Origin of the sequence: Janthinobacterium sp. FW305-129 (genome assembly GCF_020858115.1) — a bacterium.
Lineage (GTDB): Bacteria > Pseudomonadota > Gammaproteobacteria > Burkholderiales > Burkholderiaceae_D > Janthinobacterium.
Window position 1 is genome coordinate 287,398 of record NZ_JACYMM010000006.1, and the last position, 57,671, is coordinate 345,068.

At 62.8% G+C, this 57,671-nt stretch carries 49 protein-coding genes (2 of these 49 only partly in view); 38 read left to right on the top strand and 11 right to left on the bottom strand.

Going from position 1 to position 57,671, the window contains the following annotated elements:
• The 18 genes from IGS61_RS14440 to IGS61_RS14525 form a co-directional block, all read left to right on the top strand.
• Nucleotides 1-1,432: the 3' portion of a TonB-dependent receptor gene (locus IGS61_RS14440; protein ID WP_230540196.1), read on the top strand. Its footprint begins 1,226 nt before the window's first position; 1,432 of the gene's 2,658 nt are visible here — the last part of the coding sequence; the start codon falls outside the window, past its left edge; the stop codon is at nucleotides 1,430-1,432.
• A gap of 109 nt (nucleotides 1,433-1,541) precedes the next feature.
• Nucleotides 1,542-2,894, top strand: coding sequence for an MFS transporter (locus IGS61_RS14445; RefSeq protein ID WP_230540197.1), 1,353 nt, complete (start codon nucleotides 1,542-1,544; stop codon nucleotides 2,892-2,894).
• Nucleotides 2,895-2,918: 24 nt separating this feature from the next.
• On the top strand, nucleotides 2,919-3,866 hold the full coding sequence (locus tag IGS61_RS14450; protein WP_230540198.1) for a glycoside hydrolase family 43 protein: 948 nt from the start codon (nucleotides 2,919-2,921) through the stop codon (nucleotides 3,864-3,866).
• Nucleotides 3,867-3,883: 17 nt separating this feature from the next.
• Nucleotides 3,884-4,954, top strand: a complete 1,071-nt coding sequence (locus tag IGS61_RS14455; protein ID WP_230540199.1) for an aldose epimerase family protein — start codon at nucleotides 3,884-3,886, stop codon at nucleotides 4,952-4,954.
• 196 nt (nucleotides 4,955-5,150) lie between these two features.
• Nucleotides 5,151-6,893, top strand: coding sequence for an IlvD/Edd family dehydratase (locus IGS61_RS14460; protein WP_230540200.1), 1,743 nt, complete (start codon nucleotides 5,151-5,153; stop codon nucleotides 6,891-6,893).
• A 12-nt stretch (nucleotides 6,894-6,905) separates the two neighbouring features.
• Complete coding sequence (gene araD1 / locus IGS61_RS14465) at nucleotides 6,906-7,898, top strand: AraD1 family protein (RefSeq protein ID WP_230540201.1); 993 nt, start codon at nucleotides 6,906-6,908, stop codon at nucleotides 7,896-7,898.
• On the top strand, nucleotides 7,895-9,472 hold the full coding sequence (locus IGS61_RS14470; RefSeq protein WP_230540202.1) for an aldehyde dehydrogenase (NADP(+)): 1,578 nt from the start codon (nucleotides 7,895-7,897) through the stop codon (nucleotides 9,470-9,472). The genes araD1 and IGS61_RS14470 overlap by 4 nt, the downstream gene beginning before the upstream one ends.
• A gap of 34 nt (nucleotides 9,473-9,506) precedes the next feature.
• The gene (locus tag IGS61_RS14475; protein WP_230540203.1) at nucleotides 9,507-10,274 is read left to right on the top strand and encodes an SDR family NAD(P)-dependent oxidoreductase; all 768 of its coding nucleotides are present in this window, start codon (nucleotides 9,507-9,509) and stop codon (nucleotides 10,272-10,274) included.
• A gap of 162 nt (nucleotides 10,275-10,436) precedes the next feature.
• On the top strand, nucleotides 10,437-11,987 hold the full coding sequence (locus IGS61_RS14480) for an alpha-N-arabinofuranosidase (RefSeq protein ID WP_329958058.1): 1,551 nt from the start codon (nucleotides 10,437-10,439) through the stop codon (nucleotides 11,985-11,987).
• 191 nt (nucleotides 11,988-12,178) lie between these two features.
• On the top strand, nucleotides 12,179-13,714 hold the full coding sequence (locus IGS61_RS14485; protein WP_230540204.1) for a glycoside hydrolase family 43 protein: 1,536 nt from the start codon (nucleotides 12,179-12,181) through the stop codon (nucleotides 13,712-13,714).
• A 16-nt stretch (nucleotides 13,715-13,730) separates the two neighbouring features.
• A complete protein-coding gene (locus tag IGS61_RS14490; protein WP_230540205.1) occupies nucleotides 13,731-14,765 on the top strand; it encodes an arabinan endo-1,5-alpha-L-arabinosidase in 1,035 nt (344 codons plus the stop codon).
• Nucleotides 14,766-14,774: 9 nt separating this feature from the next.
• Nucleotides 14,775-17,141, top strand: a complete 2,367-nt coding sequence (locus IGS61_RS14495; RefSeq protein ID WP_230540206.1) for a glycoside hydrolase family 127 protein — start codon at nucleotides 14,775-14,777, stop codon at nucleotides 17,139-17,141.
• Nucleotides 17,142-17,302: 161 nt separating this feature from the next.
• A complete protein-coding gene (locus IGS61_RS14500) occupies nucleotides 17,303-18,277 on the top strand; it encodes an ABC transporter substrate-binding protein (RefSeq protein ID WP_230540207.1) in 975 nt (324 codons plus the stop codon).
• Nucleotides 18,278-18,286: 9 nt separating this feature from the next.
• A complete protein-coding gene (locus IGS61_RS14505) occupies nucleotides 18,287-19,828 on the top strand; it encodes a sugar ABC transporter ATP-binding protein (RefSeq protein ID WP_230540208.1) in 1,542 nt (513 codons plus the stop codon).
• The gene (locus tag IGS61_RS14510) at nucleotides 19,825-20,910 is read left to right on the top strand and encodes an ABC transporter permease (protein WP_230540209.1); all 1,086 of its coding nucleotides are present in this window, start codon (nucleotides 19,825-19,827) and stop codon (nucleotides 20,908-20,910) included. Before IGS61_RS14505 ends, IGS61_RS14510 begins: the two co-directional genes overlap by 4 nt.
• Complete coding sequence (gene yjfF / locus IGS61_RS14515) at nucleotides 20,907-21,881, top strand: galactofuranose ABC transporter, permease protein YjfF (RefSeq protein WP_230540210.1); 975 nt, start codon at nucleotides 20,907-20,909, stop codon at nucleotides 21,879-21,881. The genes IGS61_RS14510 and yjfF overlap by 4 nt, the downstream gene beginning before the upstream one ends.
• Before the next feature lie 3 nt (nucleotides 21,882-21,884).
• Complete coding sequence (locus IGS61_RS14520) at nucleotides 21,885-22,859, top strand: glycoside hydrolase family 43 protein (protein WP_230540211.1); 975 nt, start codon at nucleotides 21,885-21,887, stop codon at nucleotides 22,857-22,859.
• Between the two features lie 93 nt (nucleotides 22,860-22,952).
• On the top strand, nucleotides 22,953-23,894 hold the full coding sequence (locus IGS61_RS14525) for a LysR family transcriptional regulator (RefSeq protein ID WP_035823672.1): 942 nt from the start codon (nucleotides 22,953-22,955) through the stop codon (nucleotides 23,892-23,894).
• A 135-nt stretch (nucleotides 23,895-24,029) separates the two neighbouring features.
• Here the strand turns inward: IGS61_RS14525 and IGS61_RS14530 are convergent, their stop codons facing one another.
• The 4 genes from IGS61_RS14530 to IGS61_RS14545 all read right to left on the bottom strand — a co-directional run bounded on the left by IGS61_RS14530 (nucleotide 24,030) and on the right by IGS61_RS14545 (nucleotide 28,466).
• On the bottom strand, nucleotides 24,030-25,295 hold the full coding sequence (locus IGS61_RS14530) for a DUF6445 family protein (protein WP_230540212.1): 1,266 nt from the start codon (nucleotides 25,293-25,295) through the stop codon (nucleotides 24,030-24,032).
• A 114-nt stretch (nucleotides 25,296-25,409) separates the two neighbouring features.
• Nucleotides 25,410-26,141, bottom strand: a complete 732-nt coding sequence (locus IGS61_RS14535; protein WP_230540213.1) for a hypothetical protein — start codon at nucleotides 26,139-26,141, stop codon at nucleotides 25,410-25,412.
• Between the two features lie 35 nt (nucleotides 26,142-26,176).
• A complete protein-coding gene (locus IGS61_RS14540; RefSeq protein WP_230540214.1) occupies nucleotides 26,177-26,998 on the bottom strand; it encodes a hypothetical protein in 822 nt (273 codons plus the stop codon).
• Between the two features lie 85 nt (nucleotides 26,999-27,083).
• Entirely contained in the window at nucleotides 27,084-28,466 is a 1,383-nt protein-coding gene (locus IGS61_RS14545) for a caspase family protein (protein WP_230540215.1), read from the bottom strand.
• 187 nt (nucleotides 28,467-28,653) lie between these two features.
• Here IGS61_RS14545 and IGS61_RS14550 point away from each other — a divergent pair, with 187 nt between their 5' ends.
• The 12 genes from IGS61_RS14550 to IGS61_RS14605 all read left to right on the top strand — a co-directional run bounded on the left by IGS61_RS14550 (nucleotide 28,654) and on the right by IGS61_RS14605 (nucleotide 41,224).
• Complete coding sequence (locus IGS61_RS14550) at nucleotides 28,654-29,418, top strand: hypothetical protein (RefSeq protein ID WP_230540216.1); 765 nt, start codon at nucleotides 28,654-28,656, stop codon at nucleotides 29,416-29,418.
• Entirely contained in the window at nucleotides 29,415-30,446 is a 1,032-nt protein-coding gene (locus IGS61_RS14555; protein WP_230540217.1) for a hypothetical protein, read from the top strand. The genes IGS61_RS14550 and IGS61_RS14555 overlap by 4 nt, the downstream gene beginning before the upstream one ends.
• 28 nt (nucleotides 30,447-30,474) lie before the next feature.
• Complete coding sequence (locus tag IGS61_RS14560) at nucleotides 30,475-31,335, top strand: hypothetical protein (RefSeq protein WP_230540218.1); 861 nt, start codon at nucleotides 30,475-30,477, stop codon at nucleotides 31,333-31,335.
• A 1-nt stretch (nucleotide 31,336) separates the two neighbouring features.
• Nucleotides 31,337-32,977: a hypothetical protein gene (locus tag IGS61_RS14565; protein WP_230540219.1), complete on the top strand. Its 1,641-nt coding sequence runs from the start codon at nucleotides 31,337-31,339 to the stop codon at nucleotides 32,975-32,977.
• Nucleotides 32,952-33,860, top strand: coding sequence for a glycerophosphodiester phosphodiesterase (locus IGS61_RS14570; protein ID WP_230540220.1), 909 nt, complete (start codon nucleotides 32,952-32,954; stop codon nucleotides 33,858-33,860). The genes IGS61_RS14565 and IGS61_RS14570 overlap by 26 nt, the downstream gene beginning before the upstream one ends.
• 193 nt (nucleotides 33,861-34,053) lie before the next feature.
• Entirely contained in the window at nucleotides 34,054-35,079 is a 1,026-nt protein-coding gene (locus IGS61_RS14575) for a LacI family DNA-binding transcriptional regulator (protein ID WP_230540221.1), read from the top strand.
• On the top strand, nucleotides 35,079-36,566 hold the full coding sequence (locus tag IGS61_RS14580) for a sugar ABC transporter ATP-binding protein (RefSeq protein ID WP_230540222.1): 1,488 nt from the start codon (nucleotides 35,079-35,081) through the stop codon (nucleotides 36,564-36,566). The genes IGS61_RS14575 and IGS61_RS14580 overlap by 1 nt, the downstream gene beginning before the upstream one ends.
• Nucleotides 36,547-37,554: an ABC transporter permease gene (locus IGS61_RS14585; RefSeq protein WP_230540223.1), complete on the top strand. Its 1,008-nt coding sequence runs from the start codon at nucleotides 36,547-36,549 to the stop codon at nucleotides 37,552-37,554. The genes IGS61_RS14580 and IGS61_RS14585 overlap by 20 nt, the downstream gene beginning before the upstream one ends.
• A gap of 97 nt (nucleotides 37,555-37,651) precedes the next feature.
• Nucleotides 37,652-38,587 (top strand): substrate-binding domain-containing protein, encoded by a 936-nt coding sequence (locus IGS61_RS14590; RefSeq protein ID WP_230540320.1) that lies wholly within the window; start codon nucleotides 37,652-37,654, stop codon nucleotides 38,585-38,587.
• Nucleotides 38,588-38,698: 111 nt separating this feature from the next.
• The gene (locus tag IGS61_RS14595) at nucleotides 38,699-39,751 is read left to right on the top strand and encodes a sugar phosphate isomerase/epimerase family protein (RefSeq protein WP_230540224.1); all 1,053 of its coding nucleotides are present in this window, start codon (nucleotides 38,699-38,701) and stop codon (nucleotides 39,749-39,751) included.
• Nucleotides 39,752-39,760: 9 nt separating this feature from the next.
• Entirely contained in the window at nucleotides 39,761-40,912 is a 1,152-nt protein-coding gene (locus IGS61_RS14600) for a Gfo/Idh/MocA family protein (RefSeq protein WP_230540225.1), read from the top strand.
• Between the two features lie 9 nt (nucleotides 40,913-40,921).
• Nucleotides 40,922-41,224, top strand: a complete 303-nt coding sequence (locus IGS61_RS14605; protein ID WP_230540226.1) for a 2Fe-2S iron-sulfur cluster-binding protein — start codon at nucleotides 40,922-40,924, stop codon at nucleotides 41,222-41,224.
• A 1-nt stretch (nucleotide 41,225) separates the two neighbouring features.
• Here the strand turns inward: IGS61_RS14605 and IGS61_RS14610 are convergent, their stop codons facing one another.
• On the bottom strand, nucleotides 41,226-41,537 hold the full coding sequence (locus IGS61_RS14610; protein WP_230540227.1) for a hypothetical protein: 312 nt from the start codon (nucleotides 41,535-41,537) through the stop codon (nucleotides 41,226-41,228).
• A gap of 91 nt (nucleotides 41,538-41,628) precedes the next feature.
• Here IGS61_RS14610 and IGS61_RS14615 point away from each other — a divergent pair, with 91 nt between their 5' ends.
• Together IGS61_RS14615 and IGS61_RS14620 are read left to right on the top strand one after the other, a co-directional pair.
• The gene (locus IGS61_RS14615; protein WP_230540228.1) at nucleotides 41,629-41,898 is read left to right on the top strand and encodes a MoaD/ThiS family protein; all 270 of its coding nucleotides are present in this window, start codon (nucleotides 41,629-41,631) and stop codon (nucleotides 41,896-41,898) included.
• Nucleotides 41,899-41,900: 2 nt separating this feature from the next.
• Complete coding sequence (locus IGS61_RS14620) at nucleotides 41,901-43,010, top strand: WD40/YVTN/BNR-like repeat-containing protein (protein ID WP_230540229.1); 1,110 nt, start codon at nucleotides 41,901-41,903, stop codon at nucleotides 43,008-43,010.
• Here IGS61_RS14620 and IGS61_RS14625 read toward each other — a convergent pair.
• Nucleotides 42,983-43,606: a TetR/AcrR family transcriptional regulator gene (locus tag IGS61_RS14625; protein WP_230540230.1), complete on the bottom strand. Its 624-nt coding sequence runs from the start codon at nucleotides 43,604-43,606 to the stop codon at nucleotides 42,983-42,985. The two genes, IGS61_RS14620 and IGS61_RS14625, sit on opposite strands and share 28 nt — an antisense overlap.
• Nucleotides 43,607-43,757: 151 nt before the next feature.
• Here IGS61_RS14625 and IGS61_RS14630 point away from each other — a divergent pair, with 151 nt between their 5' ends.
• On the top strand, nucleotides 43,758-44,801 hold the full coding sequence (locus IGS61_RS14630) for an MBL fold metallo-hydrolase (RefSeq protein WP_230540231.1): 1,044 nt from the start codon (nucleotides 43,758-43,760) through the stop codon (nucleotides 44,799-44,801).
• Between the two features lie 9 nt (nucleotides 44,802-44,810).
• On the opposite strand, the gene IGS61_RS14635 is transcribed toward IGS61_RS14630, so the two are convergent.
• Nucleotides 44,811-45,143 (bottom strand): hypothetical protein, encoded by a 333-nt coding sequence (locus IGS61_RS14635; RefSeq protein WP_230540232.1) that lies wholly within the window; start codon nucleotides 45,141-45,143, stop codon nucleotides 44,811-44,813.
• Nucleotides 45,144-45,576: 433 nt separating this feature from the next.
• Between IGS61_RS14635 and IGS61_RS14640 the strand changes: the two genes are divergently transcribed.
• Complete coding sequence (locus IGS61_RS14640; RefSeq protein WP_230540233.1) at nucleotides 45,577-46,587, top strand: substrate-binding domain-containing protein; 1,011 nt, start codon at nucleotides 45,577-45,579, stop codon at nucleotides 46,585-46,587.
• Between the two features lie 7 nt (nucleotides 46,588-46,594).
• Here IGS61_RS14640 and IGS61_RS14645 read toward each other — a convergent pair whose 3' ends face one another.
• The 3 genes from IGS61_RS14645 to IGS61_RS14655 all read right to left on the bottom strand — a co-directional run bounded on the left by IGS61_RS14645 (nucleotide 46,595) and on the right by IGS61_RS14655 (nucleotide 52,931).
• Nucleotides 46,595-47,995 (bottom strand): ATP-binding protein, encoded by a 1,401-nt coding sequence (locus IGS61_RS14645; RefSeq protein ID WP_230540234.1) that lies wholly within the window; start codon nucleotides 47,993-47,995, stop codon nucleotides 46,595-46,597.
• Between the two features lie 203 nt (nucleotides 47,996-48,198).
• Nucleotides 48,199-51,795 carry an indolepyruvate ferredoxin oxidoreductase family protein gene (locus IGS61_RS14650; RefSeq protein ID WP_230540235.1) on the bottom strand — a complete coding sequence of 1,199 codons (3,597 nt, stop codon included), beginning with the start codon at nucleotides 51,793-51,795 and terminating at the stop codon, nucleotides 48,199-48,201.
• Nucleotides 51,796-51,989: 194 nt separating this feature from the next.
• Complete coding sequence (locus IGS61_RS14655; protein WP_230540236.1) at nucleotides 51,990-52,931, bottom strand: LysR substrate-binding domain-containing protein; 942 nt, start codon at nucleotides 52,929-52,931, stop codon at nucleotides 51,990-51,992.
• A 130-nt stretch (nucleotides 52,932-53,061) separates the two neighbouring features.
• Here IGS61_RS14655 and IGS61_RS14660 point away from each other — a divergent pair, with 130 nt between their 5' ends.
• Complete coding sequence (locus tag IGS61_RS14660) at nucleotides 53,062-54,291, top strand: HD-GYP domain-containing protein (protein WP_230540237.1); 1,230 nt, start codon at nucleotides 53,062-53,064, stop codon at nucleotides 54,289-54,291.
• A gap of 122 nt (nucleotides 54,292-54,413) precedes the next feature.
• Here IGS61_RS14660 and IGS61_RS14665 read toward each other — a convergent pair whose 3' ends face one another.
• Nucleotides 54,414-55,460: a GGDEF domain-containing protein gene (locus IGS61_RS14665; protein ID WP_230540238.1), complete on the bottom strand. Its 1,047-nt coding sequence runs from the start codon at nucleotides 55,458-55,460 to the stop codon at nucleotides 54,414-54,416.
• A gap of 481 nt (nucleotides 55,461-55,941) precedes the next feature.
• Between IGS61_RS14665 and IGS61_RS14670 the strand changes: the two genes are divergently transcribed.
• The 3 genes from IGS61_RS14670 to IGS61_RS14680 form a co-directional block, all read left to right on the top strand.
• A complete protein-coding gene (locus IGS61_RS14670; protein WP_034752975.1) occupies nucleotides 55,942-56,124 on the top strand; it encodes a Flp family type IVb pilin in 183 nt (60 codons plus the stop codon).
• Between the two features lie 54 nt (nucleotides 56,125-56,178).
• A complete protein-coding gene (locus tag IGS61_RS14675) occupies nucleotides 56,179-56,712 on the top strand; it encodes an A24 family peptidase (protein ID WP_230540239.1) in 534 nt (177 codons plus the stop codon).
• A gap of 93 nt (nucleotides 56,713-56,805) precedes the next feature.
• Nucleotides 56,806-57,671, top strand: partial view of an ATP-binding protein gene (locus IGS61_RS14680; protein WP_230540240.1) — the 5' portion only. 508 nt of this gene lie beyond the right edge of the window; only the first 866 of its 1,374 coding nucleotides appear in the window; the start codon lies at nucleotides 56,806-56,808; the stop codon falls past the right edge of the window.

Here is a 57,671-nt window from a genome sequence, read left to right on the forward strand (position 1 = left end):
CGTCGATTACACGGGCATCGATCTGAAGGACCCGTCGAACTACTATCTGAAGGGCTTTTTCGACCGCTACGGCGAAGACAAGGGCAGCTCGAACGACCTGCGCGCCGACCTGGCGTACACGCCGAGCGCCGGTGGCTTCTTCAAGGAAATCAGCGTCGGCTTGCGCGGCGTCAAGCGCGAAGCGGAATCGATCAAGAGCTATGAAGGCAATGCGGAAGCACCGGACGTGTCCGGCGCCGCATTTCCGTTCAGCCGCCAGGGCGTGACGTCGATTCCGGGCCTCAATTGCCTGTCGGAACCGATGTCCGGCGGCGGCCCCGATTATGGCTTGAAGCAATGGTACACGCCGTGCGCCAGCTTCCTGCTCAATAACACGGGCACGATCCGCCAGGCCGTCACGGGCAGCAGCGCGGCGCGCGCCATGGATCCGGGCTCGTTCTTCAAGGATACGGAAAAGACGTATTCGATCTATACCAAGGCGAAGATCGCCTTCAAGCTGGGCGCCTACCCCGTCGATGGCACCGTGGGCGTGCGCGTGGTGCGCACGGAGCAAAGCCTGCAAGGCAATACCTCCGAGGATGGCGTGTACACCTCCGTCGTCAGCGACACGGCCAGCACCGACGTGCTGCCGAGCGTGGCCCTGAAAATCAAGCTGCGCTCGGACCTGGTCGGCCGCTTCGCCGCGGGCCGCACCATCAGCCGCCCCGGTTTTTCCCAGCTGAACCCGGGCGTGGCCCTGGTCAACTCGACGGAAACGGTGAAGGCGACGGGCGCGGGCGGTAATCCGAATTTGAAACCGGTGACGGGCGACAATGTCGATGCGGCCCTGGAATGGTATTTCGCGCCGGCCGGTTCCGTGACGGCCACCGTGTTCCACCACAAGTTCGACGGTTATATCCAGCAGCGCATTGCCAGCGAAACCATCGGCGGCAAGACCTACGATGTGGATCGCCCCTACAACACGGCTGCCGGCAAGCTGCAAGGCCTGGAAATCGGCTACCAGCAGTTTTATGACGGCTTGCCCGGCATCCTGAGCGGCCTGGGCTTGCAAGCGAACGGCACCTACATGAGCGGCACCACCGACGACGAGACGGGCAGCCATGCCATCACGGGCGTGTCGCGCTATGCCTACAACCTGGTGCTGCTGTATGAAAAAGATGCTTGGTCGGGCCGCCTGGCCTACAACTGGCGCTCGAAATTCATCGACAGCTACAACCAGGGCGGCCCCGGCCTGGACTTGAAAGTGGCGCCGACGGCCCAGCTCGACGGTTCGCTGTCGTACAAGATCAACGAGCAGTTCACCGTGACCCTCGATGGGAATAACTTGCTCGACACCAAGTTCAAGGATTACTGGAACGAGCCGGGCGTGTATGCGCGCGATACGCGGCGCTATGACCGCACGGTCGGCCTGTCTTTACGCTGGAAAATGTAAGTTGGCCACACAGTAAAAAATCAAGGGCGTTGCCATGGTTTCGGCCGGCAGCGCCCGTGTCAGTTGGGCAGTCACGCACGATTCATCATCAAAAGAATGGACGGAGAGCATGGAGACGCAAAAATTATCTACCGTTGAAAAGGTCGGCTTCGGCGCCGGCGACATGGCGCTGAATGTCGTCATTTCGTCGATGATGCTGATCATCACCTTTTTCTATACCGATATCTATGGCTTGAAAACCACGGATCTTGCCCTGCTGTTCGTGGCCGTGAAAGTCATCGGCGCCATCGCCGACCTGGTCATGGGCCAGATCACCGACCGCTACAGCTTTGCCTCGGGCCGCTACCGCCCGTATCTGCTGTGGCTGGCCGTGCCGTATGGCGTCAGCGTCTTCTTCGTCTTCAGCACGCCAGAGTGGCAGTATGACGCCAAGCTGATCTGGGCATATTCGACGTATATCTTGATGACCATCATGACGGCGGGTGTCGGCATCCCGTATATTTCTCTGATCAGCGGCCTCACCAGCGACCCGCAGGATCGCCTGTCGGCCAACGGCTACCGCCTGTTCTTCGCCAAGATCGGCGCCTTCATGGTGACCATCGTCGTGCCGGTGCTGTCGCAGCGCTGGGGCGGCGGCAACCCGGCCGTCGGCTACCAGGCAGCCATGGCCGTGATGGCCGTCATGGGCGTGGCCCTGTTCCTGTTCTGCTATTTCTCCACCACCGAGCGCGTCGTGCACGTGGTGGAAAAGCAATCGTTGCTGGCGCAGTTGAAAGTGCTGCTGCGGAACGACCAGTGGCTGGTGCTGTGCGGCGTGTGCGTCACGGGCACCATCGGCTACGTGGTGCGCGGCTCCGTTGCCATTTATTACGCGAAATACTATCTGGGCGGCAGCACGGAAACCGTGGCCGCCTTTTTGACCACGGGCGTGGTGGCCGCCATCCTGGCCATGATCGCCTCGACCTGGATCACCAAGTTTTATTGCAAGGTCAAACTGTTCCGCTACACGCAGATCGGCGTCGCGCTGATCAGCCTGGCCATCTATTTCTTCGTGAAGCCGAGCGACACCGTGCTGGCCTTTGCCCTGTATTTCCTGCTGTCCTTCGTGGTGGACTTGCACGCGCCCGTGTTCTGGTCGGCCATCGCCGAAACCATTGATTATGGTCAAGTCAAGACGGGCAAGCGCGTCTCAGGCTTCGCCTTTGGCGGCATTTCCGTGTGCCAGAAGGCGGGCATGGCGGTGGCAGGCGGCCTGGTGGGCGTGCTGCTCGCGTATTTCGACTACCAGCCCAACCATGAGCAAACGCAATTCGCCCTGAACGGCATCGCCCTGATGCTGTCGGTCATCCCCGGTTTCTTCCACCTGTTGATGGGCTTGTTGATGTTCAAGTACCGCATCAGCGACAGCTATTACACGGGAGTGAAAACCGAAATGCACAAGCGCGGCTACGTGGCTGCGTAAGAATAATTGAATGGAGTAAGCAACATGGCAGACGTCTTGAAACCGCTGATCGAACAGCGCGCCGACCCGCATATCACCCGCCACAGCGACGGCTATTATTACTTTACGGCCTCCGTGCCCCAGTATGACCGCATCGAACTGCGCCGCGCCGACAGCATCGCCGGCCTGGCCGACGCGGAGCAAGTCGCCGTCTGGCACAAGCCGGACACGGGTCCGTACAGCGAACTGGTGTGGGCGCCCGAGCTGCACTTCAACCAGGGCGCCTGGTATGTGTATTTCGCCGCCGCGCCGAGCCGCGAAATCAAGCATAAGCTGTTCCAGCACCGCATGTATGCGATCCGCAACACCAACGCCAACCCGCTGGAAGGCGAGTGGGAATTCATGGGCCAGATCGACACGGGCATCGACACCTTCTGCCTGGATGCCACCACTTTTACGCACGACGGCGTGCTGTACTACCTGTGGGCGCAGAAAGATGTCGCCATCGAAGGCAATTCGAACCTGTACATCGCACCGATGGCCACGCCGTGGCAGCTGGCCGGCCCGCCCGTGATGCTGAGCAAGCCGGAATTCGACTGGGAAATCCGCGGCTTCTGGGTCAACGAGGGACCGTCCGTGCTGAAACGCAATGGCAAGATATTCATCAGCTATTCGGCCAGCGCCACGGATGAAAACTACGCGATGGGGCTGCTGTGGGCTGACGAGTCCGCCGACTTGCTCGATCCGGCGGCGTGGACGAAGTCGTCCGCTCCCGTGTTTGCCACCTGCTACGAGCACGGCATCTACGGCCCTGGCCACAACAGCTTTACCACGGCCGAGGACGGCGACGGCGTATTGCTGGTGTACCATGCCCGCACCTACACGGAAATCGTCGGCGACCCGCTGTGGAACCCGGACCGCCATACCTTTGTGAAGCCGCTGCGCTGGGATGCGCAAGGCATGCCCGTGTTTGGCCGTTCATCGACCCTGTAAAACCTGGATCCGACGCCATGACCCCAGTTGATTCTGTTTCAGTGACGCAAGCGCCGTTCGGCGTCCTGCCCGGCGGCGACCACGTCACCGTGTTTACCCTGACGAACCGCCAGGGCATGCAAGTGAAAGTGCTCGACTTTGGCGCCATCATCAGCGAAATCCACGTGCCGGACCGCACAGGTGCTTTTGCCGACGTGGTGCTCGGATTCGAGCGCATAGAACCGTATCTGCACAACGGCGCTTTCCTGGGCGCCGTCATCGGGCGCTACGGCAACCGCATTGCCGGGGGACGTTTCAGCCTCGACGGCAAGGATTACCAGCTGGCCGTCAACAACGCACCGAATCACTTGCATGGCGGAAACCAAGGCTACCACCAGGTCATGTGGCAGGCCGAACCGTTCACGAAGGAAGACGCCGTGGGCGTCACGTTCACGCGCAGCAGCCCGGACGGCGAAGACGGCTATCCGGGCAAGCTCGACGTCACGCTGACCTACGAACTGGACGACGACAATGCCCTGAGCCTGCGCTACCATGCCGTCACGGACCAGGCCACGCCCGTCAACCTGACCAACCACAGCTATTTCAACCTGGCAGGGCAGGGCCATATCCTCGGCCACGAAGTGTCCATCAATGCGGACCGCTACCTGCCCGTCGATGCCGGTTCGATTCCCACGGGCGAGCTGGCGGACGTCACCGGCACGCCATTCGACTTGCGCCAGAGCACCGTCATCGGCAGCAGCATTGACTTGCCGCACGAGCAGATCCGCATCGGGCGCGGCTATGACCATAACTTTGTGCTGAATCAACAACCCGGTCAGCTGCTGAACCTGGCCGCCAGCGTGCGCGATCCGCAATCGGGCCGGGTGATGCAGGTGTACACGCAGGAACCGGGCATCCAGTTTTATTCCGGCAATTTCCTCGACAGCAGCCAGTACGGCAAGCTGCGCGCCATCAGCTACCGCAGCGCGCTGTGCCTGGAAACCCAGCATTTCCCCGATGCGCCGAACCAGGCGCATTTCCCGAACACCATCTTGCGCCCGGGCGAGGAATACCGGACGGAAACCGTCTACCGGTTTTCCGTAGAGTAAGCGCCCCAGCCAAAATCGCCCACGCCCTGCCGCCATGCGCCCGCAGGGCGTTTTCATTGGCGCATGCCGATATCGTTTTCGATATCGGAACGCATTAAAAATTGATTGGAAAGGCATGGCAGGATTCTTTAGTATTCCAACATCGCTGCCCGGGCCGACGACCTTAGATCCGGCATGGCACAACCAGGAGAATGGCATGTCTGAGACAAAAAAGAAGGTAGCCCTGCGCTCGGCCGAGTGGTTCGGCTCGCAGGACAAGAACGGCTTCATGTACCGCAGCTGGATGAAAAACCAGGGCATACCTGACCACGAATTTCACGGCAAGCCCATCATCGGCATCTGCAATACCTGGTCCGAACTGACGCCCTGCAACGCGCATTTCCGCCAGCTGGCAGAACACGTCAAGCGCGGCATCCTGGAAGCGGGCGGTTTCCCCGTGGAATTCCCCGTCTTCTCGAACGGCGAATCGAATCTGCGTCCGACCGCCATGCTGACGCGCAACCTGGCCTCGATGGACGTGGAAGAATCGATCCGCGGCAACCCGATGGACGCCGTCGTGCTGCTGGTCGGCTGCGACAAGACCACGCCGGCGCTGCTGATGGGCGCGGCCAGCGTCGACATTCCCACCATCGTCGTCAGCGGCGGCCCCATGCTGAACGGCAAGCTGAACGGCAAGGACATCGGTTCCGGCACGGCCGTGTGGCAGCTGCACGAGCAGATGAAGGCCGGATCGATCACCTTGCACCAGTTCATGTCGGCCGAATCGGGCATGTCGCGCTCGGCAGGCACCTGCAACACCATGGGCACGGCCTCGACCATGGCCAGCATGGCCGAAGCGCTGGGCACGTCCTTGCCGCACAACGCGGCCATCCCCGCCGTCGACTCGCGCCGCTACGTGCTGGCGCACATGTCGGGCATCCGCATCGTCGAAATGGTGCATGAAGACCTGCGCCTGTCGAAAGTGCTGACGCGCGAAGCGTTCCAGAACGCCATCAAGGTCAACGCGGCCATCGGCGGCTCGACCAATGCCGTGATCCACCTGAAAGCGATTGCCGGGCGCATCGGCGTGCCGCTGGAACTGGAAGACTGGACCAAGACGGGCCGCGGCACGCCGACCATCGTCGACCTGCTGCCGTCGGGCCGTTTCCTGATGGAAGAGTTTTACTACGCGGGCGGCTTGCCGGCCGTGATACGCCGCCTGGGCGAGGGTGACTTGCTGCCGCACAAGAATGCACTGACCGTCAACGGCAAGTCGCTCTGGGACAACTGCGTCGAAGCGCCGATCTACAACGATGAAGTGGTGCGCACCCTGGACAACCCGCTGCTGGCCGATGGCGGCATTTGCGTGCTGCGCGGCAACCTGGCGCCGCGCGGCGCCGTGCTGAAACCGTCGGCCGCCTCGCCGCATTTGATGCAGCACCGGGGCAAGGCCGTCGTGTTCGAAGACTTTGAACATTACAAGGCGCGCATCGTTGATCCGGATCTCGACGTCGATGCCAATTCCGTGCTGGTGATGAAAAATTGCGGCCCGAAAGGCTATCCGGGCATGGCGGAAGTGGGCAACATGGGCTTGCCGCCGAAATTGCTGGCGCAAGGCATCACCGACATGGTGCGCATCTCGGACGCGCGCATGAGCGGCACCGCCTACGGCACCGTCGTCCTGCACGTGGCGCCGGAAGCCATGGCGGGCGGCCCGCTGGGTATTGTGCGCGATGGCGACATGATCGCCCTCGATTGCCACGCCGGCAGCCTGAACATCGACATCAGCGACGCGGAAATCGCCGAGCGCCTGGCGGCCCGCGAACTGGGCAGCGCGCCCGGACCGAAGAGCGGCTACCAGCAGCTGTACATCGAACACGTGTTGCAGGCCGACGAAGGCTGCGATTTCGACTTCCTGGTCGGCAATCGCGGTTCCGCCGTGCCGCGCCACTCACATTAAGCGGAGACCATTATGCTGTTGCTGCAATTTACGAATGAACATGGCGGGCGCCTCGTCGGCCTGCTGCAAGACGACGTCATCCGCGTCATCGAAGGCTACAACACGACGTATGCGCTGGCGCAAGACGCCATCCGCAAGAAGGTGAGCCTGGCGGACCTGGTGAATGCCAGCGTCGGCAACGCCACGCATGCGTATGCGGATGTGGCCGCCAGCGGCCGTTTGCTGGCGCCGCTCGACCATGCGGACGAGGCGCACTGCTACGTGACGGGCACGGGCCTGACCCACCTGGGCAGCGCCGGCGCGCGCGACGCCATGCACAAGAAGATCGGCGGCGACGCCGAGTCCCTGAGCGACTCCATGAAAATGTTCCGCCTGGGCGTGGAAGGCGGCAAGCCTGAAGCAGATACGGCGGGCGCCCAGCCCGAGTGGTTCTACAAGGGCGACGGCTCCATCGTGCGCGCTGGCGGCCAGCCGCTGCGCATGCCGGACTTTGCCCTGGACGGCGGCGAAGAGCCGGAAATCGCCGGCCTGTACGTGATCGGCGACGACGGCCAGCCGTATAGAGTCGGCTACGCCATCGGCAATGAGTTCTCGGACCACGTGACGGAACGCCAGAACTATCTGTACCTGGCCCACTCGAAGCTGCGCATGTGCAGCGTGGGTCCGGCCCTGCTGGTAGGCGAATTGCCCGCGCACATCGCCGGCAGCTCGCGTGTGCTTGATGCGGCCGGTAATGTGCGCTGGGAAAAGGCGTTTGTCAGCGGCGAAGACAATATGTCGCACACGATTGCCAACCTGGAACACCATCACTTCAAGTATCCGCTGTTCAAGCGCCCTGGCGACGTGCACGTGCATTTCTTCGGCACGGCCACCCTGAGCTTTGCCGATGGCGTAAGCGTGGCGCCGGGCGAAACCTTTGAAATCGAAGCGCCGGCCTTTGGCCCCGCCCTGCGTAACCGCCTCGACGTCTTCCCAACCGAATTTGCGAAAGTGAGCACATTATGAGTTTCAATATCACCGGTGATGCATTGATCGGCGGCGTCGCCGTCAAGGGCAATGGCGGCTCCTTCGAAGCGTGGGACCCGGCCGCGCGCGCGCACATCGGGCCCGCCTTCCACATGGTTGACGTGGCGCAAATTGACGAAGCCTGCCGTCTGGCGCAAGCCGCGTTCGACCCGTTCCGCGCCACCAGCGATGCCGAGCGCGCCGACTTCCTCGACACCATCGCCGCGCAAATCGGCGAACTGGGCGACGACTTGATCGTGCGCGCCATGACGGAAAGCGGCTTGCCGCGCGCGCGCCTGGAAGGCGAACGCGGCCGCACTGTCGGTCAATTAAAACTGTTCGCCGGCTTGCTGCGCGAGGGTTCCTGGACCGATGCGCGCATCGATTCGGCGCTGCCCGAGCGCGTGCCGCCCCGTCCTGACTTGCGCTTGCGCATGATCGGCCTGGGCCCCGTCGCCGTGTTTGCCGCCAGTAACTTCCCGCTGGCCTTCTCCGTGGCCGGCGGCGATACGGCCTCGGCGCTGGCGGCCGGTTGCCCCGTCGTGCTGAAAGCCCATTCGGCCCATCCGGGCACGTCCGAGCTGGTGGCGCGCGCCATCGTCAAGGCGATTGCCATCTGCAAGCTGCCGGCCGGCGTGTTCGCCTTGCTGACGGGCACGGGCAATGGCATCGGCCAGGCGCTGGTCGCCCATCCGGCCATCCAGGCCGTGGGCTTTACGGGTTCGCGTTCGGGCGGCATCGCCCTGATGAAGGTGGCGGCGGAACGCCCGCAGCCGATCCCCGTGTATGCGGAAATGAGCAGCATCAACCCCGTGTTTGCGCTGCCGCAAGCCCTGGCTGCCCGTGGCGCGGCCATCGCCAGCGGTTTTGCCGCGTCGCTGACGATGGGCGTGGGCCAGTTCTGCACCAATCCCGGCCTCGTGCTGGGCCTGGAAGGTGCCGACTTCACGGCCTTTGCCGCCGCCGCCGCCGAAGCGCTGGCGCCGGCACCGGCCGCCACCATGTTGACGGCTGGTATCGCCAGCAGCTATGCCAAGGGCGTCGCCGCGCTGGCGCAGCACGCCGATGTGACGCCGCTGGTGCAAAACACGGGCGAGGAAGGCAAGGGCGCCGCCGCCCTGTTCGTCACCTCGGGCGAGGCCTTCCTGGCCAGGCACGACTTGCGCGATGAAGTCTTCGGCCCCGCTTCCCTGCTGGTGGCGTGCCGCGACATGGAGCAAATGCTGGCGATCACGGAAAGCCTGGAAGGCCAGCTGACGGCCACCCTGCAGATGGATGCGGGCGACCTGGAAGACGCGCGCCGTTTGCTGCCCGTGCTGGAGCGCCGCGTGGGCCGCATCCTGGCCAACGGTTTCCCGACCGGCGTGGAAGTGTCGACGGCGATGGTGCACGGCGGCCCGTTCCCGGCCACGTCGGACGGCCGCAGCACCTCGGTAGGCACGGCGGCCATCAACCGCTTCCTGCGCCCCGTGTCGTACCAGAACCTGCCGCAGGACTTGCTGCCGGAGTCGCTGCGCGATGATAATCCGCTCAGTATCTGGCGCCGTCACGATGGCGTGCTGGGTAAACTTTAATCATAAAAAATAAAAATAAACAGGTGGAGACAAGATGAAGCAATTGGCGAAATATGGCAGCTTGCAGGGCAAGCGCGTGTTCATCACGGGCGGCGGCAGCGGCATCGGCGAATCTTTGGTGGCGGAGTTTGCCGCCCAGGGCGCGCTGGTGGCGTTTGTCGACATCGCCGTGGAAGCGAGCGAGGCCCTGTGCCGCCGCCTGGCCGAAGCGGGCATGACGGCGCCCCTGTTCCGCTATTGCGACATCACGGATATTGCCTCCCTGCAAGCCGTCATGGCGGAACTGGCCGAGAAGCTGGGCGACTTCGATATCCTCGTCAACAACGCGGCCAACGACCAGCGCCACCAGGCGCAGGACGTCACCCTGGAATACTGGAACGAGCGTATTGCGATTAATCAACGTCCGATGTTCTTCACCTGCCAGGCTGTGTTCGAAGGCATGAAGCGCAGGGGCGGCGGTTCCATCATCAATGTCAGCTCGATTTCCTGGCACATGAAGTCGGGCGGCTATCCCGTCTACGCCACCACCAAGGCGGCCGTCGTCGGCCTCACGCGGGGCCTGGCGCGCGATTATGGCGCCCATAACATCCGCGTCAATACCGTCACGCCCGGCTGGGTCATGACGCAGCGCCAGATCGACCTGTGGGTCGATGAGGCGGCGGAAGCGGAAATCAAGAAGAGCCAGTGTCTGCCCAATAAACTGATGCCGCAGGACATCGCCGCCATGGTGCTGTTCCTTGCATCGGACGATGGCGCGATGTGTTCCAGTCAGGAATTCATTGTGGATGCTGGCTGGGTATAAGCCTTAGCGCATCGTTTAATTCGCGCCGGCACTGACCGGCAACTCCGATCTTGAAACTCCCCTCTTGCCGCCCCAACCCCGCGGCAGGAGAGGCATCGCCACATCCAGATTTTGCCGGGGTTGATCCCGGTCCTTGCTTTTCACTAAAAAACAGGAGACAGCATGAAATTCATCCATACCAGCATCGTGGCCCTCAGCCTGGCCATGGCCGTCGGCAGCGCCTTTGCCGCGCCCGTCAACGTCACCATCGACGTGGCCAAGCCCGGTCCCGTGATCAACAAGAACGTGTACGGCCAGTTCGCCGAACACCTGGGGACCGGTATCTACGAGGGCATGTGGGTGGGGCCGGACTCTGCCATCCCGAACACCAAGGGCTGGCGCAATGACGTGCTGGGCGCGCTGAAACAGCTGCACGTGCCGTTGGTGCGCTGGCCGGGCGGCTGTTTTGCCGATGAGTATCACTGGAAGGATGGCATTGGCGCGCGCGACAAGCGTCCGACCAAGGTCAACACCAACTGGGGCGGCGTGGAAGAGTCGAATGCCGTCGGCACGCATGAATTCTTCGACCTGGCCGAGCTGCTGGGCGCGCAGACCTACATCAACGGCAATCTCGGCTCCGGCACGCCGCAGGAAATGTCCGAATGGCTCGAATACATGACGTCGGACAGCAAGTCCACCCTGGCCGAGCTACGCCGCAAGAATGGCCGCGCCCAGCCATACAAGGTTGATTATTTCGGCATCGGCAATGAAGCCTGGGGCTGCGGCGGCAATATGCGCCCGCAATACTACGCCGACCTGTACAAGCACTATCACACCTTCATGAAGACGCCGGAAAGCGCGCGCCCGAAATTCATCGCCAGCGGCGGCAATGACGACGACATCAGCTGGTCCGGCACCCTGAGCCGCGAAATCAAGCCGAACATGATGGACGCCATCAGTTTCCACTACTACACGGTGCCGACCGGCGTGTGGGAAAAGAAGGGCGCAGCCACGGGTTTTGGCGAAAACGAGTGGATTTCCACCCTGAGCCGCACCCTGCGCATCGATAGCTTGATCAAGAACAATCTCGCCGCCATCGACAAGAACGACCCGTCGAAAAAGACGGGCTTGTACGTCGATGAATGGGGCACCTGGTACGACGTCGAGCCGGGCACCAACACGGGTTTCCTGTTCCAGCAAAACAGCTTGCGCGACGCGCTGGTGGCGGCACTGAACTTCAATATCTTCCACGCCCACGCGGACCGCGTGCGCATGACGAATATCGCGCAAATGGTCAACGTGCTGCAGGCCATGATCATCACGGACAAGGACAAATATTTCCTCACGCCGACGTATCACGCATTTGAAATGTACGTGCCGTTTCAGGATGCCACGTCCTTGCCGGTTGCCATTAGCGGCAATGGCAAGTACAGCCTGGGCAAGGTCAGCATTCCCGAAGTGAGCGCCTCGGCCGCGCGCGCCAGGGATGGCAAGGTGTACTTGTCCCTGGTCAACACGAACCCGCACAAGGCCGTCGACGTCAACGTGGCGCTGGCCGGCAAGCAAGTGGCCAGCGTGAACGGCCGCGTGCTGACCGCAGGCAAGATGGATGCCGTCAACAGCTTTGCGCAGCCGCAAGCCGTGCAGCCGTTGGCATTTAATGCCAAGGCGCAAGGCGGCAAGCTGACCGTGTCACTCCCCGCCAAGGCGGTGGTGGTCGTCGCCGTCGAATAAAAACGCCTACAAAACCTACTGCGCGTCGGAATTTGCGGCCTGCGATGCTCACTGTACCTTCGTACAGTTGCGCTTCTCGGCCACAACTTCCTTCCGCTCGCTACGGTTTTGTCTGGCGTTTTACGTTCCAGCTTTCTGACCCGGCTATCACCGGCAGTGTGTATGGCGATAGCTATTCTTGGCGAGATAATATGAACAGAAGAGAAGCTGTACTGGCGCTCGGTAGCGCCATGGCCCTGGCCGCCTGTGGCGGCGGTGGTTCGTCCGGGAGCGCGCCTGTCGTATCCGTCACGCCGCCCGTCGTGCCTCCCGTGGTGGTGCCTCCTGTCGTCGTGCTGCCCGTACAGGGCGCCATCACCTTTATGAATGCCTCCGTGCATGACCCGTCCGTCATCAAGGTGGCCGGCACCTATTATGTGTTCGGTTCGCACCTGGCGGCCGCCAGGTCCACCGACCTGATGAACTGGACGAAGATTGCCGACGGCGTCAACGCCGGCAATCCCCTGTTCAGCAATGTCGTCAGTGCCTTAGCCGACACCTTTGCCTGGTCGCAAGTGACGGGCCTGTGGGCGCCCGATGTCATCCAGCTCGATAATGGCAAGTTCGCCATGTATTACAACAGTTGCAAGGGCGATTCACCCCGTTCCGCCATGGGCCTGGCCCTGGCCGACAAGGTGGACGGCCCCTATGTGAACCAGCAGATTTTCCTCAAGTCCGGCATGTGGGGCCAGCTCAGCGAGGATGGCGTGACGATCTACGATGCGTTGACGCAACCGAACGTGGTCGATCCGAACACTTTCCGCGACGCCACGGGCAAGCTGTGGATGATATACGGCTCGTATTCGGGCGGCATCTTCATCCTGGCCATGGACCCGGCCACGGGCTTGCCCGTCGCAGGGCAGGGCTATGGCAAGCACGTGATCGGCGGCAACCATAGCCGCATCGAGGGCGCCTATGTGCTGTACAGCCCGCAATCGCAGTATTACTATCTGTTCACCTCGTTTGGCGGCCTGGACGCGAACGGCGCCTACAATATGCGCGTGGCCCGTTCGCGCGCGCCGGACGGCCCCTACGTGGATGCCCGGGGCAACGATATGCGCCAGGTCAAGTCCAACCCCGCCTTGCCCCTGTTTGACGATGCCTCCATCGCACCGTTCGGCCAGAAGCTGATGGGCAACCATCAATTCGCGCTGGCGGCTGGCGAGACGGGCACGCCGCCGGGATATGTGTCGCCAGGACACAATTCAGCGGTGTACGATGCTGCCACGCAGCAGTATTTCCTCATCTTCCACACGCGCTTCCCCAACACGGGAGAATTGCACGAGCTCCGTGTGCACGAGCTCTTCCTCAACGCCGATGGCTGGCTGGTGGCGGCGCCGTTCCGTTACGTGCCGTTAAGCAAGAGCGTCACGCCGCTGGCGGCGCAGGTGGCGGTAGCGGAGGTGGCGGGCAGCTATCAATTGATCAACCACGGCAAGGATATTTCCACGGCGCTCAAGCTGTCGCAAAGCGTCACATTGCTGGCCGACGGCACAATTGCGGGGGCGCAAACGGGCACGTGGCAGCACCAGGGCAACAACCTGCTCACCGTCACCCTGGCGTCGGGCGGCCTGTTCAACGGCGTGCTGTCGCGCCAGTGGCATGCGAATGCGCAAGCCTTCGTCGTCACGTTCACGGCGCAGTCCATCGATGGCGTGTCGCTGTGGGGCGCCCGCACGGGCAATTAAAAGTTAAAGGAAAACCATGATGCAAACGCTCAAGCGCGGCCTGGCCGCCGTTACCGCCACCCTGCTGGCGCTGTCCTGCCACGCCGCGCAAGTGAGCGTGCACGACCCCGTGATGGCCAGGGATGGCGACACGTATTACCTGTACAGCACGGGGCCCGGCATCACCTTCTACAGCTCGAAGAATATGGTCGACTGGCAACCGGAAGGGCGCGTCTTCGCGGGCCAGCCTGTCTGGGCCAAGACGGCCGCGCCGTCGTTTGACGACCATATCTGGGCGCCCGATGTGCAATTCCATGACGGCAAATATTACCTGTACTACTCGGTGTCCGGCTTCGGCAAGAACACCTCCGGCATCGGCGTGACCGTCAACACCACCCTGAACCCCCGCTCGCCCGATTACCGCTGGGTCGACCAGGGCATGCTGCTGCAATCGGTGCCCGAGCGCGACGAGTGGAATGCCATCGACTCGAACATTGTCACCGATGCCAAGGGCACGCCGTGGATGGCCTTCGGCTCGTTCTGGAACGGCATCAAACTGGTGAAACTCAATGCCGACTGGAAAACCATTGCGGAACCGCAAGAGTGGCATTCGCTGGCGCGCCGGGCGCCGCTGCCACCGCGCGCGGGAGAATTCAAGCCCGCGCCCGAGGAAATCGAAGCGCCGTTCATCTTCCAGCGCGGCAACGATTATTTCCTCTTCGTCTCCTGGGGACTGTGCTGCCAGAAGGAAAAAAGCACGTATCACCTGGCCGTGGGCCGTGCGAAGAGCGTGACGGGGCCGTATCTGGACAAGGATGGCCGCGACATGGCGCAGGGCGGCGGCACGGTGCTATTAAAAGGCGACAAGGATTGGAAGGGTTTGGGCCACAACAGCGCCTACACCTTTGACGGCAAGGATTACCTGGTGCTGCACGCCTACGAGACGGCGGACAATTATTTGCAGAAGCTCAAGATCCTGCCCATGACGTGGGACAAGGATGGCTGGCCGCAGGTGGATCCGCGCGACTTGAATCGCTACCAGAGCAAGCAGTTGCCCGCTGCCAAACCGTAAGGGTCTGCCATGAAAACAACCTTGCTGACGCTGGCGCTGGCCGCCGGCGGCCTTGCCACGCCGCTACTCCAGGCGGCGGAGCTGTTTCCCCTCGCGTCCGTGCGCCTCGGTGCGGGGCCGTTTCTCGATGCGCAGACGACGGACTTGCAGTATCTGCTGGCCTTCGACCCGGATAAGCTGCTGGCGCCGTTCCGCCGCGAGGCGGGCTTGCCGCAGATCCAGCCCAGCTATGGCAACTGGGAAGCGACGGGCCTCGACGGTCACATGGGCGGCCATTATCTGTCCGCGCTGGCCCTGATGGTGGCGTCCACGGGCGACGCGCAGGCGCGCGAACGCCTCGACTACATGCTGGCGCAGCTGAAGCAATGCCAGGATGCGAATGGCAATGGCTACCTGGGCGGCATCCCGGACGGCAATGCCGCCTGGCAAGCTATCGCCCGGGGCGAACTGCAGGCCGACACCTTCTCCGTCAATGGTAAATGGGTGCCGTGGTACAACCTGCACAAGGTATTCGCCGGCTTGCGCGACGCCTACCAGTACACCGGCAATGCCGAGGCGAAGGCCATGCTGATCGGGATGTCGGACTGGGCCGTGAAACTCTCGGCCTCCTTGTCCGATGCGCAGATGCAGGCGATGCTGCGCGCCGAACACGGCGGCATGAACGAGGTGCTGGCCGACGTTTACGCGATGACGGGCGGGCAAAAGTATCTGGACCTGGCCGTGCGCTTTTCGCACCAGGCGGTCTTGCAGCCTTTGGCGGCCCGGCAAGACAAGCTGACGGGCCTGCATGCGAATACGCAAATCCCGAAAGTCATCGGTTTCGAGCGCATCGGCGCCTTGACGGGCCGGCGCGACTGGCAGCAGGCGGCGCAATTCTTTTGGCAAACCGTGCACGACAAGCGCACGGTGGCCATCGGCGGCAACAGCGTCAAGGAACATTTCCACGACGAACACGATTTTTCCTCGATGGTGGAGGAAGTCGAGGGGCCGGAAACCTGCAATACCTACAATATGCTCAAGCTCACGCAGCAGCTGTTCCGCCGCGACGAGCAGGTGAAGTATGCGGATTACTACGAGCGCGCCCTGTACAACCATATTTTGTCGTCGCAGCGCCCCGGCACGGGCGGCTTTGTCTACTTTACGCCCATGCGCCCGAACCACTACCGCGTGTATTCGCAAGTGGACAAGGGCATGTGGTGCTGCGTGGGTTCCGGTATCGAAAGCCAGGCCAAGTATGGCGAATTCATCTACGCGCACGACGGCGACACGCTGTACGTAAACCTGTTCATGGCCTCCACCCTGGACTGGCAGGCGCAGGGCGTCAAGATTACCCAGAGCACGCAGTTCCCCGACCGGGACACGACGCGCATCACGCTTGAACAATTCACGGGCAATAAAACCTTCAGCCTCAAAATCCGCTACCCGCAGTGGGTAGCCAAGGGCAAGCTGCGCCTCAAGCTCAACGGCAAGGCCCTGCGTGTGGCCGGCGCGCCGGGCGAGTACGTGAGCATCACGCGCGCCTGGAAGAGCGGCGACAAGGTCGACGTGGTGCTGCCGATGAGCACGCGCCTGGAACAGATGCCGGACCAGTCGAACTACTATGCCGTGCTGCACGGCCCCATCGTGCTGGCCGCCAGGACGCAGCCGTTTGTGTATGAACAACTGAACTATTTTGCCGACGATACGCGCATGGGCCATATCGCCCAGGGGCAAGTGTGCCCGCTGGAATCGTCACCGCTGTTCGTCAGCGACGAGCAGGATTTCATGCGGAGAATCCGCCCCGTGAAGGGCCAGCCGCTGACGTTCACGGCGCCCGGTTTGATCCAGGGCAAGGATGCGGCGACGCTAAAACTGATCCCGTTCTTCCGCCTGCATGATTCTCGCTACATGCTGTACTGGCCCGTGTCCACGCCCGCGAAGCTGGCGCAGCTGCAGAATGCCACACGCCAGGCGGAAGCCGAGCGCCTGGCGCTCGATGCGCAGACCATCGACCAGGTGGCGCCGGGGCAGCAGCAGCCCGAATCCGACCACAGCTTCCAGGCCGAAGGGGGAGAAAACGGCGTCAACAAGGGCCGGCACTGGCGCCATGCGACGGGCTGGTTCAGCTATGACCTCAGCGACCCGAAGAGCGAAGCGAGGACTTTGCAGCTGACCCTGTCCACGCTGGATGCGGGCAGGACCTTCGACGTGCTGCTCAATGGCATCAAGCTGCAGACGGTGGCCGTGCCGGCCGATGCGCCGCAGGAGCTGCATACGGTCGATATCGCCGTGCCGAAAGCGTTGGTGGCGGCCGCCAAGGGCAAGCTGGTCGTGAAATTTGTTGCCGGCAAGGACTCCGTGGCCGGTGGCCTGTACGGGCTGCGCCTGCTGCGCTGAGGGGGAGGATGGCCTCGCTCTACCGATACGCAAATCGGTATCGCAAGCGAAAAAGAATTGATTGGATGGCTATGTGGCTTTCTCCTACCATGGGTTCATAAAAAACCGCCCATCCGGCATCCGGCTGTGATGGTATTCCAATAAAAAAACTGGAGACAAGAATGACATTGACACGCCGCACACTCCTCGCCAGCGCCATGCTGCTGGCCGCTTCTGCCACCACCTTGGCTACCTCGTCCGCGTTTGCCGCCAAGCCCCTCGTCATGGGCTTTTCGCAGGTGGGCGCCGAGAGCGAATGGCGCACCGCCAATACCGTCTCCATCAAAGATGCCGCCAAGAAAGACGGCGTCACCCTGAAATTTGCCGATGCGCAGCAAAAGCAGGAAAACCAGGTCAAGGCCCTGCGCTCGTTCATCGCGCAAAAGGTCGATGTGATCGCCTTTTCGCCCGTCGTCGAATCGGGCTGGGATACGGTGCTGCGCGAAGCCAAGGCCGCCAAGATTCCCGTCATCCTGACGGACCGCGCCGTCAACGTGGCCGACAAATCGCTGTACGTGACCTTCATCGGTTCCGACTTCGTGGAAGAGGGCCGCCGCGCCGGCCAGTGGCTGCTGGACTATGCCAAGAAAACCCCGGACGCCACGCTGAACATCGTCGAACTGCAAGGCACGGTCGGCTCCGCACCGGCCATCGACCGCAAGGCGGGCTTCCTGGAAGTGGTGGGCAAGAATCCGAAGCTGAAGATCATCCGTTCGCAAACGGGCGACTTTACGCGCGCCAAGGGCAAGGAAGTGATGGAAGCGTTCCTGAAGGCCGAAGGCAAGAAGATCAACGTCTTGTACGCGCACAATGACGACATGGCCATCGGCGCCATCCAGGCCATCGAAGAAGCGGGCATGAAGCCGGGCAAGGACATCATCATCATCTCGATCGATGGCGTCAAAGGCGCATTCGAGGCCATGATCGCCGGCAAGCTGAACGTCACCGTCGAGTGCAGCCCGCTGCTGGGCCCGCAACTGATGTCCATCGCCCGCGACGTGGTGGCCGGTAAACCCGTGCCGGCGCGCATCACGACGGTGGAAGGCGTGTTCCCTGCCGAGGTGGCCGCCAAGGAATTCCCGAACCGTAAATACTAAGCTTGCCGCATGATGAATACGCAAGCGCATCACACGGCCGCGCCAGCTCCCTTGCTGGAGTTGCGCGGCATCAGTAAAGCCTTTCCGGGCGTCAAAGCCCTCAGCGATGTTGCCCTGCGCCTGTATCCGGGCGAAGTGCACACCCTGATGGGGCAAAATGGCGCGGGAAAGTCGACCCTGATCAAGGTGCTGACGGGCGTCTACACGCCCGACAGCGGCCAGATCCTGTTTGACGGCAAGCCTATCGCCCCCGCGTCCACGTCGGATGCGCAGGCGCTCGGCATCAGCACCGTGTACCAGGAAGTCAATCTGTGCCCGAACCTGTCGGTGGCGGAAAACATCTTTATTGGCCGCTATCCGCGCCGCTTCGGCTTCATCGATTGGCGTGCCATGCAGCAGCAGGCGCGTGCCTTGCTGCAGCAATTGCAGATCGATATCGATGTCACGGCGCAACTGTCCAGTTTTCCGCTGGCCATCCAGCAAATGGTGGCCATCTCGCGCGCGCTGAACATTTCGGCCCGCGTGCTGATCCTCGACGAACCCACGTCCAGCCTGGACGAGGCGGAAGTCAATCTGCTGTTTTCCGTGCTGCGCCGCCTGCGCGGGCAGGGCATGGCGATTCTTTTTGTGACTCACTTTCTCGACCAGACGTATGCCATTTCCGACCGCATCACCGTCATGCGCAATGGCGAGCGCGAGGGAGAGTATGCGTGCAGCGAACTGTCGCGCCTGGCGCTGGTCAATAAAATGATCGGCGTGGCGGCGGATACCCAAGCGCAAGAGCTTGACCTGGCGCAAGAAGCGGGCGCGGCCAGCTTCGGCCCGAATGTGCTGGAAGCGCAGGGCCTCGGCCGCAAGGGCGCCTTGCTGCCCATGGATTTCCACATCCGCCAGGGTGAATTGCTGGGCCTGGCCGGTTTGCTTGGGTCGGGCCGCACGGAACTGGCGCGATTGCTGTTCGGCGCCGACAAGGCCGATTCGGGCACGATCACCATGCAGGGCCAGCCGCGCCACTTCGCCGTGCCGCGCGACGCGATTGCCCGCGACATCGGCTTTTGCTCGGAAGACCGCAAGCACGAGGGGGCGATTTTGTCGCTCTCCGTGCGCGAAAACATTATTTTAGCCTTGCAAGCCCGCACGGGCTTGCTGCGCGCCATCCCCTTTAAACGCCAGCAGGCGCTGGCCGATGAATACGTGAAGGCGCTCGGCATCAAGACGGCCAGCATCGAAACCCCTATCGGCAGCCTGTCGGGCGGGAATCAACAGAAGGCCTTGCTGGCGCGCTGGCTGGTGACGTCGCCCGCCATGCTGATTCTCGATGAACCGACGCGGGGCATCGACGTGCGTGCCAAGCAGGAAATCATGAGCTATGTCAGCAAGCTGTGCCGCAAGGGCATGGCGATTCTGTTCATTTCGTCCGAACTGCCGGAAGTGCTGCGCTGCAGCGACCGTATCGTCGTCATGCGCGACCGCAAGGCCTGCGGCGACTATGCGCGCGGCGAGCTCGATGATAGTTCCGTGCTGCAAGTGATTGCCGGAGAGACCGCATGAGCATGACCACATCGTCGCCCGCCGCCCCTGCGGCGCGTGCGGCTGCCACCACGGATTCTTCCATTGTGCATACCGTTTTACACCACCCCCTGAGCCGGCCCCTGGCCGCGCTGTTGCTGCTGTTGCTGGTGGCCTTCTTCGCGATCCCCGGCTTTTTCCATCTGGAAATCCGCGATGGTCATTTGTACGGCAGCGTGATCGACATCGTCAACCGCGCGGCGCCCTTGATGCTGGCCGCGCTGGGCATGACCCTGGTGATTGCCACGCGCGGTATCGACATTTCCGTGGGCGCCGTCGTGGCCTTGTCCGGCACCGTGGCCGCCATGCTGATCGGCGGCACCATGGTGATGGACAACGGCGTGCCCACCTATGTGAGCAACATCCCCATGGGCTGGGCCCTGGCGGCCGCCCTGGGCGCGGCCCTGCTGTGCGGCGCCTGGAATGGCGTGCTGGTGGCGGGCCTGGGATTGCAGCCCATCGTCGCCACCCTGATCCTGATGGTGGCGGGACGCGGCCTGGCGCAATTGCTGACGGATGGGCAGATCGTTACGGTCTATTATCAACCGTTCTTCTTCATCGGCAGCGGCTATCTGTTCGGCTTGCCGTTCTCGCTGTTCCTCGTCGCGGCCGTGTTCCTCATCACCGCCTTGCTGATGCGCAAAACGGCCCTGGGCCTGTTCATCCAGGCCGTCGGCATCAATCCCGTCGCCGCGCGCCTGGCCGGCATCCGGACGGCGACCTTGATTTTCTTTGTGTACGTCTTTTGCGCCGCCTGCGCCGGCCTGTCCGGGCTGATGATCAGCTCGAACATCAAGAGCGCCGACGCGAACAATGCGGGCCTGATGCTGGAACTGGACGCCATCCTGGCCGTCACCCTGGGCGGGACGTCCTTGGCAGGCGGCAAGTTCAGCTTGGTCGGCAGCATGATCGGCGCGCTCATCATCCAGACCCTGACCTACACGATCTATTCGCTCGGCGTGCCGCCCGAGGTGAACATGGTCGTCAAGTCCGTCGTCGTGTTCCTCGTCTGCCTGTCGCAATCGTCGGAATTCAAGCAATTGCTGCATCGGAGAAAAGCATGAAGGGCTTGCTGCACACCCCGTATTTCACCTCGCTCGTCACGGTCTTGCTGCTGGTGGTGATGCTGGGCCTCGGCGGCGCCGCCTACCCGGGCCTGCTGTCCACGCAAGTGATCTTTAACTTGTTGATCGATAACGCCTTTTTGCTGGTGATCGCCGTCGGCATGACCTTCGTCATCGTTTCCGGCGGCATCGACCTGTCCGTCGGTTCCGTGCTGGCCTTGTCGACCATGATCGCGGCCTGGCTGCTGAACGTGGCGCACTGGCCGCCGCTCCTGGTGATCTTCACCGTGCTGGCGCTGGGCAGCGTATTTGGCGCCGGCATGGGCGCGCTGATCCATTATTTCAAATTGCAGCCCTTCATCGTCACCTTGGCCGGCATGTTTCTGGCGCGGGGCCTGTGCTATTTGATCAGCATCAATTCCATCACCATCGATGATCCGCTGTTCGTGGCCATGTCGCAGACGCAATTGGGCTTCTTCGGCGGCTTCGTTTCGCCCGGCGTCGTGATTGCCGTGGTCACTTTGCTGCTGGCCATCTGGCTGGCGCACGCCACGCCGTTTGGCCGCGCCGTGTATGCGATCGGCGGCAATGAACAGTCGGCCCTGATGATGGGCTTGCCCGTGGGCCGCACCAAGGTTTTCATTTACGCCTTCAGCGGATTCTGTGCGTCCCTGGGCGGCGTGCTGTTTTCGTTCTACATGCTGTCCGGCTATGGCTTGCATGCGCAAGGCACGGAACTGGACGCGATCGCCGCCGTCGTCATCGGCGGCACCCTGCTCAGCGGCGGCTACGGTTACGTGGCGGGCGCGCTGTCCGGCGTGCTCGTGCTGGGCACCATCCAGACCCTGATCGCCTTCGACGGCACGCTCAGCTCGTGGTGGACCAAGATCGTCATCGGCGGCCTGCTGTTCGTCTTTTGCGTCGTGCAAAGACTGATGGCCATGGGCCAGAAAACCACCAAAGGGAGTTAATCGATGTTGAAGCAACACACACGTGCCGCAACCATCGGCATGGCGCTGGCGCTCGCCTGCGCCACGTTCGGTGCACAGGCGGCCAACCCCATCGTAAAAAATATCTACACGGGCGATCCGGCCGCGCTGGTCGACGATGGCCGCGTGTATTTGTACGTCGGTCACGATGAAGCGAGTGCCACGGACACGGATTACCGGATGAACGAGTGGCGCGTATATTCCTCGTGCGACATGGCCAACTGGATCGATCACGGCTCGCCCGTGCGCTTTTCCACGTTTTCCTGGGCCGGCAAGGATGCCTGGGCGGGCGACATCGTCAAGCGCGGCAGCAAATACTATTTTTACTCGACCGTCGACCACAAGACCATCCCCGGCAAGGCCATCGGCGTGGCCGTGTCCGACAGCCCGACCGGCCCCTTCGTCGACGCGCGCGGCAGCGCCCTGATCACGAACGACATGACGAAACAGACGGCGATCCCGTGGGACGACATCGACCCGGCCGTCTTCATCGACACGGATGGCCAAGCCTATCTTTACTGGGGCAATACGGTCTTGAAGTACGCCAAACTCAAAGCGAATATGACGGAGCTGGACGGCCCGATCTTGACCTTCGGCATGGATGCGTTCACGGAAGCGGCCTATATGCACAAGCATGCGGGCACGTATTACTTGTCGTACTCGCGCAACTTCCCGGAAGAAACGGCGTATTCGACGGGGCCGACGCCGACAGGCCCATGGCATTTCCGCGGCGCCATCATGGACAAGAATGCCGTCGTGAAAACCATTCACCAGGCCATCATCGAATTCAACGGCAAGTCCTACATCTTCTATCACAACGACAAGTTGCCCGGCGGCGGAGAATACCGGCGTTCCGTGGCCGTGGAAGAGCTGAAATACAAGCCTGACGGCACGATCGAATTCATCCAGCAGACGGCTGGCCCGGCAGCCAACCCGAGCGCTGCCTGCAAGGCATCGTGATCGCTGCTTGACGACGCTCAAAAAGGAGACAAACCGATATCTGGAATATCGATATTGAGTTAAAACTGATATCGATCATGATATGATTTATTCATGGATACCCTCAACCCCAACTGGTTCTTGCGAGCCCGCCTGAAGACGCGGCAACTGCTGCTGCTGATCGCCCTGGACGAGCAGCGCAACATCCACCGCGCGGCGGAAGAATTGCACATGACGCAGCCGGCCGCGTCCAAGCAAATCAAGGATCTGGAAGAGATGCTGGACGTGCGCCTGTTCGACAGGTTGCCGCGCGGCATGGAGCCGACCATCTACGGCGAAACGATGATACGCCACGCGCGCATGGCCCTGACGAGCCTGTCGCTGGCGCATGACGACATCGTCGCGCTCAAATCAGGCCTGACGGGCCAGGTGGAAGTGGGCGTCATCATGACGCCGGCCATGGCCTTGCTGCCGCGCGCGATTGCCCGCATCAAGCAGCAGGCGCCGCTGATGCGCATCGGCGTGCACCTGGAGCACAGCAATACGCTGATGGACATGCTGCAGCATGGCACGCTCGATTTCATGATCGGCCGCATCCTGGAAAAGGAAAGCAGCGCCGGCCTCATCTACGAGGAATTGACGGAAGAGCCGGCCAGCGCCGTGGCGCGCAATGGCCACCCGCTGCTGTCGCGCAAGAATTTGCAGTTAAAAGATTTGGCGGGCCAGCCGTGGATCTTGCCGCCGCAGGGCAGCATCCTGCGCCACCGCTTCGACATGATGTTCCGCCGCGCCAGCCTGGAGCCGCCCGTGGACGTGGTCGACACCACCGCCTTGCTGCTGATCACGTCCCTGCTGCAGCAGACGGATTCGCTGCACGTGATGCCGACGGAAGTGGCCCATTACTATGAATCGTTGAACGTGCTGAGCATTTTGCCCATCGAACTGCCGTGCAAGATGGATGCCTTCGGCATCATTCGCCAGCAGGATCATCTGTTGTCGCCGGGGGCGGATATGTTGCTCAAAGCTGTACGGGCGACGGCTGCCGACATGTATTGACGATCACCCAATAAAACGTCCATGGCGTTGTTGCCGTGCCTTGTCGTACATTCGTACTGCCTACGGCACGGCGCCTAGCCTTGAACATTTTCTTGGGCGCCGTCATCAACTTCGGCGATTTTTACTGCGAATAACTTAATCGGGCACTTCAAAGAAAAACAGCTGCACCAGCCGGCCATTTTCCGGCGTGTCGCCAAACACATTGCTGATCGAGTGAAAGTAATGGCCCTTGTAGACGATCAGGCGGTTGTGGCGCATGGGCACTTCCAGCAGCGCTTGCCAACTGTCGCGCTGTTCCTGTAAGTCGTTGAATTTCTGTACTTTACTGTTCGGCAGCCAGCGTTTCTGGAAATCCTTGAAACTGGCGTAGCCGCCCGCTTTCACGTCCGCCTCGGGCAATCGCCGGTACCAGCCGCTGGGCTGGTGGCGCCAGAACGTGGTGCCGCCCTGGCACTGTTCGGGCGGATTCAGGTACAGCACGCCCGCATAGAAATTGAAATTGTTGCCCGTCTCGTTGTCCACGTGGATATCCGTGCGCGCCATCGCGTCCGCATAGCTGAGGCGATACGAGCCGTTGTCGGGCGAGATGAAACGGATGGGGCGGCCCAGCGCCGTGGCGATGCGCTCCATGATGGCCTGGCTGGGCTGGCCCGCCGTCTGGCTGCCCGGATAGTTCTGTCCCGCATAGCGCTGCTGCTCGAATGGCAACGCCAGCGCCTGGGCGCGCCAGGCGGCGGGATCGGGCAGGAAGTCGTCGATGATGTGCAGGTCGGTTTCACGGATAAAATCGTGTATGTCATCTGCGGCATTGAGTGCCGTCAAAGTTTCGGCGTATTCCGCTTGCGGACTGGCAAAGCCGATGCAGCACGTTTGCGCCAGTGCCGGATGCAGCGCCAGGGCTTGCGCATAGCGGGCCAAGGCCAGTTCCTGCTGTCCCGTGCGGTAATACAGGTCGGCCAGGCCCTGCAGGGTTTGCCAGCGCTGCGGACGCAGCGCGTGGGCACGTTCCAGTTCGGCGATGGTATCCATCAGCCGCTGCTTCCCCAGCAGCAATTCGGCATGGCTGATGGCGAAATCGTGCTCGTGCGGCGCCAGCCGCGCCGCCGTGGCGTAGCTGGCCAGCGCCGCCTCGCTGTCCGTGCCGCGCAGCACATTGCCGAGGTTGTAGTGGAACAGGGCGTTGTCGGGCTGTTGCTTGAGCGACAGTTTCAACAGGCCCAGGCCGATGGTGCCCTGGCCCAGTTCCAGCATCGCCAGGCCCTGGAAATGCTGGGCTTCGGCCAGGGCCGGGTCCTGTTTAAAAGCCGCCTGATAGGCGTTGATCGCTTCGATCAGCCTGCCTTGCTGCTGCAGTTGCCGGCCCTTGGCCAGCTGTTGTTCCGCCAGTGTCTGTTCGCCCATGTCTCACTCTCGATGTTGTTGGCGAATAGTGTAACTGCAAGTGGCGAGGTCGTGAACCCAAACGAAGGCTGGGGTCGGACCCTGAGGGTCCGAGCCCGGTACCTGCCCTTGGGTTTACAGCGCTTGCTGCACAGGAATTTCCTGCCCGTTCAGCTTGATCGCCACCTTGACGATCTGCGCCTTGACCTGGTTGCTGGCCATGTCCGCTTCCTGGGCATAGGCGTACACGACGATGGCGAAATCCTTGTAGCCGCTGCGCGCCGCCTCGATCTTGCGCGCCGCTTCCTGGTCCACCTTCAGCAGCGAGTAGCCGTCGCCGTTGCTAAATGCCAGCTTGTAGTCGCCGTTGTCGTACATGTAGTAATACGTGCCCGCTTCGGCGAACTTGGCGGGGAAGGCGGCCTTGTCCATCGCGTACGGCGACAGCGCGCCCTGGCCATTGATCTGGTAACGCAGGTAGCGTTTCGTCTTCGCTTCATTGACCTTGGCGTCGATCTGCGGTTTCAGGGCGTCGAGCACTTCCTGCTTGCGGAAGGCGTCGTTGCTGCCCGCATATTCGCGCGAGATGCGCTGCGCCACGGCCGCGTAGTCGGGCGGCACGCCGGACAGGGCGATGTAGCTGTACATCAACTGGTTGCCGCTGGTAATGTCGACATAGCTGGCGCTTGGCGTGGCGGCGTCCGCTTGCGGCAGGCTGGCGGCCGCCGCTTTTACCTGGGCTTTGGCAGCCATGTCGGCCACGCTGGTGGCGGGCGCCGAAGCGACAGGAGTTGCATTCTCGGAGGGCTTGCCGCAGGCGGACAGCAGGATGGCGATGGCGAGCAGGGCGGGCAGGGTACGGTGCATGATATTTCCTTCAAAGTAAGTGGAGAGTGGCTGACTTAGCCGATGGTTTTACGTTTGTATTCGCCGACGCCGTAAGCGGCCAGGACGATGGAAGCGGCCAGCACCAAATAAAAGCCGATGCCGAACGACAGTCCCTGCCACACTTGGCCCAGCATTTCGCTGGCCATCTGCTCGGCCATGCGGGCTGCGCGGCTGCCCATGATGCCGCCCATGGCGTTGCCCGCGTCGCTGACGGCGCCTTTGATCCTGATGAACAGCAAGCTGCTGTGGAGGACGATGAACAGCAGCGGCGCGCACTTGCCCAGCGCCGCTTTCGGGTGGTTGCTGGCCATGGTGGCGCAGCAGGCGGCAATGGCCAGCAGGAAGAAAAATTGGGCGGAGGTAAAACCGCTGCCGCCATCGCGGGCAAAGCTTTCCAGGCTGTCGGCGGACAGGCCCAGCAGCTGCCAATAGGTGCGTGAGACGGAGGCGAACAAACGGATGCCGATGGTGTTGAAGATGAAGGCGCCGGCGATCAGCACGCCAAGAGCCCCCAGCACCTGGATGCCGAGCGCCGAGACGGCCCGGCCCCACAGTTGCTGGCCCTTGTCGCGCGCCAGCTTGGCGGCGCCGGCCATGTCTTCCTGCGCCAGTTGCTGCGCGGGAATGGCCGTGACGGTGGCGAGGCCGCCGGCGTCGTCGAAGCGCACATCGACGACGGCGTTGATGGCGGGCGCCACGTCCGAACGCCAGTGGGTGGCGATGTCGAAGGCATGCTGGATGCCGGCCACGCTGACGGAACCTTGTCCGCTTGCCTGGTAGGCGAGGATGCGGCCCCGTTGGCCGGTGGTAATGGTTGCTGGGCTGGATGCTTGCATGGAATTTCCCTGGTCACTGTCATGCTGTATTGCATGTACCCACGGATAACGGGGGCAGTTCAGGGAAATCCAAAATTATTTCAAATTATTTTTTCGGCGGCTGCATCATGTCCTTGGCGGCGCCCTGGTAATCCTTCATCAAGCCCATGAAGGCATCCTGCAAATGCCGGGCCGCATCCTGCGGCGGCGCGCCCGTGCGCCGCGCCAGGTCGAATTTATACGCATGGGCGGGGCTGTAGCCGGCCTGCGAGGCGGCGTCCAGCAGCACGCCCGCCCGTTTCAGCGAGGCCGGGTCACCCTTGATCATCAGCAATTCGGCCAGATAGGTCTGTGCGATAGGAAAGTCTTTCGCGGCCGCCTTTTCCAGCCACTGCATGCCCGCCTTCGGCTGTTTGATTCCCGCATCGCCTCCGCCGATGCCGTAGCCGAGCGCCGTCAGCGCCACCAGGTCGCCGCCGCGCGCGCGCTTTTCCAGCTGTTGGCGGGGAAACGGCCGCGCCGCGATCTGCATGCGGATTTCATAGTTAATGTCTTGCAGCACATTGCCAGGCCACACCTTGACGCCGGGGACGGCCGGCTTTTCCACCGCTGGCGCAGGCGCCGGGACCGGTGCGCGCATGCCGCCCTGCGCGCCGGCCAGCACGCCCGGTGTTGCCTGGCTGACACCCTTGCCGCTGCCCATGTTCAGCACCAGGCGCGCCGACGTTTCGCCGAACGACACGCGCGGTTTTTGCACGTCGTGCGTCATGGCGGCGACCCGCGCCGCCACTTGCGAGAAGACGTCGCTCATGGGCAAGCCCGGGGCGTCGAGCGCGTCGAGCAAGGCGCTGGTATATGGGCTGTTGCGCGAATCGGGCGACCAGAAATCGCGCGCCAGGGCGCCGGGACCGGCCGAATAGGCGATCACCACGCCGCGCGGCGCTTGCGTGTCGGCAAAGCCGTGGCTGGCCGCATTGCCGCCGCCAGGGACCATCACGGCGCCGCCGCGCGTGTATTCCTGGCGGCAAGCATCGAGGATCAGCACGGCGCCGCGCGCGCCCGAACGCTGCAGATCGCCCGCCAGGCTGGACACGGACACGCCCTGCGCGGCAATCGCCGCCGCATTCAGCGCATGCATGTTCGCGCCCAGCGGCAACACATAATTGGCTTCGCCCGCCTGGGCGCCGTGGCCCGCGTAAAACACGAGGGCGATATCGGCACCGCGCGCCTGCGTGGAAAACTCGGCCGACGCCTTTTGCAGCTGTTGCGCATTGATGTCCGTGCGCAACAGCACCTCAAAACCCAGGCGGCGCAGGCGCTCGGCCATGGCGCGCGCATCGTTCACGGGATTTAACAGGGGCTGCGGATAGGCCGCGTTGCCGATCACCAGGGCGATGCGCTTGCCGGGAGCCGCCGGCAAGGCGGCGTGCGCCATGTTGCTGAACAGTAAAACGAACAGGCTGAAAAACAGGGGAATCAGGCGTTGCATCGGGGTCTCGGGGATTGTCGTGAAAGTAACAAAAGTTAGCGATTTTTACTGTGATATGAGAAAATTGCCTAAATGCATTTTACCTTACTGACAAGTTTCTCTTGTCTGGCCAGCGCATTGCTTGTTTGCCTGTGCGCATCGCCGCCGGCCAGTGGCGCGTGCCGCCCAACACACGATCGGACCGGCTTTGCAATCGGAACAATTTGAACGCATTCATGACTTCTGGACGCGCCGCCAGCGGCTGACACAAGGCGAACTGGGCGAGTTTTACCAGCGCGTCATCGCCGCGCTGACGCCATGCCGCCCGCGCGAGGCGGCCTCGCTTGGCGATTCGCTGGCCGACTTGCGCCACCAGTTTTTCATTGAAAAAGTCCTCCACGGCGACAGCGACGCCGCGCCCCACCACGTCGGCGCCTTGTTCCTGTACTTCAAGCGCTTCATCATCGACCAGTTGCGCAAGCAGCGCGATGACGAGGATGCCGATGCGCAAGAGGGCTGCGACTTGCAGGCGCCCGACTCTTATGCGGCGCCGCTGCGCGACTACCAGCTGACTCCGGCATCGGTGCGCGCAGCGGCCGACGTGTTCATCGCCACCTTGCCCCGCGATTTGATCTTGCTGCTGCGTCATTGCGGCTGCGGCGGCATGCCCGTCAAGGAACTGGCCGAGCAGATCGCGTCCGCGCATTACCACGGCGGAAAATTAGGTCTCGTGCACCGGCAGAAGGGCGATCCCGCCAGTGCCGGGCGCCAGGTGGTCGAGCCGGCCCACCGCGCCACCTTGCTGGGCAGCTGGGTCTTGACCCTGCTCAAGCTGCGCGTGGGCGACAGCCTGGCCGCGCGCGACATGCAGGCGGCGCAAATAGTTTTGGATATCTTGTGCGTGGCCGCGTTATCCCTGCACTTGGATCCCGTGTCCACCTCCCCGAACCCTGATGAAAGGCCACCGGCATGACTGCATTGACGCCCTCGCTGGCCATCGTTGCCGCGCGCCTGCCATCGCCCCCGTCGTCCGCCGAGCTGCTGGACGCGGACGTGGCGGGCGACACCCCCGACTGGCGCGGTATTGCCGTACCGGAACACTTGATGCAACGCTTTGCGCGCCGCAGCGACGCCGCGCCCCTGGCCGGGCGGCCCATCGCGGGCGGACAAATCCACCTGCTGGCGCGTTGCCCCGGCTTTGGCGCCGTGCTGCTCGACGTCTGGGACAGCACGCGCCAGCGCTGGCGCGGCTGGCTCGTCACGCCGGACGCGTCGTATGCGGACGCCTGCGGCCTCGTGGTCGAGGAGCGCGACGCGCCCGCCGACCCGCGCGCGGGCCTGGTGCTGTGCGACATGCCCGTCACCGTGGCCGTGACGGACCTGGGCGCCTGCCTGGGCGTGTTCAGCCAGGAGCGCCTGCAGGCGGCGCGCTGGCTGGAAACGCATGGCCGCGCCAATGGAGCCGCCGCGGCGCCCGGCGTGATCGCCCGCGTGGCCTTGCCCGGCGGCGATTACGCCTTGACTGGCACGCCCCTGTCGAGCGAGCTGGGCAAGGATGGCCGCGTGGCCTACCGGCAATTGTTGCGCCAGGGGCTGCAGCAGTTGCAGATCGCCCCGGCCGATGCCGCCGCGTCACAGTTGACGCCAATCAAGGCGGCCAATGCGAACCGCTGGCTGAAGATCGTCACGGCCGTGGCCGCCAGCGTGATGGTGGTGCAATCGGCCTGGCTGTTCCTGCCGAAAGACCAGGCTGTCGTTGGCAATGCGGAATTCCGCAATGGTGCCCCACAGCGCAGCGGCGTCGAGACGGGCGTGCGCACGCGCGTGCTGTTCCGTGCCGAAGCAAGCGAGGCGGAGATCCGCGCGTGGCTGCAGCGCGAGCAGCTGGAAATCGTCGCCGGGCCGGACACCTTGGGCGCCTTCACCGTGCTGTCGCGCAACCGCCAGAAAGTCTTGCCGCCGCCAGGCCCGGACAATCCGCTGGCCGTCATCAATCCCTGAATCCTGAAATAAGAGAAAGTTATCAAGCATGACAACGTATAAGAATTTTGCATCCGCGCACTGGCGCACACTGGCCATGGGCCTGGCCGCCGGCATGCTGTTGACGGGCTGCGCCATGACGCCGAACGGCCGTGGCGGCGTGATGATGGGCCTCGATACTGCCGAGCTGTTCGGCACGCCGCTGTCCACCTTCCGCTTGCGCGACGGCACGGAAGGCACCTTGCGCAAGGATCCGCAAGGCAAGTATTCGATCAAGCTGTCGCAGGCGTTTCGTGTCGTGCCGCTGGCCAACGCGATCACGGCCCGCGTGGCGCGCGTGGAAAACGTGGGCGAGCGCACGGTGGTGATCGTGGAAACCCAGGAGCGCGGCTGCGCCTACCGCTATGAAGTGCTGGCTTTCCAGGGCACGGACGTGCTGCAGTGGACGGTCGGCAATTGCAAGGACCGCCCGCGCGTGGAACTGGCGGCGGACGCCAAATCGCTGAACATCGACTTTCCCAACTACAACCGCCTGTCGCGCATGATCTACACGGACAACCGCCTGCTCAACGCCAGCGTGGCCGTGCCGCCCGGCGTCGATACGCGCGCCCAGCCGTTTGCCGACGACGCCTTGCGCGCCACCGGCCCCGCGATTGCCACCGTGCCTGGGAGCGGCAGCGACAGCGGCCGCGTGATCCCGGCGCCGCCGGCCGCCGCTCCGGCCCCTGCCGCCGCGCCGAAAGCGGGCAGCCGTGCCAGCGCCAAGCCGCGCCGCCAGGAAACCCAGGCCAAGGCGGCGCCCGCCATCAGCCTGCCGGCCCCGCGCAGCGCAGCTTCTGCGCCGGCGGCCGCGCCGATGATCTTCCAGGCCGAAGAGATCAAGCCCGTCGTCATCGATCTGAGGAAATAAGATGGCCGCGAGTTTGCGCAGTCTGCAAATCCGGCAGACCTTGATCCTGATCGTCCTGACGATCATTTATTTGTGCTGCGAGCTGGGCTTTAACGCCCGTTTGCTCGACGTGGTGGGCGGCGACGTCAAGCCGCACGACGTGGAGGGCGTGGAATTCTATGGCCGCAGCCTGTCGGGCATCGCCGCCGCGCTGGTGGTGCTGCAACTGATGTGGCGCCGCCGCCTGAAGAACAATGGCAGCGGCCCCAGCTGGAAAAAGATCCTCTTTTGCTGCTTCGCCACGACGGCGGTCGTATTCGGCATTCTGAAGACCACGGTCACGGTGCTGGTGGAAACGCGCGATGCGCAATTTCGCCGCCTGGCCTTCAACACCACCCTGATGCAGCGCTCGCTGGTGGGCGGCAGCCTGCAATTGCAGGGCCTGGTCGACGATGCCACCCTGTTTGCCAAGCCGGAAGGCAAGGCTTTCCTCGCCCTGTTTCCGTTTCTGGCCGTCTCGGTGGGCCACCTCGACGAGCGCATGGAGCCGGCCAAGGAACAGTTGATCAATTTTAATGTCCGCAAGATCGCCGGCGGCGCGGCCGGCTACTATGACAAGTACCAGCAGGCGATCGGCGAGGTGCATGACAAGTGGAAATTGTATTCGGGTATCATTCCCGACGACGATGCGGGCTTGCGCCAGCAGCAGGAATCCGCGTGGAACGATTACCGGCAAAGCCTGTCGCGCCACGGCTGGCAGCCGCATTCCGTGCCGGCGCGGCGCAAGGCGGCCGTCGTCAACAATGTGCGCAAGAAGGTGCCCGTGTCGGCCAACTGGCATCCTGCGGACCAGTTGAGCTTCCGCGCCGCCGTCAAGCGCCGCTATGCGTCGGAAGCGGCCAGCAAGGGTTTGACGGTCAAGGGCGAGCGCATTCCGCCCGGCTTGTCCTTCCCCGCCTTCGTGGCGCGCCCCGGCATCCAGGCCGTCCTGCGCGACGGGCCGGACGGTGGCGACGGCAGCGAAGCGAGCAAGGGCTTGCGGTTGCCCAAGGGTGCCGTGGTGCAGGACGCGTATGCGAGCCCGGCCGAGTTCAGCCGCCTGTTCGACCAGTTCGCCGCGCGCCAGACGGCGGAAAAGCTGGTCGAATACCGCGCCAGCCGCAGCGACTTCGAAGTGCATGGCAAGTATTATGCGGAGGGCAAGGAAGCGGCGCGCGCCGCCATCGTGCCGCCCGTGGCCCTGTTTTTCTCGCTCCTGGGCGCCATCGGCCACTTTTCGAAACTGCTGTACCTGATCGCCACCGTGGGCTTGCTGGTGCTGGCGGCGCGCCGGGGCGAGCAGGCGGGCGCCGATGGCCAGCTGAGCCGCCGTTCCGCCTGGATCGCCACGGGCGTGCTGGCCGGCGCCTTCCTGGGAACCTGGGGCATCTTCAGCCTGTCGGACAACAATGTCACGAAGAGCGAGCTGTTCCGCCAGATGCTGGACTGGAACCGCCAGGCGGCCGACGACAGCACGCGCTGGCAAATCGCCGGCAAGGGCTTGCTGGCCAATATCACGCACGTCGTGGCGGTGGGGCAGGGTTACAGCTACCCCGTCAACGAAGCGATCCGCATCAATGTTTTGCAGGGACTCGAATATGGTTATCACCCGGAAAAGAAATAAGGCGGCCGCCCTGGCCTTGCTGCTGTGCATGGCCAGCACGGCCGTCCAGGCCGACTGCCTGGGCATGAAGGTACACGCCCACCGCGGCGCCGGCAATGCGCCGGAAAACTCGCTGAGCGCCCTGCGCAACACGTATTTCGGCACCTGGGACGGCGTCGAGACGGATTTGCAGCTGTTGGGTGACGGCAACTGGGTCGTGCATCACGACCTGCTCACGGGCAGGGTGGTCGACACGGGCGCGCCCCGCACCGTGAAACAATTGACGGCCGACGACTGGCGCGCGGCCAGCATGAAGAACCGCGGCGTGCTCACGCCGGAAACGCCGCCCTTTGTGACCGACGTCGCCGACCTGGCCACCGCGTTCCCGGCCAAGACCCTGAATGCGGAAATCAAGGACGTCGTGCCGTCGTGCGCGCCCATCGCCACTCTGGTGACGCAGTTGCGCGGCATCAAGCATGGCAACTGGTTCTTGACGTCGGGCGTGCCGAACAACCTCGCTTGCGCGCGCCGCGCCGATCCGCAGGGTTACCTGGGCCTGCTCGTGTTTGACGCGCGCAATGCGCAGGCGGCCGGGGCCAACCGGGTCAGCCGCTATATCGCGAAAAATGCCCGTCCGCCCAAGCTGGACAAGCCGTGGCTGCAGCGCGTGCAGCAGCAGATCGGCATGCCCGTCGGCGTGCACGTCGATGCGCGCAGCCTGGACGCCAATCCCAGGCTGCTGGACGACGCGGCCGGCCTGAACATGCCCGTCTTCGTCTACGCCGTCGATGGCGACTCGGCCCTGGCCGCGTCCCTGTTGCGCGCCCAGCAGCGCAGCCACCGCCTGCCCAGCGGCGTCATTCTTGACGGCAATCCCGAAACGTTTTGTGCGATGATGAAATAAGTTTTCGCTGCTCTGCGAGGCGCTGGTTTTGCCGTGCAGCAGAACGCCTTGCAGTCCCAGAAATAGCAGCGTCCAACGGCCCGTACAGGGCCGCTTTTTGCACATCTTTTGCGCATTGCAGCATCGATAATGTTTGCATCGCGCGCGTGACTGGCCTATAAATGTAATCGATTACATTTATGTGAAAAACCCCATGCTGCCAGCCGTCCCGTCTTCCTTGCCGACAGAAACCGTCTCCATCAGCGCCGTCGCCGCGCATGCGGGTGTGTCGGTGGCCACCGTCTCGCGCGTGATGAACGAGCAGGCAGGCGTGCGGGCGCCCACGCGCGACAAGGTGCTCGCGTCCGTGGCCGCGCTCGGCTACCGCATGAACCACCTGGCGCGCAGCCTGCGCACGGCCGAGAGCCGCATGCTGCTCACCATGGTGCCTGACGTGGGCAATCCGTTTTATGCGCAAATCGTGCGCGGCATCGACACGGTGGCGCGCGAACACGGCTATTTTGTATTGCTGTGCGACACGGGCGCCGATGCGGGCCGCGAGCGCTCCTACTTCGACTTGCTGCGCATGCACCGCGCCGACGGCGCCATCTGCCTGGACCCGGACACGGTGCAGCATGCGCTGTCGCATGAGTCCGCCAGCTTGCCGTGGGTGGCGTGCTGCGAATTCGACCCCGCCGTGGCCGTGCCCTATGTCGGCATCGATAACCACCGGGCCGCGTCGGATGCCGTCGCGCATCTGCTGTCGCGCGGCCATACGCGCATCGGCCTGATCAACTCCGACGAGCGCTATTTGTACGCGCGGCAACGCCAGCAAGGCTATCTGGACACCCTGGCCGCGGCCGGCCTGCCCGTGCGGCCCCAGTGGGTGCACACGGTGCAAAGCCTCGACTATGAAGCGGGCACGGCCGCTACGTTGCGCATGATGGCGCAGCCCGATGCGCCGACGGCCATCTTTGCCGTCTCCGACACCCTGGCCATCGGCGTCTTGAGCGCGCTGCGCCAGCTGAACAAGCGCGTGCCCGAGGACGTGGCCGTCATCGGCTTCGATGATATCGCCATCGCCGCGCAGATGGCCCCCGGTTTGACCACCATCGCGCAGCCGATGCGCGAGCTGGGCGAGACGGCGGCCCGCCTGCTGCTGCAGCGCTTGGCGGACCCGGCAGCCAGCGTGCCGGGCGTGTTGCTTGAACATAACTTGGTCTTGCGAGGGAGTGCATAGTGAGCGTTGCCGTCGGTTTCGAGGGAGTGTGCAAGGATTTTGGCCCCGTGCGCGTCTTGCATGGCGTCAGTTTTACCCTGGCGCCCGGGCGCGTGTATGGCTTGCTGGGCGAAAACGGCGCCGGCAAGTCGACCCTGATGAAAATCCTCGCCGGCTACGAGGCGGTGAGCGAAGGGCAATTGCTGATCGATGGCCAGCCCCGGCGCTTCGCCAGCTCGCGCGCGGCGGAATCTGCCGGTATCGTGCTGATCCACCAGGAATTCAACCTGGCCGAGCACCTGACGGTGGCGCAAAACATGTTTTTAGGCCACGAAAAGACGCGCGGCTGGCTGCTCGACGAGGCCGCCATGCGCGAGGAAGCGTCGCGCTATTTGAAACAGGTGGGGCTGGACGTCTCGCCCGACACCAAAATACGCGACCTCATCGTTGCAGAAAAGCAACTTGTGGAAATCGCCAAGGCCCTGTCGCGCCGCGCCCGCTTTTTGATCATGGACGAGCCGACGGCCACCCTGACGTCGTCGGAAACCCAGCGGCTGTTCGCCGTCATGGCGCAGCTCAAAAGCGATGGCGTCACCATTTTGTATATCTCCCACAAGCTCGACGAAGTGGAACGCAACACGGACGAGGTCATCGTCATGCGCGACGGGCGTTTCGTCACGCGCGAGCCGACGGCCAGCCTCACGCGCCAGCAGATGGCGAATCTGATGGTGGGGCGCGAATTGTCCGACATGTTCCCCGCGAAAGCGCCGCTGGCGGAAGAGTCTCCTGTGTTGCTGAAAGTCGAGGGGCTGACGGTGCCGGGCTGGTCCAGGGATTTGTCTTTCGAAGTGCGCGCCGGCGAAGTGCTGGGCTTTGCGGGGCTGGTGGGCGCGGGGCGCACGGAATCGTTCGAGGCACTGCTGGGCTTGCGCCCGCGCAGCGCGGGCTTGATCGAGATCAATGGCCAAGAAGTCGACATCCGCACGCCCAGGCAAGCCATGCAGCACGGCATGACGTATCTGAGCGAAGACCGCAAGGGCAAGGGACTGCACGTGAACCTGGGATTGCGCGAAAACCTCACCCTGATGACGATGGAGCGCTATGCGCGGCCCTGGCTCGATGTTGCCGGAGAGAAGCAGGCGCTGGCCAAGGCGGTTGAAGACTTCAATATCCGCACGGGCGACCTGGACAGCCGCGCGCGCATGTTGTCGGGCGGCAACCAGCAAAAGCTGGCGCTGGCGAAATACCTGCATTCGGACCCCCGCGTCGTCGTGCTCGATGAACCGAGCCGGGGCGTGGACGTGGGCGCCAAGCGCGACATTTATTTTCTGATCCACCGCCTGGCCGCCGAAGGGCGCGCCGTGATCGTGATTTCATCGGAATTGATCGAATTGATCGGCCTGTGCCACCGGGTCGCCGTGATGCGCGCCGGCACCCTGCAAGCCACCCTGTCTGCTGACCACCTGACCGAAGAGGAGTTGATTGCCCATGCAACCGGCACGCACTGACACCACCGTATCTCCAATCTCCCGATTCGGCGCGCGCATCAAGGGCTTTGGCCCCGTGCTGGGCTTGTTAGCTCTGTGCATCGCGGGCACCTTGCTCAACGGCGACTTCGCCACCCTCGATAACCTGATGAACGTGCTCACGCGCACGGCCTTCATCGGCATCATCGCGGTGGGCATGACCTTCGTCATCATTTCCGGCGGCATCGATCTGTCGGTCGGCTCGATGGCGGCCCTGATCGCCGGCTGCATGATCTATTTCATGAATGCGCTGGCGCAAGGCGCGGGGGGCAACCTGGCGCCGATCACCATGCTGGTGCTGGGCATCGCCATGGCCCTGGTCTTGGGCGCCGGCTTCGGCCTGATGCACGGCTTGTTGATCAGTAAGGGCAATATCGAACCGTTCATCGTCACCCTGGGCACCCTGGGCATCTTCCGCGCCGTGCTGACGTATCTGGCCGACGGCGGCGCGCTGACCCTGGACGCCACCCTGTCCGAGCTGTACAGCCCCGTCTACTACACGAGCGTGCTGGGCGCGCCCATCCCGATCTGGATTTTCCTGATCGTTGCCGCCGCCGGCGCCGTCATCCTCAACCGCACGACCTTTGGCCGCCACGTGCAGGCGATTGGTTCCAACGAGCAAGTGGCGCGCTATGCGGCCATCAATGTCGACAAGGTCAAGATTGCCACCTACATGCTGCTGGGCGTGTGCGTGGGCATCGCCACCGTGCTGTACGTGCCGCGCCTGGGTTCGGCCACGCCGACGACGGGCTTGCTGTGGGAACTCGAAGCCATCGCCGCCGTCGTCGTCGGCGGCACGGCCCTGAAGGGCGGCGAGGGGCGCATCGTCGGCACCGTGATCGGCGCGATTTTATTATCCGTGATCAGCAACATCCTGAATTTGACCAGCATCATCAGTGTCTACCTGAATGCCGCAGTGCAAGGCGTGGTGATCATTGCCGTCGCCTTCCTGCAGCGAGGCCGCAAATAAAACAAGAGCGGCGTTCTGAAAGGGCGGCCACCGGGCGCCCACAACCTTGGAGGAGAGCAGCATGAAGAGCTTTAGACGGGTAGCAGGGGTAGCAGGGATGGCAGTGCTGGTGATGCAGGCGTGGGCGCTGCCGAGTGCGCAGGCGGCTGATAAGTTGGTTGTCGGCGTGGCCATCCCCACGGCCACGCACAGTTTTACCTCGGGCATCGTGTGGTGGGCGAACCAGGCTAAGGCGGAACTCGAGAAGGCCCATCCGGGGCTGAAAATCATCGTCAAGACGGCCGCCACGGCGCCCGAACAGGCGAACCAGCTGCAGGATATGTTGACGGTGAACAAGATCAACACCCTGGTGATCTTCCCCATCGAGTCGGCCTCGCTGACGCAGCCCGTGGCGCAAGTGAAAAACAAGGGTGTGTACGTGACCGTGGTGGATCGCGGCTTGACGAACACGCAGTCGCAGGATGCGTACATCGCCGGCGACAACACGGCCTTCGGCAAGCTGCCAGCCGAATACCTGGCGAAAAGTTTGAATGGCAAGGGCAATATCGTCGTGCTGCGCGGCATGCCGACCACCTTGGACAACGAGCGCTTTGACGCGTTTTCTGCCGTGATGAAGGGCCATCCCGACATCAAGGTCCTGGATGCCAAGTACGGCAACTGGAACCGCGACGATGCCTTCAAGGTCATGCAGGATTACCTGACCCGCTTCAAGCACATCGACGCCGTCTGGGCCGCCGATGACGACATGGCCATCGGCGTGCAGAAGGCCATCGCGCAAGCCAAGCGCACGGACATCAAGCAAGTGTTCGGCGGCGCGGGCGCGAAGGGCGCGGTGAAAAAGATCATGGACGGTTCCGACCCGCTGATCGTGGCCGACGTGTCGTACTCGCCGAAGTTCATGTACGACGCCATCAAGCTGACGACGGAAGCGCGCCTGAAAGGTGATAAATTGCCGGCCAACACGATCATCCCCTCGGTGCTGATCACGCGCGAGAACGCCAAGCAGTTTTACTTTCCGAACTCGCCTTTTTAATTACACCCCAAGACGAGGGCTGGGGTCGTACCTGAAGGGGGAATGCGTCCCAATGGGACGCATTCCGATCCCGCAGGGACCGACCTTCCAATTTGATTTTAAGGAATTTCCATGAAAACCATCCAGGGCCCGGCCATCTTCCTGGCCCAGTTTCTCGGCGACGAGCCGCCGTTCGACTCGCTCGAGCACCTGGCGCAATGGGCGGCCGGCCTGGGCTACAAGGGCTTGCAGCTGCCGACGGCGCCGCGCCTGTTTGATCTGGAACAAGCAGCCAGCAGCCAGCAGTACTGCGACGACGTGGTCGCCTTGCTGGCGCGCCACGGCTTGCAGGTGACGGAATTGTCGACGCATTTGCAGGGCCAGCTGATCGCCGTGCATCCGGCCTACGACGCGCTGTTCGACGGCTTTGCGCCAGAACAGGTGCGCGGCGATCCTGCTGCGCGCACGGCCTGGGCCACGCAGCAGCTGCTGTGGGCGGCCACCGCCTCGCGGCGCCTGGGCTTGACGGCCCACGTGACGTTTTCCGGCGCGCTGGCCTGGCCGTATCTGTACCCGTGGCCGCAGCGCCCGGCCGGGCTGGTGGAAACGGCATTTGCCGAGCTGGCGAAACGCTGGCTGCCCATCCTCGATGCGTTTGACTCTGCCGGCGTGGATCTCTGCTATGAACTGCATCCGGGCGAGGATTTGCACGATGGCGTGACGTTCGAGCGCTTCCTGGCCGCCGTCCATGACCACCCGCGCGCGTCCATTTTGTACGACCCCAGCCACTTCGTGCTGCAGCAGCTCGATTACCTGGCGTTCATTGACATTTATCATGCGCGCATCAAGGCTTTCCATGTAAAAGATGCGGAATTCCGTCCCAACGGGCGCCAGGGCGTGTATGGCGGCTACGGCGACTGGCAAGACCGGGCCGGGCGCTTCCGCTCGCTCGGTGACGGGCAGATCGACTTCAAGGCGATTTTCTCGAAGATGGCGCAGTACGACTTCCCGGGCTGGGCCGTGCTGGAATGGGAATGCTGTCTGAAACACCCGGAGGACGGCGCGGCCGAAGGGGCGCGTTTCATCCGCGAACACATCATCCACGTGGCGCAGCACGCGTTCGACGATTTCGCGGGCAGTGCTGTTGACCAGGATCAAATCCATCACTTGCTTGGCTTGAAATAAGGAAACGATATGCAGCGACGCTTACGGCTGGGCATGGTAGGGGGCGGGCAGGGCGCGTTCATCGGCGCCGTGCACCGCATCGCGGCGCGGATCGACGACCAGTATGAACTGGTGGCGGGCGCCCTGTCGTCCGACCCGCAGCGCGCGCGCGACAGCGGCATCGCGCTGCATCTTTCTCCGGAGCGCTGCTACAGCGATTACCGCGCCATGGCGCAGGCGGAAAGCCAGCGCCCGGACGGCATCGAAGCCGTGGCCATCGTCACGCCGAATCATTTACATGCGCCCGTCGCCACGGCGTTCCTGGAAGCGGGCATCCATGTGATCTGCGACAAGCCGCTGGGCATCTCGCTGGCGGAAGGGCAGGCGCTGGCCGCGCTGGCCAAGCAGAAAAACCTGCTGTTTGCGCTCACGCATACCTACAGCGGTTATCCGCTGCTGCGCCATGCGAAAGCGATGGTCGAGGCGGGCGAAATCGGCGAGCTGCGCCTCGTGCAAGTCGAATATTCGCAGGATTGGCTGGCCGACGCGATACACGCGGGCGGCATGAGCGAGGGCAACTGGCATAACGACCCGCTGAAAGCAGGCCCGGGCGGCACCCTGCTCGACGTGGGCTTGCACGCGTATCACCTGGCGCAATTCGTCAGCGGCCTGACGCCGCATGCCGTGCTGGCGGAATTGTCCACCTTTGTTCCGCACCGCACCCTGGACGACCACGTGCAGGTGATGCTGCGCTACGCCAACGGTGCCAAAGGCACCCTGTGGGCCAGCCAGGTGGCGACCGGTTGCGAAAACACGGTGCGTTTGCGTTTGTTCGGCAGCAAGGCGCAGCTGGACTTTGACCAGGAACAACCGAACGCGTTATGGTTCACTCCGCAGGGCGGCAACCGCCAGTTGCTGCGCCCGGGCCGGGTCGACAGCGCCGCCGCGCGCCACGCCACGCGCGTGCCGGCCGGCCATCCGGAAGGGTATCTGGAAGCGTTTGCCCAGCTGTACCTGGATGCGGCCCTGGCCATCCGCACCCTGCAGGCGGGCTTGCCCGTGCCCACCGAAGCCAGCTGGTTGCCGACGGTGGCCGATGGCGTGGCGGGCCTGGCCTTTGCCGAAGCCGTGCTGCGCAGCCATGCGCAGGGCGGTAGTTGGACCACCCTGGCGGACTGTTAAACTGGGCGCATGAGCGCGCCCCTGACCACCTTTATCGTTACCATCGTCCCGCAAGGCGGGCAATTCCCGGCCGAAGCGGGCACCACCGTGCTGGCCGCCGCCGAGCTGGCCGGCATCCGCCTGCTCAGTTCCTGCCGCAACGGCACGTGCCGCACCTGCCTCTGTCACATGCCCGAAGGAAAGGTGCGCTACACGGTGGACTGGCCCGGCATCAGTCCCGATGAACGGCTCGACGGCTATATCCTGCCCTGCGTGGCCGTGGCGGACAGCGATGTCACCATCCAGGCGCGCGCCGTGCGCACGGGCACCTGACTCACGTTGGCTTGCCGCCCTTGAGGCGCTGCAGCAGCGCTTCCACGCCGTCGCTGACGGGCAAGCCGTGGCGGCGCAGCAGCTGCACGTGCAAGACCAGGTTTTCCAGCACCAGCTTGGCCGCCACGGCCAGCAGGGCCAGGTTGCGGTCTTCCGGGCTGAAACTTTCCATCGCGTCGGCCATCTCGCACAGGTGATTGGCGATCAGGCCGCGCAATTCCTGATCGTCGAAGGGCAGGTCGGCAAAGTCGATCGGGTCGGCCACTTCCACTTCCTGCATCAGCACCGCTAGTTCTTCCGGGGTAATCGTCATGCCTGGCCTCCTTGTGTGCTTGCCGCTATTTTAATTGTATTGGCCGTAAAGCGGACTAGAATGAGTCCAGGCCGACGACGTCAAAGGCACTATGGCGAACTTGCATTTTACGCAACAACTGGCGCGTTTCCTCGACGTCCCCACGGTGGACGTGGCGGCGCCATGCCTGCGCGCCGCCCTCGATAGCGTCTTTGCCCAGCAGCCGCGCCTGCGCGGCTACGTGCTCGACGAGCAGGGCGCCTTGCGTCCGAACGTGGTGATCTTCATCGATGGCGCCCGTTGCCGCGAGCGGCGCGTGCTGGACGACCTATTGCGGCCCGACAGCCAGGTGTATATCTTGCAGGCACTTTCCGGAGGTTAATCATGGGACCAGGCAGGGCGCAACGCGCGTATCTCGGCACCCGCAAGGGGCTGTTCCAGTTCGATGTCGATGCGGCCGGCGCCTGGCAGCTGGCGCTGGTGCAGTTTGCCGGCGACCCCGTCTCCATGCTGTTGCACGATGGCCGCGACGGCGCCCTGTACGCGGCTCTGAACCTGGGGCACTTCGGCGCCAAGCTGCACCGCCGCGATGCGGGCTCCAGCGCCTGGCAAGAAGTCGCCGTGCCCGCCTATCCCGCCAAGCCCGAGGGCAGCAGCGATACCGTGGACTGGACGGTGCGGCAGATCTGGTCGCTGGCGGCCGGCGGCGCGGACCAGCCCGGCGTGCTGTGGGCGGGCACCCTGCCTGGCGGCCTGTTCCGCTCAAGCGACCGCGGCGACAGCTGGCAGCTGGTGGACTCGTTGTGGAATGTGCCGCAGCGGGCGCAATGGTTTGGCGGCGGCTATGACGTGCCCGGCATCCACAGCATCTGCGTCGATCCGCGCGACAGCAATACCGTGCTGGTGGGCGTGTCCTGCGGCGGCGTATGGCAAACGCGCGATGGCGGCGCCAGCTGGGCCTTGAGCGCGACGGGCATGCGGGCCGACTACATGCCGCCCGAACTCGATGAAAACGAAGCCGTGCAAGACCCGCACCGCATCGTGCGCAGCGCCGGCACGCCGGACGCGCTGTGGTGCCAGCACCATAACGGCATCTGGCGCTCGCAAGACGCGGGCTGGCACTGGCAGGAAGTCACCACGGCGCCGCTGTCGCATTTCGGCTTTGCCGTGGCCGTGCATCCGCGCGATGGCGACACGGCCTGGTTCGTGCCCGCGCAGGCGGACGTGCTGCGCATACCCATCGATGGTGCGCTGGCCGTGACGCGCACGCGCGACGGCGGCAAAACGTTCCAGGTGTTGCGCGAGGGATTGCCGCAGCGGCATTGCTACGACCTCGTGTACCGCCACGGGCTGGCGCTGGCCGACGACGGGCGCAGTTTAGTGATGGCGTCGACGACGGGCGGCGCCTGGTATTCGGGTGACGAGGGCGAACATTGGCAGACCATCTCCGCCCACTTGCCGCCCGTCTATGCCGTCTGTTTTGCCACGCCGTAATAGCACAGGAAGATATCGACGGCCAGTTCCGTCACTTCGCGCCGGCGTGCCGGGCCCAGCAGAGGCTCACCGAGGGTGATCTGCGGCCAGAAGGCAAAGGTCTTCAGTGGAGCCATCAGCAGGTGCCCCACTTCCAGCGTCTCGCCCGCCTTGATGCGCCCGTCTTGCTGCGCCGCGCGGATCCAGATATTCAAGCCCGTTTCCTTTTCATTCAGGCGCGCCACCATCGCTTGCGCGCGCTCGGGCGAGTGGATGGTTTCGCCAAAGATCACGCGCGCCAGGTCGATGAATGCCGCGTCGCACAGCAAGGCCATCTTTTGCTCGACCAGGGCCAGCACTTGCGGCCGCAGCGGCTGGTTGGCCACATAGGGCACGGCAGGCTGGGCCATGCTGCTTTCCCACATGCGCTGCAGGATTTCCGCGAACAGCTCGTCCTTGCTGGGGAAATGGTTGTACACGGTGCGCTTGGACACGGCGGCCGTGGCGGCGATCCTGTCCATGCTGGTCGCATCAAAACCGTGCTCGCGGAACTCGGCGATGGCGGCATCGACGATGGCGACGCGCTTGCGGTCGGTGAGGCGTTGCGGTGCGGCCATGGCTGAAAATCTCCTTTGAAAACAATATTTTACACCTCTTGGTTTACTTTGCCAGAAATAGGAACTACACTGTGTAGTGTAATTTAATCCTTGTATTTTATTGACCGGGCTGCATATGTACCGCATCTTATTCTTGGGAGTTCTGATCATCATGAGTTCTTGCACCTTGCGCGCCGCGCCCGTCGCGCCCACCGAATCACCGCAACGCCTCGACGGCAAGTTCCGCAATCCCGTGCAGATGCACAAGCTGGGCACGGCGGCAACGCTCAAGCTGATGTGGACGTTTCTCTTCGATAAGCCCGACAGCACCGTGCCGGCCGCTGCCGTGCCCGTGCAAGCCCTGACCCGGGCGCAACTGCTGGCCGCGCCCGACAACAGCCTGTTTCGCCTCGGCCATTCGACCCTGCTGCTGAAACTGAACAACGCATTCTTCCTCACCGATCCCGTGTTTTCCGAGCGCGCCTCGCCCGTGCAATGGGCCGGCCCGAAGCGCTTTCACCAGCCGCCCATCAGCATCGCCGACTTGCCGCCGATCAAGGCCGTCATCCTGTCGCACGACCATTATGACCACCTCGACCATGCTGCCGTGCTGCAACTGGCGGCCAAGACCGAACATTTTATTGCGCCGCTGGGCGTGGGCGACACCCTGGTGTCCTGGGGCGTGCCGGCCGCCAAGGTGCAGCAATTCGACTGGTGGCAGGGGACGACGATAGCCGGCGTGAAACTCGTCGCGACGCCGTCGCAGCATTTCTCGGGACGCGGCTTGTTTGACGGTAATCAAACCCTGTGGGCCTCGTGGGTCATCGACGCGCCCGGGGTGCGCGTGTTTTTCAGCGGCGATTCCGGCTATTTCGACGGTTTCAAGCAGATCGGCGACAAATACGGCCCGTTCGACGTGACCATGATCGAAACGGGCGCCTACGACAAGCTGTGGCCGGACGTGCACATGCAGCCCGAGGAAACCTTGCAAGCCCACCTGGACTTGCGCGGCAAGTGGCTGATGCCCGTGCATAACGGCACCTTTGACCTGGGGCTGCACGCCTGGCATGAGCCGTTCGACCGCATTGCGGGACTGGCGGCCAAGCGGGGCGTGAACCTGGCCACGCCGCAGATGGGCGAGGCGGTTGACCTGGCGCAGCCGAAGCAGGGGACTACATGGTGGCTGCCAATGCTGGAAGAGGAAATGCTGCGGTAATTTACGCCGTTACGCCGTCACGTCGATCAGGCGGCCCAGCGTCTGGCCATAGCCGTTCAGCTGGGGCGTGCTTTTCGGCGCGGCCGGGATGGCTTGCTGCGGCACGGCTACCTTGATCGCCTGGTCCAGCTGCGGTGCCTTCACGGCGGCGGGGGCATCGGCCTGCACTTGCTGGCTGCTGCGTTGCGTCTGGCTCAGCGATTCCTGTTCCCGCGCCAGCAGCTGGCGGCTTTGCGCCAGCTGTTCGCTGTCGCGCCGTACCTGGTTCTGGCCTTGCTCGACCCGGCGCTGCGCCGTGGCCAGCGAGGCTTGCAAGTTGTTGACGGATGTTAGCGTGACCACATTGTTCACCTTTGAAAGAATATCCAGGCTTGCGCAGGAGAGGGAAGTCAGGCCGGGGAGCGCGACGTGTCCGCAGGTAATCTTTACCTGAATCAAGAGTAGGACAAATTCTCGCACAGTTCCAGTGAATTATGTTTTCTTGATAATTTTATCGTGCGCGCTTTGCCTTGCCGAAGCGGCATGCCGAAACTGGCCAGACATTTGCCAAAGTGAGTACCCGCTGTGGCTTTCAGTCCTTGTTTGTCTGGCATTGCCGAGGCCAGGCCGCACAGTTGTTAAACGTGGTCGCCTATAAAACGTTGCTTTTTAAATAGTCAATATGTTGTTGTTTTTCTACCATGTATGCGCACGCGAATGCGCGGCCTGTTTGGCGCTCTGGGCTATAATGGACGGTCAGAGTTGGTTTCTTTTGCCATACAGACAGGTAGTTAACATGAATCTCAAGAGCCTCGCAATTGCCCTCGGCATGTCGAAAACGACAGTCAGCAGGGCGTTGAACGGCTATCCGGAAGTCAATTCCCGCACCCGTGAAATCGTCCTGGCCGCCGCCAAGAAAGTCGGCTACCGGCCCAATCCGCTGGCGCGCAGCCTGGCCGTCGGCCGCACCAACGTGCTCGGCATGATCTATCCGCTGCTGCCCAGCGACCTGGGCGACAGCGTCTTTCTTTCCGTCGTGAATGGCATGTCGGATGCCGTCGAAGCGTCGAAGATGAGCCTGATCATCGCGCCCGTGTCGCCGCAGAACGAACAGCCGTCATATGAAAACATGGTGCGCGGGCGCCAGGTCGATGGCCTCGTGGTGGGCCGCACCAAGGTGGTCGACGAACGCATCGCGTATTTGACGAAGGTCGGCTTTCCGTTTGTCGCGAACGGCCGCACGCGCATCGACGCGCCGTACGCGTATTTTGACTACGACAACGACACGGGCATCGACCTGGCCGTGTCCTTCCTGGCGGCGCATGGCCACCAGCGTATCGCCCTGCTGAGCGCGCCGCTGGAGCTGCATTTTGCTTATGAGCGCAAGGAAAGCTTTATCCGCTGCATGGCGCAGGCGGGCTTGCCGCTGGATCCCGCCTATCTGCTCGATAATACTTTCGACCGCCGCAGCGGCTACCAGGCCATGCAGCAATTGCTGGCTTGCTCGCCCCGTCCGACGGCCGTCATCGTCGACAACCACCTGTCCGGCGTGGGCGTGGTGCGCGCGCTGATGGATGCGGGTATCGAAATCGGCAAGGAAATCTCCGTCATTGTCTGGGGCAATGTGGAAGACACTTTGATCGGCATCAACGTCACCACCATCGACCAGCCCGACCTGCGCCGCGCCGGCGCCAAGATGGTGGAAATGCTGCAATCGCTGCTGGCCGGCACGCCGCCGGAACGGCTGCAGGAAATCTGGCAACCGGTGCTGTTGCCGGGGGCGACGGTGGGGCGCTGCGCGGATTGACATCAGTTCATGCCCAGTATGGGACGTATTCCGCGAATTTATTGCCGCTGGTGCTGTCCTTGCGCTTGATGCGTCCCGCTGCGACAGCATCGGCAATCAAGTTGGTGATTTGATTGCGCTGGCGCTCGCTGACCTTGAAGCGGGTACGCAAGGTGGTATTGGTCAATGTCTGGCTGGAAAAATACTGCAAAACGGCATGTTGATAGCAAGCTTCCACGCGCTCGACCTGCGCCATGTCGGCGAACTGCCTTGGCGCGTACAAGGTGACTTGGAAACCATTTTCCAGTGGCGTGAAGAGGACGGGCGGCATGCCGAATAACTCGACGGCCGAGACCACTTTTTGGAATCCCGTACCCCTTTCTTCACAGATCCGATATTGCCGAAATTTGGATGCCAGCAATTCATTGCGTGACTCTGGTGTCGTACCGATCAGACGGTCAAGGCGCTTGCTTGGAAGCAGTGTCCCCGGATTGGTGAAGGTGATGCGGTCGTCGTAGATTTCTATAGTAGGGCCAGCGCCTGTGACGTTGAAATCCTGGTGGATCAAGGCATTCGCGATTAATTCGCGTAGCGCAATTTCAGGATAGAGGCTAACTTGCTCACGCAGGGATTGCTGGATCACTTCCGAATGTGGCAGGACGCGCAGTAGATAGCCGATCAAGCCTTCGAAACCCACTGCATAGCCTTTGTTGCCGCGAACTTCATCAATTGTATCGACTTTGTTGGTGCCGCTATAACGGATGACGCGAATACGTTTACGACTGAGGTGCGTGAAGTGCTCCAACTCACGCGCTGCTGAGATACCACCGAAATGCGTAATGTAGTAGCCGCTGCCATCGGGAATGACCATATTTTCCTCCTCCAGCCAGCGCATCAGCTCAAAGCTGTCGTCAGGAAGAGGGCGTTGCAAGAGTTTGGAAATGGTCGCCAGATCGAGATGTTCGATGACTTCATCGGCAGAAAGCAGGGGTGTCGTTCGTAGTTCCTCCCAGCGGGGAGCATGGCTGTTGAGCATGAGTGCACCAACTTCCGATCGAGATGCTTTACGACTTGTGCCACCCGATCTTATCCATGTTTCTTCAATACTCTTGCCCCTGCGATGTGCGGGCTTGTCTGCTTGTTCACGGATATAAACGAATAATAAAGGAACGGTGTCGTATTCGACTACTGCATGGTCGAGGATAAGAGGCGGCTCAACTGCATCGCGGCCCAGATTGGTCAACTGCAAAATGGTTTCTTCAACTTGAGTTTGCTCAACTCCCATCAGCGCAGCTCCAGCGTCTGCGATGCCATAGACCATATAGCCGCCGTGCGGACAATTGGAGAAGGCGATCAGATGTTCGATTAAGCGCTCTTTGTTGCCGGACAACGATAGTTTCCAGTCCAGTTCATTGATCTCATGGGGCACGGGATCCCGACTGGACTTAAGCAGCGCTATTGCCTGGACGACCCAATGTTTTGCCATGTGATTGTAAGTGGCTGATTTTTATGGTTATTTTGCGTCTGTCGTTTTTCTGGTGTGATAAAGCGAGTGAAATAAATGGCAGGATCAGGATAGTGAATTAAACGCTGCCAGGCAAGCCACCTGGCAGCGTTGTATTCCAGAGTTACCTAGGCTGCGTGCTTGCTCCCATCAGCCAGCTTTGCCAGCAACCTCGCCTTGTCCTTGCGGTAAGTATCGACGGCCGCTTCCTTGACGTGGCCGAAGCCGCGGATTTTCTCGGGCAGGGTCGCCAGTTCCACGCAGGTGGCAATATTGTCCGCTGTCAGGTTCACCAGCATGCCGGCCAGCAGTTCGCGGTACTCGACGATCAGCGCGCGTTCCATCTTGCGCTCGGCCGTATAACCGAAGATGTCGAAGGTGCCGCCGCGCAAGCCTTTTGCTTTGGCCAGCAGCTTGAAGGCGCGCCACATCCAGGAACCGAACTCCGCTTTCACCAGATGCCCTTTTGCATCTTTCTTGGCGAACAGCGGCGGCGCCAGGTTGAATTTCACGGAGAAGTTGCCTTCGAACTGCTGCTGCAATTGCTCCACGAAACGGCCATCCGTGTACAAACGCGCCACTTCATACTCGTCCTTGTAGGCGAGCAACTTGAAATAGCTCTTGGCGACAGCCGTCGACAGCTTCTGGCCCAGTCCCAGGGCATTCTCGCGGTCGCGTACCTGTTTGACCAGGGTCAAGTAACCATCCGCATACGCGGCGTTCTGGTACGCGGTGAGGAATTCCACGCGCTTTTTCACCAGGCTATCCAGGCTTTGCGGCATTTGCACGATGATCGCTTGCGACGGCGTGGCGATTTGGGTCACCTTGCGCACGTCGACGGCGGCGCGGCGGCCCCACAAAAAGCTTTTCTTGTTCGATTCGATGCCGACGCCATTGAGTTCAATGGCGCGCAGCAGGGCCGCTTGCGTCAGGGGGATGCGGCCCTTTTGCCAGGCGTAGCCGAGCATGAACAGGTTGGCGGCGATCGAGTCGCCCATCAGCGCGGTAGCCAGTTTTGTGGCGTCGATAAAGTCGGCAGCATCCGCGCCGCCCACGGATTCTTCGATCAGCTGGCGCACTTCCGCCGTTGGATATTGCCAGTCGGCATTTTGCGCAAACGTGCCCGGCGGCTGTTCGTGCAGGTTGACGACGGCCAGGCTTCTACCCGGGCGCATTTTCGACACGGCATCCTGCGCGCCGGCCGTCAGCATGTCGCAGCCCAGAATCAGGTCCGCTTCGCCCGTGGCGATGCGCTGGGCGCGGATGTGCGCGGGGGACTTGGCGATCTTCACGTGCGAGGTGACGGAACCGTTCTTTTGCGACATGCCCGTCATGTCCAGCACGGACGCGCCCTTGCCTTCCAGGTGGGCCGCCATGCCCATCAGCGCGCCCACGGTGATGACGCCCGTGCCGCCGATGCCGTTGATGAGGATGTTGTACGGCGCGTCGCAGGCAGGCAATTGGGGTTCCGGCAGCGGGCCGAAGTTGTCCGTCTCGCCCGCTTTACTCGCTCCCGTCTTGGTTTTTTTCAGGCTGCCGCCTTCGACGGTGACGAAGCTGGGGCAGAAACCCTTGGCGCACGAGTAATCCTTGTTGCACGAGGATTGGTCGATGGTGCGCTTGCGGCCAAATTCCGTCTCTTTCGGCAGGATCGACACGCAGTTCGATTGCACGCCGCAGTCGCCGCAGCCTTCGCAGACGGCGTCGTTGATGACCATGCGTTTCGGCAAATCGGGATACTCGCCTTTTTTCCTGCGCCGGCGCTTCTCGGCGGCGCAAGTCTGGTCGTAGATCAGCACGGACACGCCTTGTACCTCGCGCAATTCGCGCTGCACGGCATCCATGTCCTTGCGGTCGTGCAAGGTCAGGTGGGCGGGCAGGTTGCTGCGGTCGCTGTAGCGTGATAAATCTTCCGTGACCAGGGCGATGCGGGCGATGCCTTCGGCCGCCACCTGCTGCGCCATCATCGGTACGGTAATCAAGCCGTCCACGGGCTGGCCGCCCGTCATGGCGACGGCGTCGTTGTACAGGATTTTATAGGTGATGTTGACCTTGGCCGCCTGGGCGGCGCGGATGGCCAGGTAGCCCGAATGAAAGTAGGTGCCGTCACCGAGGTTCTGGAACACGTGCGGCAATTCGGAAAATGCGGCTTGCCCGATCCACGGCGCGCCTTCACCGCCCATGTGCGTGGTCAGCTTGTTCATTTCCGGATAGATCGAGGTCGCCATCACGTGGCAGCCGATGCCGGCCAGCGCCAGGCTGCCGTCGGGCACCTTGGTCGACGTGTTGTGCGGGCAGCCGGAGCAGTAGAACGCGGGGCGGAAAGGCGTATTCACGGCCTTTTTCAATACCGCATCCTTGGCGTCGAGGAAACTTAATCTCGCCTTGATCAGGTCGCAGGTGACGGGGTCGGAAATCAGGCGCGCGATGCGGCTGGCGATGACACGCGCCACTTGCGAGACGGAAAAGTCGGCCTTCGAGGTCAGCAGCCATTCGCCGCGCGGCGCCACCCATTCGCCTTTTTCGTCGAACTTGCCGATCACGCGCGGACGCACGTCGTCGCGCCAGTTGTACAGCTGTTCCTTGAGCTGGTATTCGACGATCTGACGCTTCTCTTCTACCACGAGAATTTCATCGAGACCTTGCGCAAACTCACGCACGCTGTCCGGCTCCAGCGGCCACGGCATGGCCACCTTGAACAGCCGCATGCCGACATCGGCCGCCATCTGCTCGTCGATGCCCAGCTCTTCCAGCGCTTCCAGCACGTCCAGATACGATTTGCCGGAGGCAATGATGCCCAGCTTGGCGTTCGGGCTGTCGATGGTGGTGTGGTTGAGCTTGTTTTCGCGCGCGTAGGCCAGGGCCGCATAGATCTTGTAGTCCTGCATCAGCGCTTCCTGGTTGCGCGCCTGCTGGCCCAGCGGGATGCTCGACAGGCGCGCGTTCAGGCCGCCTTCGGGCATGACGAAGTCTTGCGGAATTTTCACTTCCACGCGGAACGGATCGGCGTCGATGGAAGCCGACGATTCGACCGTGTCGGCCAGGGCCTTGAAGGCTACCGTGCAGCCGGAAAAGCGCGACATGGCCCAGCCGTGGATGCCCAGGTCCAGGTATTCCTGCACATTGCATGGATACAGGACGGGGATCATCGAGGCGGAGAACAGATGGTCGGACTGGTGCGGCAGGGTCGACGAATACGCGCCATGGTCGTCGCCGGCTACCAGCAGCACGCCGCCCAGTTTCGAGGTTCCCGCATGGTTCATGTGCTTGAAGACGTCGCCGCAGCGGTCCACGCCCGGGCCCTTGCCGTACCACATGGCGAACACGCCGTCGTACTTGGCCGGGCCGATCAGGTCGACCTGCTGCGAACCCCAGACGGCCGTGGCCGCCAAGTCTTCGTTGACGCCGGGCACGAACTGCACGTGGTGCGCTTCCAGCTGTTTCTTGGCTTTCCACAGGTTTTCATCGAGGCCGCCCAGGGGCGAGCCGCGGTAGCCGGAAATGAAGCCGGCCGTGTTCAGGCCCGCGGCCTGGTCGCGCAGGCGCTGCATCATGGGCAGGCGCACGAGGGCCTGGATGCCGGACAAGAAGATGGCGCCGGAAGTGGCCGTGTATTTGTCGTCGAGGCTGACGGTGGTCAAGCGGGAAGGCTCAAGAGGTGTAGATGGCGCGGCACCGGCGTTTCTAGCGAACGCTGCGGAGCCGTTTTCCGTGGTCACGGACATGGCTGTCTCCAAAAGGGTGTTTCAGATGACGGCTGTACAAGGGACGCGCCCGGTAAGGCGCGCACTGTGCAGACGGGACGGCCGCGTGTGGGCGGCACATAACTATTTTAAATTTAAAATAATTAATGTGGTCAGTGTAGAACGAGTCAGGAGTGGGGGCAAATACGCTTTGGCGATGGGGGTATAAGAAATACTTATGCCGTGGGCGAGAGCACGTGCGCCCCCACCCAGCGCCCGCTGCCGCACAGCTCGGCGGCCACTTGCAGCACGAGGTGCTTCACGGCGTTGCCCGCATTGGTGAGGGGGATGTTCTTCGAGGCGCACAGGGCCACCGTGCGCGACAGTACGGGGCTGTGGATGGCGTAGCTGCGCATGGCGCCGCTGTCGAGTTCGGCCAGCAGCGGTGCGGCGGGCAGGATGGTGGCGCCCATGCCGGCCAGGATGGCCGATTTCAGGATGGCGATGGAGTTGATCTCGATCACGTTCGCCGTCTCCAGGCCCAGTTCGCGGGCGCGGCTGTCGATGCGGGGGCGCACGCCGTGCTGCAGGCCAGGCAGGATCAGGGTGGCGCTCAAGGCTTGCTGGAACGACACGGCAAGGCCGGCGGGCGCGAACGGCGAATCGCTGCGGCAGATAAAACGCATCTCTTCTTCCACCAGCGGGCAGCAGGAAAACGGCGTCAGCTGGCCATCGTCGAACAGCACGGCCAGGTTGATGCGGCCCGATTTGAGCTGTTCATTGAGGTTGCCCGTGATTTCTTCCGTCAGTTGCAGGGTGATCTCGGGATAGCGTTCGCGCGCGGCCAGCAGCAGGGGCAGGGCCAGGGCGCCGGAGATGCTGTGCGGCAAGCCCAGGGTGACATTGCCGGACGGCCGCGTGGCGCTTTGCGTGACGGCCGAGCGTGCGTCGGCCACCTGTTTCAGGATCGCCTGCGCATGTTCGTAGAATACCTTGCCCGCGTCCGTGCTGAGCACGCCCTGGGCCGAGCGGTGCAGCAGCTGCACCCCCAGTTCCTCTTCCAGCTGGCGCAGCTGCTGCGTCAGGGCCGGCTGCGCCACGTGCAGGACCAGGGCCGCGCGCGACAGCGAGCCGTGGTCGACGATGGCAACAAAGTAGCGTAATTGGCGCAGTTCCATGGGTTCCAGAAGCGGTACGGTGATCGGAAAAATTGCGCCGCGGCGCCGAACGCGGCCAGCAGAATAACAATTTTGTTATACTCATTCTAGCCCCTTCGGTGCTCCAGACGCGTATTTGTGGGATGACAGCATGCTCAAGAAAGTTGATTCGTCTCAATTAAAAGTGGGCATGTACATTCATGACCTCAGCTGCGACTGGATGACGCATCCCTTCGTGCGCAACCGTTTCCTGTTGCGCAGCGACGAGGAAATCCGCAAGATCGTGCAGGCCGGCATCCACGACGTGGTGATCGACAGCGGCAAGGGCCTCGACGTGCAGGATGCGCCCACCGTGGCGCAGGCGCGCGCCGAGACCGAGCGCGAACTGGTGCAGATCGCCGCGGCAGCGCCGCCAGTGGTCACGCGCGTGTCGCTGGGCATGGAACTGGCCCGCGCCACGCAGGTGCGCCGGCAGGCAGCGAGCCTGGTGCGCACGGTGATGGCCGATGTGCGCCTGGGCAAGGCCGTCGAGCTCGACCGTGTGCAGCACACGGTGCAAGATATTACCGAATCGATCCTGCGCAATCCCGGCGCCCTCGTCGGCTTGCTGCGCATCAAGACCAAGGATGATTACACCTTTTTGCATTCCGTCAGCGTGTGCGCGCTGCTGGTGGCGTTTTGCCGCTCGCGCGGCATCGATGCGGCCACCACGCACCAGGCCGGCCTCGGCGGCTTGCTGCACGACACGGGCAAGGCCCTGGTGCCCGACAGCGTCCTGAACAAGCCCGGTCCATTGACGCCGGAAGAATTCGCCCTGATCAAGCGCCATCCGCGCGACGGCTACGACATCCTGCGCCAGTCGCCCGAGCTGGGCGCCATTCCCCTCGACATCGCCCTGCATCACCATGAGCGGCGCGACGGCAGCGGCTACCCGGACCAGCTGGCCGGCGACGCCATCAGCGAGCTGGCGCAGATGGCCGCCATCGTCGATGTGTATGACGCGCTGACGTCGGACCGCAGCTACCACAAGGGCATTGCGGCCGCCGAAGCCCTGCGCAAGATCTATGAATGGAGCAAATTCCACTTCAACCCCGTGTTTGCGCAGGATTTCATGCGCTGCGTGGGCATCTATCCGGTGGGCACCATGGTGATGCTGGAATCGGGCCGCCTGGCCGTCGTCGTCGAGGCGCACGAAAGCAATCTGCTGGCGCCGAAGGTGAACGTGTTTTTCAGTACGAAAAGCAAGACCTACATCAAGCCCGAAACGGTCGATCTGTCGCGCGGCTTCGGCTTCGGCGGCGCCGACAAGATCGTCGGCCATGAGTCGGCTGCCAGGTGGCAGGTCGATCCCATGCGCTTTCTCTCCCTCGCGGATGCCTGATCAGGTTTTTTGTTTTTGACTGAGAGCGCCTGAAAAACGTTCAGGGCAAGGCGCAGGCGCGAAGACAGTACGACCAGTACGGCGAGCGCCTGCAACGCCGCGATGGACGTTTTCTCAGGTGATCAGAAAAATTCCGCCGTATCGTTCGAGGCGATAGTGGTAAGCAAGCCCTTGGCGACCAGCTCGTCATAGTGGCAAGCCAGGTTGCGGCCATGGCTCTTGGCGTAATACAAGGCCTGGTCGGCGCGGCCGAGGATGATGACGGGCGCTTCGTAGGCGTTGATGCTGACGAAGCCCACGCTGACGGTGACTCGGCCCACTTGCGGGAAGTCGTGCGCTTCGACATTGGTGCGGAAGCGGTCGATGATTTTCTGCGCATTTTCCAGGGTAATCGAGCGCAGCAGCACGACGAATTCCTCGCCGCCGAAGCGGAAGATGCGGTCTTGCGAGCGGAACGACGATTGCAGCTGGTTGGCGATCAGGATCAGCACTTCATCGCCATACAGGTGGCCGAATTTATCGTTGACCAATTTAAAATGGTCGACGTCGATCACGGCCAGCCATTGCCGTTCCGTATCCGTATGGTGGCGCCGCTCTTCCTCGACGGGACGCGGCCTTTCCGCTTCCGGTTCGCCGCGGCTTTGCAGGATTTTCGCCAGCTGGTCGTCGAAGGTCTTGCGATTCAACAAGCCGGTGAGCGAATCGCGTTCGCTGTAGTCGAGCAGGTTCTGGAAATTGCGGTACACGCTGACGATGCCGCCGATCACCTGGATGGTGGCGCCCGTGTAGGGCGTGGGGTTGGTGATTTCCAGGCAGGTGGTGACCTGGTCGCCGATCCAGATGGGCAGCCACAGCAGGTGGCGGCCGTCGGCGCACAGGGTGTCGGCGCTCGCCTCGTGGCGCGCGATGCAGGCGGCCAGGGCCGGGTAGTCCGACAGCGGTTCACCCGGCAGCGCAGGATCGGCATTGTCTTCCATACGGGCAACGCTGCCCGCCACGATGATGGCCCGCGACCGCACGAACACCTGGCCACGCACGCTGGTCAGGGCCAGCACACGGGTCTGCGACGCGGAAGCGAGTTCCTGGACCGCCGAGATCACGGAGATGTCGAGCATCGTGTGGTCGCGGTGCCCGGTCATATCCACCATGTGTTTCAGTAGGGAATCCATTGTCGTTCTCTGGAAAGTAGTCACACAAGTGTCGTCATAGCAGCATTGCATCAAGCAAGAGCATGTTCGCGTCCGTCTACAAGAAGCCAAGATTTATTTGGTGGCATGACGCTCTGTACCGCCGGGCGAGAGGCCTTTCCAAAGAAGAGCTAAGCAGGATAATGTCTTTTTGCCTAATAGGCAATTAACGTATGCAATATTTCATGTAAATACATGAGATTAGGGCAGCGCGTTGCAAAAAACTTGCCCTGACGCAGACTTTCAATCCTGATCGCAACATTTGTTTGCGCCAGTCGTCATTTCAACAGGGTTTGATAATTTCCATATGGAAACTTGTGGCGCGTCAATTTGCCAAAACGTAGACGCTTTATAGTCAATGCAATGGCGCAGAAATTTACGGCAGGAAACATATTAGCAGGAATGGGCAATGTTTCACACCCGATTGCGCCAGGGACTTGTGATTCACTTTTGGGAGCTTGTCATGCATACCTTCCTGTCGGCAGTACAGCAGTTTGTCAAGGATGAGGATGGCATTACGGCAATCGAATACGGCTTGATTGCGGCCTTGATGGCTACCGCCATCACGGCCGGTTTCTTGCTGATCAAGACCAACTTGCTGGCCGTCCTCACCGACATTTCGTCGAACCTGGTGTTGACGCCCTAAGCGGGTGCCCGCTGCTGGCCGGCCGGCAGCGGGTTTTTTTTCGGGAGGTATGCCATGCCTGCAACTGCCTTGTGCGACCTGCTGTTGTTGTGTTTTGTGACGGCCGCCGCCGTCAGTGATTTGATCCGCCGCAAGATACCGAATGGTGTGGTGTTGTCCGGCATCCTCACCGCGCTGGCCCTGCATTTGTGGCTGTGGCCGCAAAGCGTGCCGTCGCTGTGGCTGGGCGGCATGGCCACGGGCTTTTTCCTGTTTTTACCTCTGTACGTGCTGCGCGGCATGGCCGCCGGCGACGTCAAGCTGATCGCCATGGCGGGCGCCTTTGCCGGCCCCTGGCCCGTGCTGCAGATCTGTTTCGCCACGTTTGTGCTGGGCGGCCTGATGGCCGTGCTGATGATCACCTGGCAGGGCAAGTGGCGCGCCTGCCTGGGCAATCTGCGCCAACTGCTGTGGCCGATGATCGCGCGCATGGCCGGCATTCCCCTGGCGCCAAACGCACTGGGCAGCGGTGCCAGCGTGGGCAACATGCCGTACGGCCTGGCCATCGCCCTCGGTTGCCTGCTGGTGCAAGGGCGGCATTATTTCTGATTGTCATTCATTGCTCTTGATCAATGGGCGCCAGTCCCCGCTCGCTAGAATGAATTCTGTTCAATGCAGTCCTAACCGGCTTGGAGATGCAGCATGACCGAGGTCGACTATTCCATGAGCACCGAGAGTGCGCCGCGCCCTGCCGACGCGAACCTGATGCCGCCCTTGCCGCCGCAGCCGAAGAGCTTGCGTGAAACGGGACTGGAGCGGCCGCTGGTGGTCGAACTGATCGCCAAGCTGATGTTTGTGGGCGGCAAGACGCATCTGTCCGCCCTGACGACGCGCTTGCGTCTGTCGATCAATGTCTTGCGCGAAGTGCTCGATTTCATGGTGACGGAGCAGATGGCCGAGGTGGCCTGGCGCGGCGAATCCGATATCGACGTGCAGTACCAGTTGACGGGCGCCGGCAAGCAGCGCGCCAGCGCCTTCCTCGAACGCTGCGCGTATATCGGCGCCGCGCCCGTCACCCTGGAAGCGTACCGCGCCATGGTGGCGCGCCAGTCGTGGCTGGCGCAGGAACAGCGCGTCGGCAGCGACGACCTGGCCGCCGTGCTGGGCGGCGCCCATGCGGGTCCGGGCATGCTCGACGTGGTCGGCGCGGCCCTGCATTCGGGACGCTCGCTGCTGCTGTACGGTCCGCCCGGCAGCGGCAAGTCGACCCTGGCGCTGCAGCTGGGACAATTGCTGCACGGGCTGGTGGCCGTGCCCTACGCCATCATCGTCGGCCAGGACATCATTCAATTGTACGATCCGGCGCAGCACCTGCCGCCCGCGCCGCAGCATGTCAGCCATGCGCGCCAGGCGCTGGAGCGGCGCAGTACGGACATCCGCTGGGTGCTGTGCCAGCGTCCCGTGATCCACGTGGGCGCCGAGCTCGACGCCGGCACGCTGGAATTGCGCCATGACGCCAGCGGCGGCTGCTACCAGGCGCCGCCCCATGTGCGGGCCAACAACGGCAT

Bases quoted from the DNA above. Each gene is read 5' to 3' on its own strand.
- IGS61_RS14500 (WP_230540207.1), top strand. From the start codon at position 17,303: ATGACATTGACACGCCGCACACTCCTCGCCAGCGCCATGCTGCTGGCC.
- IGS61_RS14600 (WP_230540225.1), top strand. From the start codon at position 39,761: ATGCAGCGACGCTTACGGCTGGGCATGGTAGGGGGCGGGCAGGGCGCG.
- IGS61_RS14545 (WP_230540215.1), bottom strand. From the start codon at position 28,466: ATGCAACGCCTGATTCCCCTGTTTTTCAGCCTGTTCGTTTTACTGTTC.
- IGS61_RS14455 (WP_230540199.1), top strand. From the start codon at position 3,884: ATGACCCCAGTTGATTCTGTTTCAGTGACGCAAGCGCCGTTCGGCGTC.
- IGS61_RS14460 (WP_230540200.1), top strand. From the start codon at position 5,151: ATGTCTGAGACAAAAAAGAAGGTAGCCCTGCGCTCGGCCGAGTGGTTC.
- IGS61_RS14540 (WP_230540214.1), bottom strand. From the start codon at position 26,998: ATGCAAGCATCCAGCCCAGCAACCATTACCACCGGCCAACGGGGCCGC.
- araD1 (WP_230540201.1), top strand. From the start codon at position 6,906: ATGCTGTTGCTGCAATTTACGAATGAACATGGCGGGCGCCTCGTCGGC.
- IGS61_RS14520 (WP_230540211.1), top strand. From the start codon at position 21,885: ATGTTGAAGCAACACACACGTGCCGCAACCATCGGCATGGCGCTGGCG.
- IGS61_RS14565 (WP_230540219.1), top strand. From the start codon at position 31,337: ATGGCCGCGAGTTTGCGCAGTCTGCAAATCCGGCAGACCTTGATCCTG.
- IGS61_RS14675 (WP_230540239.1), top strand. From the start codon at position 56,179: ATGCCTGCAACTGCCTTGTGCGACCTGCTGTTGTTGTGTTTTGTGACG.
- IGS61_RS14480 (WP_329958058.1), top strand. From the start codon at position 10,437: ATGAAATTCATCCATACCAGCATCGTGGCCCTCAGCCTGGCCATGGCC.
- yjfF (WP_230540210.1), top strand. From the start codon at position 20,907: ATGAAGGGCTTGCTGCACACCCCGTATTTCACCTCGCTCGTCACGGTC.
- IGS61_RS14510 (WP_230540209.1), top strand. From the start codon at position 19,825: ATGAGCATGACCACATCGTCGCCCGCCGCCCCTGCGGCGCGTGCGGCT.
- IGS61_RS14655 (WP_230540236.1), bottom strand. From the start codon at position 52,931: ATGGAACTGCGCCAATTACGCTACTTTGTTGCCATCGTCGACCACGGC.
- IGS61_RS14670 (WP_034752975.1), top strand. From the start codon at position 55,942: ATGCATACCTTCCTGTCGGCAGTACAGCAGTTTGTCAAGGATGAGGAT.
- IGS61_RS14535 (WP_230540213.1), bottom strand. From the start codon at position 26,141: ATGCACCGTACCCTGCCCGCCCTGCTCGCCATCGCCATCCTGCTGTCC.
- IGS61_RS14590 (WP_230540320.1), top strand. From the start codon at position 37,652: ATGGCAGTGCTGGTGATGCAGGCGTGGGCGCTGCCGAGTGCGCAGGCG.
- IGS61_RS14555 (WP_230540217.1), top strand. From the start codon at position 29,415: ATGACTGCATTGACGCCCTCGCTGGCCATCGTTGCCGCGCGCCTGCCA.
- IGS61_RS14650 (WP_230540235.1), bottom strand. From the start codon at position 51,795: ATGTCCGTGACCACGGAAAACGGCTCCGCAGCGTTCGCTAGAAACGCC.
- IGS61_RS14505 (WP_230540208.1), top strand. From the start codon at position 18,287: ATGATGAATACGCAAGCGCATCACACGGCCGCGCCAGCTCCCTTGCTG.
- IGS61_RS14620 (WP_230540229.1), top strand. From the start codon at position 41,901: ATGGGACCAGGCAGGGCGCAACGCGCGTATCTCGGCACCCGCAAGGGG.
- IGS61_RS14660 (WP_230540237.1), top strand. From the start codon at position 53,062: ATGCTCAAGAAAGTTGATTCGTCTCAATTAAAAGTGGGCATGTACATT.
- IGS61_RS14450 (WP_230540198.1), top strand. From the start codon at position 2,919: ATGGCAGACGTCTTGAAACCGCTGATCGAACAGCGCGCCGACCCGCAT.
- IGS61_RS14475 (WP_230540203.1), top strand. From the start codon at position 9,507: ATGAAGCAATTGGCGAAATATGGCAGCTTGCAGGGCAAGCGCGTGTTC.
- IGS61_RS14630 (WP_230540231.1), top strand. From the start codon at position 43,758: ATGAGTTCTTGCACCTTGCGCGCCGCGCCCGTCGCGCCCACCGAATCA.
- IGS61_RS14585 (WP_230540223.1), top strand. From the start codon at position 36,547: ATGCAACCGGCACGCACTGACACCACCGTATCTCCAATCTCCCGATTC.
- IGS61_RS14575 (WP_230540221.1), top strand. From the start codon at position 34,054: ATGCTGCCAGCCGTCCCGTCTTCCTTGCCGACAGAAACCGTCTCCATC.
- IGS61_RS14445 (WP_230540197.1), top strand. From the start codon at position 1,542: ATGGAGACGCAAAAATTATCTACCGTTGAAAAGGTCGGCTTCGGCGCC.
- IGS61_RS14495 (WP_230540206.1), top strand. From the start codon at position 14,775: ATGAAAACAACCTTGCTGACGCTGGCGCTGGCCGCCGGCGGCCTTGCC.
- IGS61_RS14530 (WP_230540212.1), bottom strand. From the start codon at position 25,295: ATGGGCGAACAGACACTGGCGGAACAACAGCTGGCCAAGGGCCGGCAA.
- IGS61_RS14595 (WP_230540224.1), top strand. From the start codon at position 38,699: ATGAAAACCATCCAGGGCCCGGCCATCTTCCTGGCCCAGTTTCTCGGC.
- IGS61_RS14525 (WP_035823672.1), top strand. From the start codon at position 22,953: ATGGATACCCTCAACCCCAACTGGTTCTTGCGAGCCCGCCTGAAGACG.
- IGS61_RS14570 (WP_230540220.1), top strand. From the start codon at position 32,952: ATGGTTATCACCCGGAAAAGAAATAAGGCGGCCGCCCTGGCCTTGCTG.
- IGS61_RS14625 (WP_230540230.1), bottom strand. From the start codon at position 43,606: ATGGCCGCACCGCAACGCCTCACCGACCGCAAGCGCGTCGCCATCGTC.
- IGS61_RS14610 (WP_230540227.1), bottom strand. From the start codon at position 41,537: ATGACGATTACCCCGGAAGAACTAGCGGTGCTGATGCAGGAAGTGGAA.
- IGS61_RS14640 (WP_230540233.1), top strand. From the start codon at position 45,577: ATGAATCTCAAGAGCCTCGCAATTGCCCTCGGCATGTCGAAAACGACA.
- IGS61_RS14490 (WP_230540205.1), top strand. From the start codon at position 13,731: ATGATGCAAACGCTCAAGCGCGGCCTGGCCGCCGTTACCGCCACCCTG.
- IGS61_RS14615 (WP_230540228.1), top strand. From the start codon at position 41,629: ATGGCGAACTTGCATTTTACGCAACAACTGGCGCGTTTCCTCGACGTC.
- IGS61_RS14485 (WP_230540204.1), top strand. From the start codon at position 12,179: ATGAACAGAAGAGAAGCTGTACTGGCGCTCGGTAGCGCCATGGCCCTG.
- IGS61_RS14560 (WP_230540218.1), top strand. From the start codon at position 30,475: ATGACAACGTATAAGAATTTTGCATCCGCGCACTGGCGCACACTGGCC.
- IGS61_RS14665 (WP_230540238.1), bottom strand. From the start codon at position 55,460: ATGGATTCCCTACTGAAACACATGGTGGATATGACCGGGCACCGCGAC.
- IGS61_RS14470 (WP_230540202.1), top strand. From the start codon at position 7,895: ATGAGTTTCAATATCACCGGTGATGCATTGATCGGCGGCGTCGCCGTC.
- IGS61_RS14605 (WP_230540226.1), top strand. From the start codon at position 40,922: ATGAGCGCGCCCCTGACCACCTTTATCGTTACCATCGTCCCGCAAGGC.